Below are 57,671 nucleotides of genomic sequence, written 5' to 3' on the forward strand. Positions count from 1 at the left end.
CGAACGCGGAGACGTACGCCCGCGAAGGCATCTCGACGTGCCCGACGTTGATGTAGTCCAGCTCGTCGGAGACGACGGCCCACAGCGACTTCTTCGGGTCGATGTTGGCGCGGCCCTGGTCGACGTAGCTGATCTGGACGGTCTCGCCGACCTTGATCTCGCCGGCGTCCGGCGTCTCCAGACCCTGGATCATCTTGAAGAGCGTGGTCTTGCCCGCGCCGTTGGGGCCGATGACGCCGACGATGCCGTTGCGCGGCAGCGAGAAGGAGAGATCGTCGATCAGGACCTTGTCGCCGAACGCCTTGTTCAGGTGCTCGACCTCGACCACGACACTGCCCAGCCGCGGGCCCGGCGGGATCTGGATCTCCTCGAAGTCCAGCTTCCGCATCTTGTCCGCCTCGGCGGCCATCTCCTCGTAACGGGCCAGCCTCGCCTTCGACTTGGCCTGGCGCCCCTTCGCGTTGGAGCGGACCCATTCGAGCTCTTCCTTGAGCCGCTTGGCGCGCTTGGCGTCCTTCTGGCCCTCGACCTTCAGACGGGTCTGCTTGGTCTCCAGGTACGTCGAGTAGTTGCCCTCGTAACCGATGGCACGGCCGCGGTCGAGCTCCAGGATCCAGCCCGCGACGTTGTCGAGGAAGTACCGGTCGTGAGTCACGGCGACGACGGTGCCGGCGTACTTGGCGAGGTGCTGCTCCAGCCACTGCACGGACTCGGCGTCCAGGTGGTTGGTGGGCTCGTCCAGCAGCAGCAGGTCGGGCGCTTCGAGCAGCAGCTTGCAGAGCGCCACGCGGCGGCGTTCACCGCCGGACAGGTTGGTGACGGCCCAGTCGCCGGGCGGGCAGCCCAGCGCGTCCATGGCCTGCTCCAGCTGGGTGTCCAGGTCCCACGCGTTGGCGTGGTCGAGGTCTTCCTGGAGCTTGCCCATCTCGTCCATCAGGGCTTCGGAGTAGTCGGTCGCCATCAGTTCGGCGACCTCGTTGAACCTCTTCAGCTTGCCCATGGTCTCGGCGGCACCGTCCTGGACGTTCTCCAGCACCGTCTTGCTCTCGTCCAGCGGCGGCTCCTGGAGCAGCATCCCGACCGAGTATCCGGGCGAGAGGAACGCATCGCCGTTGGACGGCTGCTCCAGCCCGGCCATGATCTTCAGCACGGTGGACTTACCGGCGCCGTTGGGGCCGACCACACCGATCTTCGCACCGGGCAGGAAGCTCAGCGTCACGTCATCGAGGATGACCTTGTCGCCGTGCGCCTTGCGCGTCTTGCGCATCGTGTAGATGTACTCAGCCAAGAGAAACCGTCCGGCGATCGAGAAGGGCCAATGTGCGGCTCCGCCGCGTGAGGGCAGATAAAGCCATCTTGCCGCACGTCCCTCCCTGGGGAGAAACCGGTTGTCCAGGCCTCGGACAGACCGTCCCGACCTGCGGGCCGTGCGGCGCCCGTGTCGGTCCGCACGCGGCCCCGGCGCGCGACCGGATTCGTCTGCGCGTCGGGGCCGCTGTCAGTGGCGGCCGGTGCCGACCCGGCCGGCGGGGCGTGCGGTGCCCCGGGCGGGTCAGTCCTCGGTGGAGGGGTCGTTCTTCTTGCGGAAGAAGAAGACCGCCGCGCCGCCCAGCACGACCAGCCCGATCGCGACGCCCGCGATCACCGGGGTGGCGTTGGAGGCGCCTGTCTCGGCGAGGTCGAGCCCGTCCGTGCCAACGGTGCCGCCCGCCGTCGCCGGCGCCAGCTGGGTGGTGGTCCCCTCGGTCGGCGAACCGGGGTTCCCGCTGGTACGGCAGTCGAGAACGCCCTGGAAGTTCCTGGCGAGGCCACCGGGCCCGGTGATCGTGAAGTCGTACGCCTGATCCTCGGCGACCGGCACGGTGACGGTCCTGGACTTGCCCGCCTCGACCGCGTACTCCTGACCGGCGAGCGTGAAGGTGAACGGCTCGTCGCCCTTGTTGACGGCCGTGACGTCCACGCCGGCCTTCGCGCAGTTCTTCTCTGCGGTTATCGCCGGCATCGCGCCCTTCGCGGCCCAGGTGGCGGTGGCCGTCGCCGAGACCGTGGACTCACTGGAGCCGGCCAGGATCTGCGTCTGGCTCTTGGTGACCCCGGCGAAGGCCCTGCCCACGGGCACCGATGTGGCCGTCTGCACGCTCAGCGCGGCCGTGCCGTCGGCGGTGTCCTCGGGTATGTCGAAGTACAGCTGCGCGCCGTCGGCCGCTTCGGTGACGGGCTTGCCGCTCTTGTCGGTGATCTTGATACCCATGGCGGCGTCGGCGGGCGGGGACACCGCGACGCTGTCGGCGTCGGTACGGACGGTGACCGGACCAAGACGCTCGCCGCTCCGTCCGGAGACCGCGCCGGGATCCAGGGTGAGCGAGGCCTTGGGCTCACCGAGGTGGTCGGCGCTCCGCTCCAGCCAGTCGGCCAGCTTCTCGGCCTGCGGGTCCACGGCGTCGACGTCCGCGTTGTCGGAGTGCCGCCAGATGGCGACCTGCGTACCGGCGGCGGCCGTCCGCGCGGTGAGCGGCCCCGTGCCCGCGCTCTCGGCGAGGGCGGCGAGGTCGTCGACCTGGGGGTAGGAGTTCTGCAGGATCCAGCGGATCTTCCCGGCGTTCTTGTTCGCGCCGAGCGAGGTCTGGGCCCAGGGGGTCTCCAGATACCTGGCCTGGTCCTGGGTGGGGTTGTGGATGTCGATGCAGTACGTCTTGAGCTTGCCGCCGCCGTCCACGGTCATCTCGAAGAGCCCGGCGGGCAGTTCGTGCGTCCGGCCGTCCGAGTGGAGCACGGCCTTGTCGTACGTCATGAGGCCGTCGAGCGTGGCGGCGGCGCCACCACGGTGCTGAAGCGTGTCGTCGGCCACGGCCGCACCCGCGCCGGCCAGGGAGCCTGCCACGACGAGACCCGAGGCGACCACCGAGACGGCGAGCCGGACGGCGCCCCGCCTACGAGCGGTTGGAGCGAAGAACTGAGACAGCGCAGACAACACAGATTTTTCCCTCCGTGCGAGGTCCTCCGCGTGGGACGCGTGGGGGGACTTCCTCGCCAGCAGACTCAAGTGCCCATGAGTACTCGGGAATCCTATGGACGGCGGCGAGCGCCGGTGCCCGTTCGTACGTTCCGATAACCGTTCCGAATCGGAATCGTTATCGCGCATACCGTCGAGCCCGTTCCTCTCTCGACAAATCTCCACAACTCCCCGGTCAGGGGGGACCGGCCGGCGCCGCGACCGCCCCGCCCCGCGCCGGCGACTCGTCCTGTTCCGAGAGCCACGGTTGCGTATGCACCGGTTTGCCGCCCGCGCGCGTGTCCCCATCCGCGGCGGCGTCGGCGGCCGAAGCCGCAGCGGAGGCCGCAGCCGAATTCGCCGCTGAAGTCGCCGCCGAGGCATCCGCCGGACGCTCCGTCAGAGCCGGATTCGCCCGCGCCACCCGTTTGAACGCCGAGGTCCCCCACGTCAGATCGTGACCGATCGACACCGCGTCGATGTCCACGAACGTCCTGCGCTGCCCGTCCCTCGCCTCGTCCCGCACGCGCAGCTTGCCGTGTACGACCAGCGGATCACCGACGTTGACCGACGCGGTGAGATTCGCCCCGAGATTCCGCCACGCGCAAACGGTGTAGAAGCTCGTACTCCCGTCCGTCCACGCCGAATTCCGGCGGTCCCACCGACGCGGAGTCACCGCGAACCTGAACCGCGCCACCCCACCCGTCGACGTTTCCCGATACTCCACCCCCGTCGCGGCGTTTCCCACCAGCGTCACCACGGTGTCGTTCATGACAGCCCCCTCATCTCCGGCTCCCCGGTTCTCCGGCCCCGTCGACCGACCACTTCATGCTGGACGGGATGGGAAATTCCTGCCGACGCCTGTGGATTACTCGCCAGTTGTGAATAACTCCGTCACCCGTACGTGGCCGCCCCCGGCCGCCCCACGCCGGGACGCCAAGACCCCGGGGGAACTACCGCGTCAGGCCGGACACCGTCGAGTACTGCTCCCGCACCTCCCGGTACCGCATCAGCTCCGCCGCGATCGGATCGAGCACCTTGGCCCGCCCACACCCCGCCGCCGCCTCGCGCAGCCGTCGCTCGGCGTCCTGCCCGTACCGCCTCGCCGGCCCCCGCGCCGCGGCCGCGCACGCCCACTCCACCAGCGGCCCGCCAACGATCCCGGCCAGCATCACCAGCACGGGCGGGACGATGCCGGGCTGGAGCACGCCGATGATCTGGCCGGCCAGCCAGAGCCCGCCGTAGATCTGAAGCAGTGTCATGGACGCCTGCGCGAGCACCGCCGCCGGCCACCAGGCGGGGCGCGCGGGGCGCCCGCTCGGCGGCCCCGCCGACACGGCCAGTTCGTCCAGCGCCTCCGGCAGCCCCACGGCGCCGCGTACCGCCGCCTCGCGCACCGCCTGCGCCCACGGCCTCGGCAGCCCCGCCGCGGCGTCTTCCGCGACCGTACGGACGGCCTGCTCGACCCGCTGCCTGGCGGTGAGTTCGTCCTCCACGATCACCTCTGCGCGCGGCACGCCGCCGCCGGGCGTCCGGGTGCGCTCGTACCAGCGCCACAGCCGCAGCCAGGGCGTCCCGCAGGCGCGTCCCGCGTTCCTGCGCCACTCGCGCTCGGCCGCCTCGCCCGTGGCCACCGCGCCCACCGCCCAGGCGAGCCGGTCGGCGAACTCCTCGCGGGAGCGTTCACCGAGGCCCGTGCGTCCGTCGGCGACGTACACCGAGCGCAGCCGCGACGCGGCGGCGTCCACGTCGGCGGACAGCCGCCGGGCGGCGGCGTTCCGCTCCTGGACGAAACGGCCGAGCAGCTCGCGCAGTTCGCCCACGCCCTGTCCCGTGAGCGCGGAGATCGGCAGCACGGTGGCCCCCGGCTCGCCGTGCTCGCCGAGCGCCATGCCGTCCTCGTCGAGCAGCCTGCGCAGATCGTCCAGGACCTGGTCGGCGGCCTCCCCGGGCAGCCGGTCGATCTGGTTCAGTACGACGAAGGTGATCTCCGCGTGGCCGGCGAGCGGTCGCAGATACCGCTCGTGGAGCGCGGCGTCCGCGTACTTCTCCGGGTCGACGACCCAGATGACCGCGTCGACCAGGGCCAGTACGCGGTCGACCTGGTCGCGGTGCGCGACGACCGCGGAGTCGTGGTCGGGCAGGTCGACCAGGACGAGACCTTGCAGTTCCTCGTCCCCGTCGCCGCCCGCGAGCGGCCTGCGGCGCAGCCTCCCAGGGATGGCGAGCCGGTCGAGCAGCCCGGCGGCGCCTTCGGACCAGACACAGGCGATGGGCGCCGACGTGGTCGGCCTGCGCAGCCCCGTCTCCGAGATCGGTACCTCCGCCAGCGCGTTGAACAGTGTCGACTTGCCGCTGCCGGTGGCTCCCGCGATGGCCACGACGGTGTGACGCGACGAGAGCCGCTGCCGCGTGGATGCCTCGTCCAGTACGCGTCCGGCCTCGGTGAGCGTGGTCCCCTCGATTCGGGTCCGTGAGAGGCCCACGAGCTCGCGCAGGGCGTCGAGCCGTACCCGTAGCGGCCCTTCGTAGGTGTCTCCGATGGGCTGGTGGACCTCGGCGGAGGCCGCCGTACCGTCGTCCTCGTCGATCCCCTCCACGCCGACGGTGGGGGCCACTCCGGCGGCGCCCTTGCGTCCGAACGCGTGCCGGGCGATCAGCCCGTCGTTCCAGCGCCGGCCCGTCCCGCCCCCCGAGCCGCCGTTCGCTCCGCGGCCCCTGCCGCCCGCATCAGCCCCGCCGGCCTCTTCCGCCCGGACACCTGTACGCCCCGACCCGATCTCGCCGGGCCCGTCCGCCAATGTCGTCGCATCCGTCACGTCCGCCATGTCGGTCACATCTCCTTCTGCAGTACGGAAAGCGCGGCGATGAGTTCCGCCTGCGGCTCCGGCGCCACTTCGAGCGCGTCGAGGGGAGCCAGCCGCCGGTCCCGTTCTCCGTGCAGTACGTCGTCGATGTATGTCGCCACCAGGTCACCGCCCTTGTCGCGCAGCCGTAGCGCGCCCTGAGCCCCGATGCGCTCCGCGAGCCGCTCCCCCGCGACCCGAGTGCGGTGCCCGCCCAGGAGGACGGCGGCCAGCAGCGCGGCGACCGTCTCGGGGTCGGGCGCGGCGCTGCGTTCGAGGAGCCGTACCTCCTCCTCGGCCAGCTCCTCCACGACCCGGCGCCACCGCCGTACGGCCATCCCGATCCGCTCGGAGACCTCCCTGTCCGGCCCGGATGTCAGGACCGCGGCGGAGGCGGGCTCGCGCCGCCACGCGTCCGTGACGCGCTCGTCGGCGGCGGCCACGGCGCACTGGAGGAGTGCGGCCAGGCTCTCGACCAGCGAGTCGAGCAGCTCACGCGCCGAGCTGTCCCTCGGGTATCCGCGCCAGCGCGTCCGCGCGTCCCCCGCGAGCACGGCCCCGGCCTTGAGCCGCTTGCGCACCCGCTCGCGCTCCGTCGCGTACGCCTCCTCGACGGCGCCCGTGAGGCGTACGGCGGCGGCGTACTGCGCCGCGACAGCGCCCGCGAGTTCCGGCATCCGTACGTTGAGCGAGCCGATGACACCGGCCGCGGTACGGACGACGGCCTGCTGACGCGCCGCCGGATCCTGTACCCGGTGCGTCAGCCAGGTGAGCAGCGGCGCGACGGCGGTGGTGGGCAGCAGCCCGCTGCCGCCGCCGGCCGACTCGGGCAGTTCGGGGATGGTGAAGCGGGGTACGTCGCCCAGACCCGCCTTGGTGAGCAGCGCCGCGTACTGACGTGACACCTCGTCAATCACCTGGTGTGGCACGCGGTCCAGGACGGTCACGAGCGAGGCGTCGTACTCCTTGGCCGTACGGAGCAGATGCCAGGGCACCGCGTCGGCGTACCGGGACGCGGTGGTCACCATCACCCACACGTCGGCGGCGCAGATCAACTCGGCGGCGAGAACGCGGTTCCGTACGACGAGCGAGTCGATGTCCGGCGCGTCCAGCAGGGCGAGGCCGCGGGGCAGCGCCACGGCGGTGTCGACGCGCAGCGCGTTCTCGTCGTCCCCGCTCCAGGCCCCGGCCGCGCCGTCCTCCTCCTGCTGGGTCATCCAGACACGTTTCAGATGCGGAAGGACCCGCACGCCGTCGAACCAGTGGCAGTCGTCGGGGTGGCACACCAGTACGGGGGTACGGGTCGTCGGCCGCAGCACGCCCGATTCGCTGACCCGCCGCCCCACAAGGGAGTTGACGAGGGTCGACTTCCCGGCCCCGGTCGAACCCCCCACCACGGCGAGCAGCGGCGCCTCCGGGTCCCGAAGCCGCGGCACCAGGTAGTCGTCGAGCTGCGCGAGCAGCTCCTCGCGGGTCTGCCGGGCGCGCGGAGTCCCGTCGAGAGGGAGTGGAAGACGCACGGCGGCGACACGGTCGCGCAGCGCGGAAAGTGCGTCGATCAGCTGAGGCCGTACGTCCAAGGTCACCACATGCGAAGAATGCCCAACTTTGGCGCCTTTTTGAAGCGTATAGCCATCTCCTGCGCGCCGGTCAAGCGCGGGGGACAGACGGGACGAGTGGGGCACAGGCATAACGAGTGCACAACACCCGTAGCTTCAGGCGCGAAAAGCACTGCGCGAATCGCACCTGCCTGCGATTATCGGTTCGCTTCACTGAACCTCCACATCGTGCCACGCAGGTGAAGCAACCGGGCCAGGGTGAGCGGAGCCCTATCCTTGTCCCGGCACAGGTCACGGACCGCGCGGACTGCCCCACCGGCACTCCGGGCCCCCGAGGCCACGTTCCGGCCCCCGTAGCTCAGTGGATAGAGCAGGCGCCTTCTAAGCGCTTGGCCGCAGGTTCGAGTCCTGCCGGGGGCGCCACCGACACCCTGCCAGACGACCCATGTTCTCGCAGGTCAGAGCCGTTACAGCCACCTCCATCCAGAGAATCGGACTCCTTCCCTCCGCGAGTGCGAAAGCGTGGCCGAGATCGGCCCGAGTCTGGCCGGAATCAGGGCTTCCGGGGGCGCGCGACAGACCTCCTCCTGGCCTCCGTGGCCGCGGGCGAGGCTCGAACCGGCGCGAATGAGACGCCCTCTCCAGGAGGCGGCCGGGGGCGATTGCCATCCACGCGCAACGCTCACGCGCCGGCGGGATCCCGATCGGCGCCGAGTCTCCCTGTCGGCAGCCGGGCGCCGGCCCGGGGAGATTGAAGATCACATTCCATTTGTGAAGGGACGCGCCAGGTCGGGCGGACGGACAGCGATCAGTCGTCTCAGGGGCCACACAGGCCACCGGAATCGCCAGGTGCCGGAAGCTCCTTCCCCAGGCGGGCGAGGGGCGAAAGCGCCATGAACACCGGAGAGAGAACGAGACCGACGACCGTCGGCAGCAGGCTGGTTCGCGGGTCCCACGTCGTGGCCAGAAGACCGCCGAGGAGCGAACCGAGCGGTGTCAGACCCATGCCGACGAAACTGATGGTCGCGACGGTTCGTCCCTGTATCGCGGGCGGCGTGATCGACTGACGAACGGCCATGACCGTGACGTCGACCAACTGGCTGAAGACACCGAAGAGGAAGTTGATCGCCATGAGGCAGGCGATCGTGCGGGCGGTCGAACCGTGCAGCGCCGGTACGAGAAGCATCACGCCGTCCGCGAGCGCCGCCGAGGACACGAGCACCACGCCGTACCCGAATCTCTTCGGCAGCCTGGCGGAGAGTACGGAGCCGACGAGCGCTCCCGGGCCCATGGCCGCGAGCACCAGCCCCACCTCCGCACCCGACAGGTGCAGCGTGCGCGGCAGAAAGAGCAGATAGACCGTCATCAGAGCCGCGAAGAAGAACTGGAAGATGGCCGAGGCGAGGCCCACGGCCCGCAATGACGGATCGCCGGCGACGAAACGGAGACCTTCGAGGATCTGCCGCCACATTCGCGGGGCGGCTCGTCCTACGTACCGAGGTATCGCCTCGTGGTCACGTATCCGGCGGATCGACAGGAACGACACGGTGAAGAAGAACGCGCCCGCGACGACGGCGATCGGCGCCGACAGGAGCGACACCAGTGCGCCACCGAGCGCGGGGCCGCCGATCTGCGCCGCGGATCTGCTGCCCTCCAGCGCACTGTTCCCCTGCGCCAACTGATCGCGTCTCACCAGTTGTACGAGAGCGGCCTGGTAGGCCACGTCGAAGAACACCGTGAGTACGCCGACGAGGAAAGCGAGGACGAGCAGCACCGGCATGCCGAGTACGCCGAAGAGAAAGGCGACCGGAATGGCGGCCAGCGCCACCGCCCGGCCGAAGTCCGCCCGCACCATCACATCGCGGGCCCGCCAACGGTCCACCCACACACCGACGAAGAGCGAGAGCAGCAGGATCGGTATCTGCTGAACCGCGCGCAGGGCGCCGAGTTGGGTGGCGTCGGCGTTCAGGGCCACCACGGCGAGGAGCGGCAGGGTGACCTGGCCTGCCTGCGCCCCGAACTGCGAGGCGGTCTGGCCCGCCCAGAGGCCGCGGAAGTCGCGATCGCGCCACAGGCTCGGCGTACGCGACGGATCGGAGGGTACGGACGGCACACGGGCCCCTTGAGTTGCCGGGAACGAAACCCGCCGAAATAGGGCGGGGGAAGGTTCGCTGTGCCGCAGCTCGAAGGGCAGCACGCGATGACAGGTCGGTCGCGACCTACGACGTCAGCGCGCGCTCGGGTGACCGGGCATCTCAACTCCTGAGGAGGTTTCGGTCGAGGGACTCGGCTGACCCCAGGTGAGGGGGTCGAGATGGAGGTAGAACTTCTCCCGGTCACGGTCGAGTTCGATGCCGTACCGCTCGGCGAACGCCTCGTCAGCGGCAGTCGCCTCTCGCTCGTCGGCCCAGGTCTCACGGGAGTTGGCGAGAAGCAGAGCGATGTCGGCGTACGGGTCGGCCCGGCCGAGGCGGCCGAGATCGATGAAGCCCGCCACGTTCAGGGTCTCCGGGTCGAGGACGATGTTGGGCAGGCACAGGTCCCCGTGGCAGACGACAGCCTCGGCGGCCTCCTGAAAGAGGCGCTGTTCGAGCTGCGGGACGAGACGCGCGAGCAGTTCGGTGGGCGGCGTTCGCCGTTGGTCCTGCGGGAGGAAGTCCGGATTGACCGCGCCTCGCGCGACAACATCGCGTGCGGTCGCGAACATCCGCGTGAGGTCGCGGCCGAACGGGCACGTCCGCACAGGCACGTCGTGCAAGCGGCGCACGGCGTCCGCGATCCGGCACCACGCCGCCCGGAGTTCCGGAGCCGCGGCCTGATCGGCGGGGACTCCCACGACCGCGCTCGTCACGAGGCAGGCGGCGACGGGGGTGACGCGCCAGTCGAGTACGCGCGGACCCGGGACGCCCTGCCCGCTGAGCCAGTCGACGCGGTCGCGCTCCTCCTCCAGCGAGGCCGTGGAGGCGGCAGGCACACACTTGGCGTACCGCGAGCCGTCGCCGGAGCGGAAGACACTCGCGTCGGACTCGCCGTCCCTGACGGGCTCCCAGCGGCCGTCGTGCGCGGCGGCCGGCAGCGTCCGGAACATCGCATCGATCACGAGGGCCACACTAACCAGCGCGGCCCTCACGGCACCTCGCATTAAACGCGGAGGCGGAGTGGTACGTGGCCGGGGCTCTCCCCCCGTGGAAGAACCCCGGCCACAGTCTGAAGGCTCACGCCGTCCGCAGCGCGTCCGCCGCCATCCCGCGTACGCGCTCGTCGCCGACCGCGATCATGTACGAGCCGAGCCGGCGTACTTCCGGCGCCCCGGAGCGGTGCAGCACCGTGACCGCGTGTACCAGCGCCCGCCGGGTGGGCTCGATCTCCAGGACGGTCGTGGCGAGCCGCGCGGCGAGGACCCCGTCGACCAGCGCGACCGCGCCCGCGAGATCGACAAGCTGAGTGGCCAGGTCGAACCTGGGCCGCGCATCGACGTCCCCGGTCAGGGAGCCGACGCCTCTGTCCACCGTCTCCGCGATGTCGGTGAGCAGCGGACGCACCGTCGATTCGTCCATGAGATCGCCGAGCTGGTCCTCGAAATACTCGGTGTCGGCAATTCTCACGAGTGCCTGGAACGCCGTATCCCGCTCCGCGACCGTTCTTTTCTCCTCCGCCATTTCCCTGCTGTCGCCCAGGGCCACGGCGAGTTGGGCAAAGGTGCTGTCCACCGAGAATTTCCGGTCGACGAGGACGTCGTACCAGGGAGCCCGCCTGCCGGATACGGCGGCCTCGACCACCGCGTGATATCCGGCCGGCTCTCCCCAGGTCGTCAGGGCCACGCAGGCCAGGAAGCGATCCTTGCCGGGTGCCGCCCGATCGCTCATGACGGCGATGAGTCCCGGAACCCTCTCCCGGTGTTCGGGGTGGTCGAGTCCTCCGTAGATTATCTCGTCCGTGTCGGACGTCGGACGATGGTAGAAGTCAGTACCGAGCAACTGGTCCAACCGCGCCATCGCCGACCTCCCTCCGTAAAAGACTCCGCTTCCTCGTCATCCCCGTCATCCCCGATCTCCCGAACGTTCCTTGTGCGTCAGCGAATTGGCCAAAGTCACAACACGTACACGTGGAGCACCACGCACTTTAGGCCGGTCCCCGGGCCCAGAGACAGGGCTCAAAGGCCCATGGGGGGCCCAGGGCTGTCGGCCGGGCCCGCCGGGACGCGCGGGAACCGCGACGAGATCGTGGTCGCCACCAAGGCCGGCGCCCGCCCGGCGGGTCCCGGAGGCTGGCCCGCGAACGCCGAGGAGCTCGACCTGGCGGGGTGAGTCCGGGGTGAACGGTGGGCGGGCCCATTGGACCTGTATACGAGGTGGCGATTGGTCCTGGTGGCCGGGCCGTCGAGGCGGTCGGATGGGGCGAGCACAGACTCTTTCCGAAGACCCGACCCGGGACTCGGGACTCCCGACTCCTGACTCCCCGATCCCCGGAGGACCCACGCCGTGAACAGTGCCGCCGACGACTTCGACGGGTGGATCAGGAACGACTTCGTCGCTCTCAATACGCGGATGGAGGAAGCGTATTTCGCGGCCGGGGCGCAGATCCTCCACGACTGTCCGGAACTTGAGGCGGTCAAGCGTCGGATCGGCCGCGAAGGCGCCGAGCTGGTCGGGCGGATCACGGAAGGCCATTCCCCGCGCGCCGCGCACTCGACCGACGACGAGCGGTACGAACTCCTGGGCTCGGTCGGGCTCTACCTCGGCGCGTGCCGCCGTCATGAGATCGAGGGGCCGCAGTCCGCCGCCTGGCCGCTCGCCCGTGCGCTGGCATCGTCCCTCGGTGTGGCGCCACGGCTCGTCTTCGCCCACCAGGTGCTGTACAACCGGGCGGTCGGGGACACCTTCCGTACGTTCACCTCGCTCGACGACGAACGCGCCTTCATCCTGTACAACGGCCTGTCGGTGCTGGCGTACCGGCGCACGGCCGCCGCGCTGCGACGCGTTCGGACGCTCGGGGTCTCCAGCCCGCTGACGGCGTATCTGCTGCGGGAGGCGCGGTCGGGGCTCGACGACGTACTGGACCTGGGCAGGACGCTGAGCAGGACACTCGACGTCGACCGGTTCTTCCTCAACATCAGGCCGTACTTCAAACCGCATCGCGTCGGCGGTGTGGAGTACCGGGGCGTCAACGCCGGCGACTTCGCGGCGATCAGCTCGATCGACGTGCTTCTCGGTCTCTGTTCGCCGTACGACCCCTTCTACCAGGCGGTGTTGACGGAGAAGTACCCCTACATTCCGCCCGAGGACCAGGAAGCGCTGCGGGCCACTGTGAAAGCCGAACCGCTGCTCGACGCCTTCCTCCGGGAGACGTCGGCCGGTCCGCTCACGCCGCAACTGCGCGACAACGCCGAGTCGTTCCTCTCCGTCTGCCGTCTGCACGGCGCCGCGTCCGCCTTCCACCACCACCGGCTCGTCGTCCCCTTCCTCCAGGCTCCCGCCGACCGTGCGCGGCAGGAGCAGGAATCCGAGTCCGAGGCGGCGGACCTGACGACGAGCGGTCCGCCGCTCCATGTGGTGATGGACACCCTGGCGCGCCTGGTCGACCTCAGGACCGCCCGGCGACGGCCGGACGCGGATGGCGGCGCGCGGCCGGCGCTGGACCGGCTGCGGCACGCCCTGGACACGGCGCCGGGTACTGCCCCGGCCGGTCAGGCGGCCTTGGGAACGCCCAGGGGCCGGACGGCGAAGCCCGCACCCTTGGCGAGCGATACCAGCTCGTCGACCCGTCCCGCGCGCACGCACGCCACGGGGTAGCAGTCCGAATCGATGTCGAGCGCCACGAGGGCCGCGCCGACCTCCCCGATGGTGCCGGCCGCACGTCTCAAGGAAGTCATAGGTCGGGAGGTCCCTCTCGCCGTCCTCGAAGAGGACCCAGGTGCGTCCGCCCCGCTGCGACGCGATGGCGAAGCCCACGAAGAAATACAGCAGGAACAGCGCGGCCCGGTTGGGCGACAAGCCCGGCGAGACCTGCGAGTGGAGGGAGGCTGCCCGGCACGCCGTTGACATCGCCGTCCACAGGCATGCCGACAAGTGGCCCGCGCCACACGAATACCCAGGTGTAACGGGCGGACCCCCGGGCATTCGCACTCCAGGTCCCGCCGCGTTTCCCCCGTCGCGGCGGGGCCGCTCACTTCTCCTGGCGAGTGCTGCGACCGGTGTCCCGGCCCGCGTCCGGCACTATGGTGGCGAGGTAGTCCTCGATGGTCGTGTCCAGCCCCACGTCGTGCCCGGCGCTCTCCGACAGATACCACCGGTGTTCCAGCAACTCGTGGTAGATCTGCGCCGCGTCCGTCGTGCGCCGCAGCTCCAGCGGTACGGCCCGTACGGTCGGCCGGAACACATCGCGTACCCAGCGGTGCGCCAGGACCTCGGGGCGGGCGCCCAGCGGGTCGCCGGGCGCGTAGTCGTCCTGGCCTGCCATCCAGCTCTCCAGGTCGTTGAGCAGGCGCCGCGACTGGTTCTCCTCCGCGTCCAGGCCCGTCAGCCGCAGCAGTTGGCGCTGGTGGTGCCCCGCGTCCACCACCTTCGGCAGGAAGGTCACGGTGTCGCCCTTGGGCGACCGCTCCATCTGCATCTCCGCCACATCGAAACCCAGTTCGTTGAGCCGACGGATCCGGCGGTCGATGTAGTGGCGCTTGTCGACCGGGTAGACGGACTCCCGCGTCAGCTCGTGCCACAGGTCCTCGTAGCGCCGTACGATCGCCGCCCCGAACGGCACCGGGTCGACAGACGGATGGAGCGAGCCCGCGGCCTCCAGGTCCATCAGCTCCCCGGCGATGTTCACGCGCGCCAGTTCTATGTCGTAGTCGCGCTGGCCAGGGCTGAGCGTCGGCTGGATCTGGCCCGTCTCGGCGTCCACCAGATAGGCGGCGTACGCGCCCGCGTCGCGCCTGAAGAGCGCGTTGGACAGCGAACAGTCGCCCCACGCGAAGCCGGTCAGATGCAACCTCACAAGGAGGACGGCGAGCGCGTCCATCAGGCGCCTCACCGTGCTCGGGCGCATCGTGGACTCGAACATCGAGCGGTACGGCAGCGAGCCCTTGAGGTGCCGCGTGATCAGCGCGGACTCCAGCGGCCTGCCGTCCGCGTCGACCCGCCCCGTCACCACCGCGACCGGGTCGACCGCGGGTATGCCCAGCCGGTGCAGATCCCTGAGCAGACCGAACTCGCGCACCGCCGGACGCTCGGCGATCTCCTTGACGGCCAGCACCTCGGACCCGGCCGCCGCGAAACGCACCACATGGCGCGAGATGCCGCGTGGGAGCGCCACCAGGCAGTCGTCGGGCCATTCTTCGAGCGGGACGCCCCAGGGCAGGTCGAGGAGCACGGCCGGCTGCTCCGGGTTGGTCGCGCTGATCTGGAGCGCCATGCCGCTTGCCTCCGACGTCCGTTCCTGAGTTCCTGAGTTCCTGAATCCCTACGTTCCCGCGTTCCCCGGCCCGACCTGGACGAGCGCGTGCGTCCCGCTCGTACGCCAGCCCGGTTTCGCGCCGTCCCCGGCGCCCCCGCTCCCGCCCGCTGCTTCGAGTCGCTCCACCGTGCGCGGGTCGAGGCCGACGATCACATCGGACTTCAGGGTACGCAGGGCCGCCACCGGCCCCGGGAAGTGGGCCGTACGCGCCGCGAACGACGTGGTCGGAGGCCAGAGCCGATCGCCGACGAGACGGCGGTAGTTGAGGTCGCCCTTCACGATCGTCAGGGCGGCACCGGCGAACTCGCGCCGAAGATCGGCGGGCATCTCGCTGTACGGGAACGGCGCGCAGTAGAAACCGTGCGCACGTACGGCCAGCCGCCCGTCGCCCATGGCCGCCCAGAGCCGCTTGCCGGCCTCGCCCGCCGTGCCGGACGCCTGGGCGATACGGCGCGCGCAGTCGACGACATCGGCCATGGTCGCGTCGGAGACGTAGTACGGATACGGCTTGACGTGCAGGACGACCTCGTCCGCGCGACCGGCGGTGAGGAGGTGGTCGATGAGGACGAGGTCGGGGATCAGCTCGCGGCCGGAGTTGTCGGCGATGACGTGGACGGTCCGCGGGGAGCCGGACGTGCCACCGCGGGACGGCGCTTCGGCGGGCGTCGCATCCGTAGGAAGCAGCGACCACAGCACCTCGCTGTCATCCGCGACAAGGGGCGGCGGGTCCTCACCGCGCGCCGCGTCCGCCGTGCCCGGTGAACCGACAGAAAAGCCGAGGTCCGCGCGGTTGCCCCAGAGCGAGGCCTGGAGGTACGCGGCGGCCCGCTCCTCCACCGGCCGCTCGGCGAGGGCGTCGAGCGCCGCGAGTTCGTCGTCGACGAGCGAGCCGCTCAACTCCGCCCGCTTGAAGGGGGCGAACGGGTCGGTGCCGTGCCAGGGCCCCGGCGCGAAGTAGCCGACCGCTTCCAGAAGTCGGCGGTAGAAGTAGCTCTCGGACCAGAGGAACGGCACGTCGAACCACGACCGGCCGAAGTACTCGCCGCCCCACGCGTCCCACTGCTCACGGTCGTGCGCGCCGGGATCCAACGGTTCGATGACGCCCTCCGTACAGGAGCGGAGCAGCGCGTCGAGCGCCCGGTGCCGCTCCGGCGACCACGGGAAGGCGTCTCGTACCTGCTGGATGAGGGCGGGGTGGCGCTCGGCCAGCACGCTCCGCGCGAACGAACCGGGTGCGCTGCTCACGATCACGGGCGCGTCATCCACTTCGGGCATGGCTTCCCTGTCCTCCGGAGCTGATCGGTGTCGCCTCGCTGTCGCCGCCGGTCACGGGGGCGGCCACCTTCGCACCGTACCCTCCATGATTTCGCCCGCTCGTCATGTCACTGTCGCCCCCCTCAGGCCCTCGTCGGGCAGCCTGGTTCTTTGTGGATGTCACCGAGCAGGCCCGCGCCCTTCTGGAGCCCGTCCCGGCCCATCGGACGGCCGGTATCGAGGTGCTGCGGGCGGCGGACGGCGCGGCAGAGGTCGCGCTGACCACGCCCCACGAGCTGACGAACGTGATCGGCTCGCTGCACTCCGGCGGGCTGGCCGCGCTGATCGACGCGGCCGGACTCGCCGCGATCATCGCCGCCGGGGAGACCGAGGACGCGTTCCAGGGGGTCGTACCACTCGGCGCCCGCGCCTCCCTGGACTTCCTGGCGCCGGCGCGCGGCAGGCTCGTGGCGACGTGCCGCCTGGACGACGAGGCGTCGCGCGCGCTGCGTCCTGTCCTCGCCCGCGAGACGGACAGGGCCCGTCTGACCACACACACCGAGGTCGTCGACTCGGCGGGTGCGCTGGTGTGCCGGGGCAGTTTCGAGTGGAGCGTACGCAGAACTACTCACGCGCCGCCCGAGTAGCCGCGCGGATACCGAGGCGCACGCTCCGGGCCGACTCTGTTGCGCATGACGAAGACGAGCACGACCCAGGAATCTCCGAACCGTCCGAACCCGGCACCCCGGAGCCGGACCGGTCCGCTCAACCGCGCGCGGTGGGCGGCGATGCGCGTGCTCCTCGGCACCGTCGGCCGGGCGAGCGCCGGGATCCGCATCGGGTTCCGGCACGGCTTCGACAGCGGTTCGATGCTGGACTACGTGTACGTCAACAAGGCCGGCGGCTTCCCCGTCGTGGGACACCTCATCGACCGCGTGTATCTGAACGCGGTCGGATGGCGCGCCATCCGGGCCCGCCGCGAGCTGCTGAAAGACGTCCTCCGTAAGGAGATCGCGCGGCGCGGCGGCGCGGACGGTGGTGTGCGCGTACTGGACGTGGCGTCGGGGCCTGGTCGCTACCTCCAGGACCTGCTCGCCGAGTGCGCGCCCGGCGCCCTGCGCGTCGAGTGCCGCGACATGGACCGCGCGGGTCTCGCGCAGGGCGAGCGCCAGGCGGCCGAGCGTGGGCTGACGGGGATCTCGTACGCGTACGGAGACGCCCTCGATCCGGCGCCCGGCTCCCACGCGCCCGACATCATCGTCGTGTCGGGGCTCTACGAACTGCTGCTGGACGACACCGTCATCGCGGCGTCCGTGGCGCGGCTGCGCGGGATGCTCGCACCGGGCGGAGCGCTGGTCCTCACGACCCAGACCCGCCACCCGCAGCTGGAGTTCATCGCGAACGTGCTGCCGAACCGTGAGGGCGTTCTGTGGGAGATGAGGTGCCGCCCCGTGGAGCTGGCCGAACAGTGGGCCGCTCAGGCCGGGTTCACGGAGGTCGCCAGCCGCAGGGAGGCGGTGGGGCTGTTCACCGTCACGACAGCGAGGCGCTGACGATCAGTGCGAACCCCCCGACGGCGAAGAGTGTGCGGACGGCGTGGAAGCGGTTCCAGCGGCTCTCGAAGGCCTCGCGGACGGCGGTGTCGGGGTGGGTCTCGGGTGACGCCTCCGAGGACGCGAGGGCGTTGTTGAGCGGAATGTTGCCCGCGACGGTGACGAGGTGGTTGAGGACCACGCAGATCAGTCCGGCCACCAGCAGCCACATATGGGTGTCCGAGCGGTCGTCGACGGGGACGGCGAGCGCCGCGACGGGGAAGGCCACCTCGGCGAGGAACACGAGCAGGAACAGCCCGCGCGGCACCTCCTCGTTGAGCCGGCGCATGGCCGTCACGAACTGTCCGTCCGTCAGCCGGGCCATCGCGGGCATGATGCCGGTGAGGAAGATGAGCATCATGCCGGCGTACAGACCGGTGAAGACGACGGCGAGCGCGAGCAGGGCAGAGGCCATGCCGCACATCATGGCGCGTGGCGAGAGGCGGCGCAGCACCCTTTCCGCGGGTTTCCCGCAGAAGGCGCGCCGCGCCGCCTCACGACCTCTCCTGAGCCACTCCGGCAACCGGTCCCCGGACCGCTCCTGGAGCAGTCCGGGGACCGGTCCCCGGCTCCGGAACAGCTCGTGTTCAGCCCCGGGCGCGGCTCGCCTGGCTGATCGCCTCCGCCAGCTCCCTCACCGATCCGTCCTCCGTGGAGGCGGCCAACGTCCGTGCCCTCTCCTCCAGTTCACCGAGATCGGGCGCGGCGGGCAGACCTCCGTAGGACATCGCGTCGTCGTCCGCCGACTCTCCCCGCAGGGACTCGGCGAAGTACGCGGCGACGGCCGTGACCTGAAGCCTCGGCTTGGCGTCGCCCCAGAGCCGGGCGTCGACCGCGCTCGCGCCGATCGAGCCCGACCGCTCGCGCGGCGCCCGCGTCTCGGGATCCAGCCAGCGCACGGTCGCCTTCGCCACCTCACCGCTCGCGCCGGGCCGCAGCTTGACGGCGTACAGCGCCGTCACCGTGTGCCCAGGACCGACCTCGCCGCCGTCGACCCGGTCGTCCCGGAAGTCCTCGTCGGCGACGGCCCTGTTCTCGTAGCCGATCAGCCGGAAGCGCTCGACCGCGTCGCTGTCGAACGCCACCTGCGCCTTGGCGTCCCTGGCACGCAGCTCGACGTTCATGGGGAGCTGGTCGACGAAGACCTTCCTGGCCTGTTCCCTGTCGGAGACGTACGTCGTGTGTCCGTCGCCCTTGTCGGCCAGCTCTTCCATCAGGGCGTCGCCGTAGTCGCTGCCGACCCCGACGCCGAACAGGGTGATGCCGTGCTCGGTGCGCTCGTCCTCGATGCGTTCGAGGATCGAGTCCGCCTGCGTCTCACCCGTGTTGGCCAGCGCGTCCGACAGCAGGACGACCCGGTTGGTCGCGCCGCTCCTGCGGCCGTCGACGGCCTCGTCGTATCCGGTCTCGATGCCCGCCCCCAGGTTGGTCGACTCGGCAGGTTCCAGCTCCTCGATCACGTCATGGATCCGGGAGCGGCTGTCGGCGACACGCGTCATTCGCAGCCGGGTCTCGGCCTCGTCGCTGAAGGTGACCAGTGCGATCGAGTCGTCGTCACGCAGCTCGTCCGTAAGGATGCCGAGTGATTCCTTGACGAGGTCGAGACGGCCGGGCTCGGCCATGGAGCCGGAGATGTCGATGACGAACGTGAGCGCGGCCGACGGGCGTTCGCCTTTGTGGTCGGCGGGGCGGGTGGCCAGCCCGACGCGCATGAGGGACCAGTCGTCGCCCGCCCCCGGAGCAGCCGCGCCGTCGACCGTGACGGAGAACCCGTCGCCCTCCGGACGTTCATATTCCTGGCGGAAGCTGTTGACGAACTCCTCGGGCCGTACGGTGCCGGGATCCGGCAGCCGTCCCTCGCCGAGGGTGCGGAGCGCGTATCCGTAGGAGGCGGTGTCCACGTCCAGGGCGAAGGTCGACAAGTAGTCCGGCTCGGGCGCGACCCGCCCCTCCGGTTGGTCGTCCTGCTTCTGTTCGCCTTCCCGCTGCCCCTCGCCCCGCTCTACGCCGTCGGCCGGACCGGCGGCCCCGGCGCCCGCCGAGGATCCCGAGCCCGCTCCCGTACCGGGTGCGTCGCGGGCGGGCCCGTTGATCGCCTTCGCGTTTCCACCACCGTCGCCCGAGCAGCCGGTGAGCAGCAGGCCGCCGGCCAGCAGCGCGACCACCGTTCCTCGATATGTCCTCGTATGGAGCTTCATCCTCGTTCGGAGCTTTGTCACGGTCCCCCCTGGAATCGTCAGCACTTGTGAATGTGACGGTCGAGAGGGCCCGCCGGACCACCACCGGAGGTTGCGGATCAATCTCAATGCGGCAACGGGCCAGGGGAATTGCCCGCCACCGCCCGGTCCGATCCGCCGTCTTCGCGTGAAGACGTGTACCAACCGGCGCCGTTGATGCGCGATTCGACCACGTTGGCATGGAGTCGCCACTCTCTGAACTGGCCTTGTCACGGTGTGCAGTCCCGTGAGTACATTAAGTGGCGTACGGCTCCAACGGGATGGCGGGGGTGGTCAGCCGTGGCACATGTTCCAGGTTCGGTACTCGACAGGTCGGCGCTGCCGGGAAGCGCACTGCGGGGGGACGCGGTGGAGACTCTCCGACCGGCGGGCCGGCCGGTCCGCGGCACCCATCAGGTGGCCGCCGCGCTGGCGGCGCTCGTCCGTTCCGCACGTCATGAGTTGCTGGCGTTCGACGATCCGGGCAGTTCGCTGGGGAAGGGCCTGCCACTGCCGTTCCTGGAGTTCGCCACCGCGTGCGTACGCGCGGCCGCGGAACGGGCGGCCCCGCAGGCGCCGTACGAGACGCACGCCGAGACGCGCGCCGACGTCAGATCGGGAGCGGGGTCCGAGGGATCCGACAGGCAGGATCCGTCCGACGGCTCCGACGGCTCCGACGGCTCCGAGCGCTCCGTGGTGTCCGGCGCCGGGACCCCTCCCCTGCCCGCGCTTCCGATCACCGTCCGCCGGATCGTTCCGCGCCGAAGCCTGGCGGCGCTGCCGCACGCGCTGCGGGCCCTCGCCTGCGGGGCACGCCAGACGGAGTCGATCCCGTTCAAGATGGTCCTCGTGGACCGTACGACGGCCGCCCTCCCCCTCGACTTCGATCTCCACTTCAACGGGGTCCTGTTGATCAGGGACCCTGTCGTCGTCGGAGCCCTGGTCCGAATCCATCAGCACTGGTGGGACAGCGGCGAGGATGTTCGCTTGACGGCGGACCCGCCGGGGGGTTCGCACCGCGATCCGGCGACGGGCGCGGCGCCGGCCGACGCGGAGACCATTCGCGGGGCGGGTCCCGAGGCCGGTGTCCTCCCCCATCAGTTACGGCCCGTTCTCGATGCCATGTTGTGCGGGCTCACCGACGAGGCGGCGGCCGCGCGGCTCGGCATGTCGCCCCGCACCTACAGCCGTCGGGTCGGCCAGTTGCTCACCGCCCTCGGCACGACGAGCCGCTTCCGCGCGGGGGCGGAAGCGGCTCGTCGGGGCTGGGTATGAACGCGGTCGGGACACCGCCGGGACCCGCCGGGCGGTCAGCTCACGATGTCCTTGCGGGAGAAGTTCCTGAACGCGAGCGCGAAGAGCACCAGGGCGTACGTCACCGAGATCGCCGAGCCCTTCAGCATGCCGGTCCACTCCAGCTGGGGCTGGAGCGCGTCCGCCCACGCGAACTGCCAGTGCGCCGGCAGGAAGTCCCGCCAGTCCCCCAGCGCCGTCACCTGGTCCAGCACATTGCCGATGATCGTCAGACCGACCGCGCCACCGACGGCGCCGAGCGGGGCGTCGGTCTTCGTGGAGAGCCAGAAGGCCAGCCCGGCCGTGACCAGTTGGGAGACGAAGATGTAGCCGATAACGATCATCAGCCGTGGCACGGCGTCCGACGTCGCCAGAGACCCCCCGGTGGGCAGTTCCAGCGGCCCCCAGCCGTACGCGGCGCTGCCCGCCGCCAGCCCGACGACCGGCAGCAGCACCATCGCCGCCAGACTCATGGACAGCGCCACCGCCAGCTTGCTCCACAGCAGGCGGGAGCGCGGCACGGGAGCGGCGAGCAGATAGCGGAGCGAGGACCAGCTCGCCTCGGAGGCCACGGTGTCCCCACAGAACAGCGCGACGGGCACGACCAGCAGGAACCCCGCCGAGACGAAGAGGCAGGTGGCGGCGAAGTTGGCCCCCGACGAGGTCGCGGTGTCCATCAGGTTCAGCCGGCTGCCACCCCCACCACCGCCGTCCTCGTCGCCTCCCGGTGTCCCGCCGATGGCGAAGGCCACGATCAGAACGAAAGGGAGTGCGGCGAGCACTCCTCCCATCGCCATCGTGCGCCTGCGCTTGAGCTGTCGTACGAGTTCGACACCGAACGGGAGAGTGCGGCCCGCCCGGTAGCCCGGAGCCGATTCGGTCAGCGTGCTCATGCGGAGGCTCCTGAGATGAGAGTGAGGAAGGCGTCCTCCAGGCGACGGTGCGGTCCGACGCCGGTCAGCACCACGTCCATCCGCATGAGTTCGGTGACCAGGGCGTTGGTACTGGCCCCGTCGAGCTGGACGAGCAACCCCTCGTCCGTACGGATGGCCGACGCGATCCCGGACATGGCGGCGATCTTGTCGACCACCGGGTCGGGCACCTGTCCGTCCGTGGTGACCAGCACGCTGTCGCCGGAGCCGGTGATCTCGGCGACGGGACCCGCCTGGATGAGCCTGCCGCGGTCCATGACCACCAGGTGCGTACAGGTCTGTTCGACCTCGGAGAGGAGATGGCTGGAGACGATGACGGTCCGGCCGTTGGCCGCGTAGCGGATCATCACGTCGCGCATCTCGCGGATCTGCGGCGGGTCGAGGCCGTTGGTCGGCTCGTCCAGGATGAGAAGGTCCGGAAGGCCGAGCATGGCCTGCGCGATCGCGAGGCGCTGCCGCATGCCCTGCGAGTAGGTGCGTACAGCGCGGGAGAGGGCGTCGCCGAGTCCGGCGATCTCCAGGGCCTCTTCGATGTGCGAGTCCTCGGCGGGGCGGCCAGTCGCCCGCCAGTACAGCTCCAGGTTGTCGCGCCCGGACAGATGCGGCAGGAAGCCCGCGCCCTCGACGAAGGAACCGACGTGGGACAGGACCGGGGCGCCGGGCCTGATGGAGTGCCCGAAGACCCGGATGTCTCCGCCGTCGGGGGTGATGAGGCCCATGAGCATGCGCAGGGTCGTGGTCTTGCCCGCGCCGTTCGGGCCGAGGAGCCCGAGCACCTGGCCCTTCTCGACACGGAAGGAGAGGTCCCGTACGGCATAGCGGTCCGCGGACTTGGCGTAGCGCTTCGACAGGTCCGTGATCTGGAGCGGTACGTCGGCGAGTGCCGGATCGGGCGCCGGTGCGCTGACGCGGCGGCGCGCGGTGAGCAGCAGCACGGCGGCGATCAGCGCGCCCGCCAGCGGCAGGCCCCAGACCCACCAGGCGAGGGTGGGCGCGGCGGTGGCGAGGGCGGGCGCCGTGGGTACGGACAGATCGCCGTCCATCGTGACGGTGTAGGTGGCGGGGGCGGCGGGTGAGGCGTAGGCGAGGTCGGTCGCGGCGAAGACGACCCGCAGCCGGTGCCCGGCCTCGATCTTGTGGTCGATGGCCGGCAGCGTCACGTCGACGGTCTTGCCGCTGCCCCCCTTGACCCCTTCGACCCGGAGCGGGGCGACGAGTTGTGAGGGCAGGACCTGCTGGCGGCCGTCGGCCCCGACGTCGTAGACCTTGCCGAAGAGCACGGCGTCGTCGGTGTCGGCCTTGACGCTGACCCGGACGGTCGGTGAGCCCGTGACCTGGAGCGAGCGGTCGAGCGGCGCGGAGTCGAAGCGGGCGAACTGCCCGGGGAAGTCAAGGGCGATGCCCACACCGAACGTGGTCAGCTGGGACAGCCCGCCGCCGATGCCCGGCACGGTGGAAATGGCGGGCGGGCTCGCGCCCGCGGGATTCTCGAACGACTGCGCGGCTCCGGACAGCGGGACATTCGTTATCCCGCTCCGCAGACCCGGATAGCTGTCGCTGGTCGCGCCCCTCAACAGCGCCTGGCCGTCGGTCGAGTCGACGCCACCGGTCCGGCTGACGCGGAACGCGGGCCCGGTGTCGGTGGCGGTGTCCTTCTTGAGATAGCGGTCGAACCAGGAGGAGATACGGCTCTCGATACGGCCGGTCTCGGCGGTTCCGCTGTCGTGACCGCCGGCCATCCAGTCGACGGAGACAGGGGCGCCGTTGGCCTTGATCGTCTTCGCCATGAGATCGGACTGGCCGAGCGGGAAGAGGGAGTCGGTCTGCCCCTGGATGATCAGTGAGGGCACTTTGATGCGGTCGCCGATCGCGGACGGGCTGCGCTCCGCGAGGAGCACGTCGGCCGCCGCGTCGGGCTTCCCGGCGACGGCGACCCGCTCGTACATCTCACAGAGCTGCTTCTCGAAGGTGTCGCAGCCGCCGCCGGTGGAGAAGAAGATCCCGGCCCAGAGCTTCTTGAAGACGCCGTCGGGGAAGAGCGAGTCGGCGAGATTCCAGTAGGTGATCACAGGCGCGATCGCGTCGACGCGCGGGTCGTACCCGGCCCCGAGCAGCGAGATGCCTCCTCCGTAGGAGGCACCGCTCATGCCGACGCGGGGGTCGCCGCCGGAGTCGAGCTGGACCTCGGGGCGCTCGGCGAGCCAGTCGATCATCCGGGAGACGTCTTTGACCTCGTGGGCCGGGTCGTTGAGTCCGATCTTGCCGGTGGACTTCCCGAACCCCCGAGCGGACCAGGTCAGCACGGCGAATCCGTCCCGCGCGAGCTTCTCGGCCTGCTCCCGTACATCGTTCTTGCTGCCGCCGAACCCATGGCCGAGCAGGACGGCGGGCCGGCGGTTACCGCCGTCACCTGCGGTGAAGTACGAGGTGTCGATCCGGGCGCCGGGCATCTCCATCGTCTGGTCGGCTCGGTGCACGGTGGGTGCGCTGTCCGAGGCGACGGCGGTCCAGGTGCCGGCGCCGACGAGCACGGCGGCCGCGGCCACACCCGCGAGCCATCGTTTGCGCAGCCGTGGCCGCCGGGGGGTTGGGATCTCCATGCTTGAACCCTAAACGGCACCGCGAGCGGCCCGCGCTTACACCGGTCGGAACTCAGGGACCTCCTCGGGGAGTACGAGGTAGCGTCGCCGTACACCTGGCGCGGTACGCGGACCCCGAGGCTCCGTAGGTGATGCGCCCGGCGACGCGCGAGGGAGACGAGCCATATGTCCGGCATGGAGATCCGCCGAGCGACGACGGTCGCCGAACTCGTCGCCGCCCAGCATCTGTACGACAGCCCGGCCCGGGAAGAGTGGGCGGAGCGCTTTCTCGCCGCTCCGGGTCATCTGCTGCTGATGGCTTACGCCGAAGGTGTGCCGGTCGGATTCGTCTCCGGTATCGAGATGCTGCATCCGGACAAGGGCGTCGAGATGTGCCTGTACGAGCTGTCGGTGGACGAGCCGTACCGCCGGCGGGGCATCGGGCGGGCCCTGACCGACGCCCTGGCGGACATCGCGCGCGAGCGCGGCTGCTACGACATGTGGGTGGGCGTGGACACCGACAACGAACCGGCGCTGGCGACCTACCGCGCGGCCGGCGCTCGTGACGAGGGCCGCTTCTCGATGCTGACCTGGGAGTTCCCGGTCTCCTAGGCCGTGTCCGGCGAATGCCCCGCTCAGGGGCGCTCGGCGGTGACGAGCCAGAGGCGGCTGGTCAGCCGTACGCCTTGCCGGGTCTCGAAGGCGTGGAAGGCTTCCGTGGCCGCGTCGTGAGCGCGCGTACGCGTACGCTCGTCCGCGTCGGCCATGGCCAGCCAGTGTTGCAGGGGCCCCCATCCCATCAGGAAGGCGGAAGCGTCGGAGGCGTCCTTGCCCCAGTGCTGGGTCAGCGCCATCGCACGCAGACCGATTCCCTTGAAGCCCGCCTCGCTGAGGACGCGCTCGGTGTGCGCGGGGTCGGCGAAGGATGCGGGCTGTTGCCTGCTGTCCTCGTTGAGGGCGGGCAGCGTGACCTGGGTGCCGATGGCCGCGAAGATCACCGCTTGGTCCATGAGGCTGAACGACTGCGGACAGACGAAGGCAAGCCTCCCACCAGGGCGTAACGCTCTTCCGATGTTGCGGAACGCGGCGGCGGGATCGGCGAAGAACATCACCCCGAAGCGGCTCACGGCGATGTCGAAGGACGCCTCCTCGAAGCCGTACACCTGCGCGTCGCCCTGCACGAACGTGACGTCCTCGACCTCCTCCGCGACCGCGGACTCCCTGGCCCGCGCCAGCATGGGCGCCGACAGATCGATCCCGACGGCCCGAGCCCCCCGGCGCGCGGCGAGCCGCGTGACCCGCCCGTTCCCACACCCGACGTCGAGGAGCCGGTCGCCGTCCTTTATGCCGGCCGCTTCGAGAAGCGGAGCATTGGCGGCGTCGTTCAGATTGTCGTACCGATCTTGGTGCTCTGCCCAGTGCCTGCCCTCATAGCCGTTCCACGCCTCGGCCTGGGCTGAATTCACCATGTCCGTCATGCCTTCCATACTGCCGCTCCTCCCGGGTTGGGCACATAGCATGGCGAGAACTCGACGCGCTCGGCGCGCCGGTTTCACGCGCCCGGACGCGGCTCAAGGGCACAGGTGCCGGAGCAATTCTCCGTCGGCCTCGGCCGGATACGGCGTCTCGACGGGCAGCAGCCCTTGCGCGGCGGCCGGTTCACCCTCCCGCACAAGCCCATGAATCCGCCGGGCCAACGGCGTCTCATCCCTGACGGAAACGATCCACTCATCGGCGTACCGCCGCACCGCCTCCCCCGAAAGCCCGAGCTGCAACGACCGGTACGGCAACGCCTGGAGCCGCACATCCCGCTCCGGATCCCACTGGACACGCGCGGGACTCCGCTTCAACTCGCGCCGCCACGAGGCCTGGTCGGCGTGCGTGTCCGCGTCGTAGTGCGACAGGCAGGCATGCCGCAGCGCCCACTCGAAGCCCTCACGGGTGATCTCGACGGCCAGGACCGTCTCCTGCCCCTCTTTCAGACCCCAGCCGCAGCGATACATCATCCAAAGGAAGGACGGTTTGATCCACGTCATCCTGTCGCGCTTCCAAGTGCCGGGAAAGCGTCCGTCGCGTGCGGCCGGGAGGCCGATCGATGGTGGGTAGGCCTGGTGGACGGTGATCGTCGAGGCGGTGTGGTGCGCGCGAATGCGGTACTTGGGTTCCGGGGGACGCGGGGTCGCCGGAGTTGTCGCTGTCGCCATGGGAACAGCGTGGTGTGACAGGCGCCTTGGCGGCCACCTATTAAGAAGGCGGCGGAACGCGGCGACGGCCCGAGCGGAATAGGGGCACCGTGCGGGCCGCCGCGGTTCGGGTGGGCGGGCTTGGTCAGTGGTTGCGGGGGAAGCCCAGGTCCACGCCCGACGGGGCGTCCGACGGGTCCGGCCAGCGGGTTGTGACGACCTTGCCGCGTGTGTAGAAGTGCACGCCGTCGTTGCCGTAGATGTGGTGGTCGCCGAAGAGCGAGTCCTTCCAGCCACCGAAGGAGTGGTAGCCCACCGGCACCGGGATCGGCACGTTCACGCCGACCATGCCCGCCTCGATCTCCAGTTGGAAGCGGCGGGCCGCGCCGCCGTCGCGGGTGAAGATCGCCGTGCCGTTGCCGAAGGGCGAGGCGTTCATGAGGGCGACGCCGTCCTCGTACGTCTCCGTGCGCAGCACGCAGAGCACCGGGCCGAAGATCTCGTCGCGGTAGGCGTCGGAGTCGGTCGAGACGTGGTCGAGGAGCGACAGTCCGATCCAGTGGCCGTCCTCGTAGCCCTCGACGCGCAGGCCGGTGCCGTCCAGGACGACTTCGGCGCCCTGTGCGGCGGCGCCCGTCACGTACGACGCGACCTTGTCTCGGTGGGCGGCCGTGATCAGCGGGCCCATCTCGGAGGCCGGGTCGGTGCCGGGGCCGATCTTGATCTTCTCGGCGCGTTCGCGGATCTTCCGTACGAGTTCGTCGCCGATCGCACCAACCGCGACGACCGCCGAGATCGCCATGCAGCGCTCACCCGCGGAGCCGTACGCCGCCGAGACGGCCGCGTCCGCAGCCGCGTCCAGGTCGGCGTCCGGGAGGACCAGCATGTGGTTCTTGGCGCCGCCCAGCGCCTGGACGCGCTTGCCGTTGGCGGAGGCGGTGGCGTGGATGTAGCGGGCGATCGGCGTCGAGCCGACGAAGGAGACCGCCGCGACGTCCGGGTGCGCGAGGAGGGAGTCGACGGCCACCTTGTCGCCGTGGACGACGTTGAGCACGCCGTCCGGCAGTCCCGCCTCGGCGGCGAGTTCGGCCAGCAGATTCGCCGCCGACGGGTCCTTCTCGCTCGGCTTCAGTACGAAGGTGTTGCCGCAGGCGATGGCCAGCGGGAACATCCACATCGGCACCATCGCGGGGAAGTTGAACGGCGTGATGCCGGCGACGACGCCCAGCGACTGCCTGATCGAGGAGACGTCGACCCGGTTGGCGACCTGTGTCGACAACTCGCCCTTGAGCTGAGTGGTGATCCCGCAGGCCAGCTCGACGATCTCCAGCCCGCGCGCCACCTCACCGAGGGCGTCGGAGTGGACCTTGCCGTGCTCGGCGGTGATCAGCGCGGCGATCTCGTCACGGTGGGCGTCGAGCAGCGCGCGGTAGCTGAAGAGGATGCCGGTGCGTGTGGAGAGGGAGGAGGTGCCCCAGGTGCCGTACGCGGCCTTCGCCACCGTGACGGCCGCGTCCACCTCCTCCGCCGAGGCGAGCGCGACCTGTGTGGTGACCGCGCCGGTCGCCGGATCGGTGACCTGGCCCCAGTTGCCCGACGCGCCCTCGACGGTCTTGCCACCGATCCAGTGGTTGACGGTCTTCATTACCTGCTCCTTCGGGTCCATCGAGTCCGGCGGTGCGGCGCTGTGGCGCTGTGGCGGTGCGCCTGTCAGAGGTGGCGGCGGCGGGCCGCGGCCTTCCGGTCGTAATCCTCGCGTGCCGTGACCGCGGACGCGCGCGTCGCCGTCTCGGCCACGGGAACATCCCACCACGCCTGCGCGGGAGGCGCGCCCGACACAGTGTCTGCCGTTTCGGTCTCCGCGTAGACACATGTGGGGACGTCGGACGCGCGCGCGAGGGCGAGGGCTTCACGCAGGTCACGGATGGTTTTGGCGCGGATGACGCGCATCCCGAGCGAGGCCGCGTTGGCGGCGAGGTCGACGGGGAGCGGATCGCCCGTGTAGGTCGGCGAGCCGACCGTGTCGGCCTCCCGGAAGCGGTACGCCGTACCGAACCGTTCCGCGCCGACGGACTCGGAGAGACCGCCGATCGACGCGTATCCGTGGTTCTGGAGAATCACCAGCTTCAGTGGGAGGCGTTCCTGGACTGCGGTGACGATCTCGGTGGGGTTCATCAGATACGTTCCGTCGCCGACCAGCGCCCAGACGGGACGCCCCGGGTCGGCCAGCATCACGCCGATGGCCGCAGGGATCTCGTAACCCATGCACGAATAGCCGTACTCGACGTGGTACTGGTCGCGGGAGCGGGACCGCCACAGCTTGTGGAGGTCGCCGGGGAGCGATCCGGCCGCGTTGATGACGATGTCCTCGTCGGTGACGAGCGCGTCCAGCAGCCCGAGAACCTGTGGCTGGGTGGGCCGTACCAGGTCCTCGGAGGTGTCGAAGGCCGCGTCGACGCGGTGCTCCCACCGCTCCTTGTCCTCCGTGTACTCGGTGGCGTAGCCGGCGCCCACGCGGTGGTCCGCGAGGGCCGTGGTCAGTGCCTCCAGGGCGGTGCGGGCGTCGGCGACCAAGGGGGCTGCGGCGAGCTTGTGGGCGTCGAAGCCGGTGACGTTGATGTTGAGGAAGCGGACGGCCGGGTTCGAGAAGAGCGTCGCGGACGCCGTGGAGAAGTCGGACCAGCGGGTGCCGACGCCGATCACCAGGTCGGCGGTGCGGGCCAGTTCGTCGGCGGTGGCGGTGCCGGTGTGGCCGATCCCGCCGACGTCCGCCGGATGGTCGTGGCGCAGGGAGCCCTTGCCGGCCTGGGTGGAGGCGACGGGGATGCCGGTCGCCGTGGCAAAGGCGGCCAGCGCGTCCTCGGCCGCGCTGTGGTGGACTCCGCCGCCCGCGACGAGGAGCGGACGGCGTGCGGAGCGGACGGCCTCGGCGGCGTCGGCGAGTTCGTACGGATCGGGGCCCTGCCTGCGCACCCGCCAGACGCGCTCGGCGAAGAACTCCTCCGGCCAGTCGTAAGCCTCCGCCTGGACGTCCTGCGGCAGTGCGAGGGTCACCGCGCCCGTCTCGGCGGGGTCGGTGAGGACCCGCATGGCGGCGAGGGCGGCCGGGATGAGCGCTTCGGGCCGCGAGACGCGGTCGAAGTACTTCGACACGGGGCGGAGCGCGTCGTTGACGGAGACGTCGCCCGCGTGGGGCACTTCGAGCTGCTGGAGGACGGGGTCGGCGGGGTGCGTCGCGAAGATGTCGCCGGGGAGCAGCAGCACGGGCAGCCGGTTGATGGTGGCGAGGGCCGCGCCTGTGACGAGGTTGGTGGCACCGGGGCCGATGGAGGTGGTCACTGCGTGTGCGGAGAGGCGGTTGCTCTGGCGGGCGTAACCGACGGCGGCATGGACCATGGCCTGTTCGCTGCGGCCCTGGAAGTACGGCATGTCCGGGCCGGCCTGGACGAGCGCCTGGCCGATGCCCGCCACGTTCCCGTGGCCGAAGATGCCCCAGGTGGCGTCGATCAGCCGGCGGCGGCTGCCGTCGCGTTCGGTGTACTGGCGGGACAGGAAGGCGATCAGTGCCTGGGCCACGGTGAGGCGGCGCGTACTCATCGGTGGGTCTCCTCGTCCTTGTCCTCATAAGGAGGTTGGCTCGGCTGTCCCTGGGACGGTCCCTGCGGCGCGTGCGGTCGCCGCGTTCGCGGGGCTCCGTACATCGGCAGTCGGGGATCGACCGCCTGGCCGGGCCAGGTGCCGCGGATCCAGCCGTGGTCGGGGTGGTCTCGGATCAGCCACTGTCTGGTCTCGCCCGGTCCGGCCATCACGTTGAGGTAGTACATGGCGCGGCCGGGGGCGGCGATGGACGGGCCGTGCCAGCCGTCGGGGATGAGGACGGTGTCGCCGGTGCGGACTTCGGCGAGGACGTCCGTACCGCCGGACCTGGAGGGCGAGACACGGTGGTAGCCGAGGCCACCGTCCTCGATCTCGAAGTAGTAGATCTCCTCCAGCTCGGACTCGACGCCGGGGTGGTTCTCGTCGTGCTTGTGCGGCGGGTACGACGACCAGTTCCCGCCGGGCGTGAGGACTTCGACGGCGATCAGCCGGTCGCAGTCGAAGGTGTCGGCGGCGGCGAAGTTGTTGACCTGGCGGGAGCAGTTGCCGCTGCCCCGCAGTTCGACCGGAACCTCCGGTGCGGAGCCGTAGCGAGCGGGGAGTCGTCGCTCGCACTTCGCTCCTGCCAGGGCGAAGCGGCCTCCCGCACCGGAGGCGATCTGGGCGTGGGCGTCACGCGGAACGTACGCGAAGTCCGTGACGGAGCTGAACACGCTTTCTCTGCCCAGCAGTTCAAAGATCTCGCCTTGCGTGTGCACCGTACAACCGCCGTTGAGCGGAAGCACGATCCACTCACTGTCGCCGCTGTCCAGCGTGTGCGTACCGCCGGGCGGCAGGTCGAGGACGCGCAAGGCGCTGTGCAGCCAGCCGGCTCGCCGCGGCTCGATGTCGAGCGCGTACGGTCCGTTCGCCGCGCTGCCCGCGCGCACGTGCCGTTCCAGGAACTCACCGTCGGAGCCGGTGTCGGAGCCCGTGTCGGTGTCGCTGTCCGTCGTCATGGTCGTTCCGTATCCCTCCGCACGTCTGCCTACTCTCCGCGTGACCCCTACAGCCGCTCCCGTCCGGCGGCCCAGGGCCCCCTACAACAGGCCCACCGCGGTGTCGACGGCCGCCGCGACATCGCCATCCACCGGGTAGAGGAGTGAGCGCCCCACGACCAGGCCCTGCACCGTGGGCAGGCGCAGTGCCTTGCGCCACTTCTCGTACGCGCCTTCCTGGTCGTCGCCGATCTCGCCGCCGAGCAGGACGGCGGGCAGGGTGGACGTCTCCATCACCCGGGCCATGTCGTCGGGATTCTCGGTGACGGGCAGTTTCAGCCAGGTGTACGCGGAGGTGCCGCCGAGACCGGAGGCGATGGCGATGGAACGGGTCACCGCCTCCGCCGTCAGGTCGTTGCGGAGCCGTCCCTCCCTGCGGCGGCAGATGAACGGCTCGACGAAGACCGGAAGCCGCCGCTCCGCCATGGCGTCAACGGCGCGGGCGGCCGACAGGAGGGTGTCGGCCGAGCGCGCGTCGTCGTAGTCGATACGCAGCAGCAGCTTGCCCGCGTCGAAGCCGAGGCGATCGATGTCCTCGGCGCGGTGGCCGGTGAAGCGGTCGTCCAGTTCGAACGCCGCGCCGGCGAGGCCGCCGCGGTTCATGGAACCGACGACGACACGGTCCTCCAGAGCGCCGAGGAGCAGCAGGTCGTCGAGTATGTCGGAGGTGGCGAGGACGCCGTCCACGCCGGGCCGGGACAGCGCGAGGCAGAGGCGCTCCAGCAGGTCGACACGGTTGGCCATGGCCAACCGTCGGTTGCCGACGGCCATGGCGCCACGCGCCGGGTGGTCGGCCGCGACGATCATCAGCCGTGCGCCGGGGCGCAGCAGGGGACGGCGGCTGCGGCGGGCGGCGGCCTCGGCGACCGCCTCGGGGTGGTGCGTACGGATCCGTACGAGATCCGACGCGTCGACGCGGGTCACAGGGCGCCCTCCGGTGGCAGCGTTCCCGGCGTGGGGACGGGGCCGCCGCCGAGGACCTGGACGACTTCCCGGGCGTACGGCATGGCGGAGGAGCAGGCGAGCCGGGCGGCGACGATGGCGCCGGCGGCGTTGGCGTATCGCATGACGCGCTCCAGGTCCCAGCCGGCCAGCAGTCCGTGGCAGAGGGCGCCGCCGAAGGCGTCCCCGGCTCCGAGGCCGTTGACGACTTCGACGGGGACGGGCGGCACCTCGGCGGTGGTGCCGTCGCGGTGCATGGCGAGGACGCCCTTGGGGCCCTGTTTGACGACGGCCAGTTCGGGTCCGGCGGCGAGGAGCGCCCGAGCGGCGGCGTACGGTTCCCGCTCTCCGACGGCGACTTCACACTCGTCCAGGTTTCCGACGGCGACCGTGGCATGGCGCAGGGCCTGCGTGTACAGGGGCCGGGCCGCGGCCATGAGGGCTTGCGGATCGTCGGAGGCGCCGGTGGGGGCGGAAGTCTCGGAAGCCGGGCCGTCGGGGACGGAGCCGTCGGCCGGTGCCTTCCAGAACATCGGGCGCCAGTCGAGATCGAAGACGGTGATGGCGGTTCCTGGCCGCCGCCCGGACGGACGCTCCTCGGGGTTGCGTGCGCGCGCCTCGCTGCGCGTACGCAGGGCCGTCAGCGTGGCCGCCCGGCTGGGCTCCTCGCACAGGCCGGTACCCGTCATCCAGAAGATCCGTGCCGACCGGATGGCGTCCAGGTCCAACTCGTCCGGGTGGATCTCCAGATCGGGCGCCTTGGGCTGGCGGTAGAAGTAGAGCGGGAAGTCGTCCGGGGGGAAGATCTCGCAGAAAGTGACCGGTGTGGGCCACGGGTCGACCGGTGTCACCCAGCGGTCGTCCACCTCGAACTCCCGCAGGGCGTGGTGGAGATAGTCCCCGAAAGCGTCCCGCCCGGTGCGGGTGATGACCGCGCTCCGGCGGCCGAGCCGGGCGGCGGCCACCGCCACGTTCGTCGCCGAACCGCCGAGGAACTTCCCGAAGGTGTCGACCTGCGCCAACGGGACTCCGGTACGGAGCGGATAGAGGTCCACGCCGATCCGTCCCATGGTGATCACGTCGTACGGCTCAGGCATGCGCGTCCCCTCGTTTCGACGGCCGGTCCCAGGTCTAATGCTCCTTCCCGACCTCTGTCAACGTTTTGTCCTGACATTCGGACGAAGGCTTGACACTCTTCTCGGACGGCCGGGAGGCTGACCGCCATGACCTCCTCCGTACCCCCGCTGGACCGCATCAGGGTCGGGTCGGCACCCGACTCCTGGGGCGTGTGGTTTCCCGACGATCCCCAGCAGGTTCCCTGGAAGCGTTTCCTCGACGAAGTGGCCGAGGCCGGATACGAGTGGATCGAACTCGGTCCCTACGGCTATCTCCCGACCGATCCGGCCCGCCTCGCCGAGGAGACGGCCGCGCGTGGTCTGAAGGTCTCGGCCGGCACCGTGTTCACCGGGCTCCACCACGGCCCCGCCGTCTGGGACACGACCTGGGCGCATGTCGCCGACATCGCGGCGCTCACCAGGGAGATGGGGGCGGACCATCTGGTCGTCATCCCGTCCTTCTGGCGTGACGACAAGACGGGACAGGTGCTGGAGGGCCGGACGCTGACCTCCGCGCAGTGGCACGACCTGACGACCCAGACCGAACGGCTCGGCCGTGAGGTGCGCGACCGCTTCGGGCTGAACATCGTGGTCCACCCGCACGCCGACACCCACATCGACAGCGAGGAGAACGTCAGCCGTTTCCTCGACGCCACCGATCCCGACCTGGTGTCACTGTGTCTGGACACCGGGCACTACGCGTACTGCGGCGGCGACAGCGTCAAGCTGATCGAGACCTACGGGGAGCGGATCGGCTATCTGCATCTCAAGCAGGTGGATCCGGAGATCCTCGCGGGCGTGGTCGCGGACGAAGTTCCCTTCGGGCCGGCCGTGGGGCGGGGCGTGATGTGCGAGCCGCCGACCGGAGTGCCCGCGCTGGGACCGGTGCTGACGGCGGCCCAGAAACTGGGGGTCGATCTCTTCGCCATCGTCGAGCAGGACATGTATCCCTGCCCGCCCGACAAGCCCTTCCCGATCGCCGAGCGCACGCGCCGCTTCCTCCGCTCGTGCGGCGCGTAACCCGGCGCCACCGTCGAACAGTTGGGCCCGGATGGGCCATTGGTACGACCCTTTCCGATGCGTCACTCCTGTCACAGACATCCGCCCAACGTCACGCATATCTCCATTACGCGGGTTTTCCGTCACAGTGACGCGACAGCCCCTCCCCCACCGTCACTCTGCGTCGTTCAACGGGCACAGGCTCAGTGATCACCAGCGTTTCAGTCGCAGCCCACCAGACGGCCCCCCGGCCGCCGCTGCGGCGGACGCAGGGAGGTGCCACGCATGACGGACAGAAGTCTCTGGTCCTACAAGGAGATTGCCGCCCACATCCGCGTACAGCCGGACACCGTCCGTTCGTACCGCAAGCATGGTCTGCTTCCGCGGCCGGACCATGTGGAGAACGGCAAGCCCTACTGGTACGCGGACACCATCCGCGCCTGGGTGGCCAAGCGCCCGGGGAACAGAGGCCGCAGAGAGTGAGGCCCGGGGGGCGGACCCCCGCGCCAGTTCCGTGCAGCGACCGGCTCCAAGGGCCCCGTACCCCAACCCCCGTGGTGGAGCACGGGGCCCTCAGTCCCGTTCAGGCTCAGACCCTGGCCTTGTCCCGCTCACCAGCCCCGGACACGACACCGTTGGACCCGTCTGACCCACCGGACGCTCCGGACGCTCCGGACGCTCCGGACGCTCCGGGACCGTCGGCGCCGTCCGTGACCGCCGCCGGCCGTGCCTCACCCTCGCTCACCCCGAACCGGTCGTGGAAGCGCCGCAGCGGCCCCGGCGCCCACCATGTCGCTCTGCCCGTCAGCTTCATCACCGCCGGGACCAGCAGACTCCGCACCACCATCGCGTCCATGACGACCGCGAGCGCGATCCCGAGCCCGAGCATCTTGGTGTTAGTGACCCGCGAGGCGCCGATGGCGACCATGACCACGCCCAGGATCACCGCCGCCGCCGTGATCAGCCCTCCGGTGCGCTGAAGCCCGAATATGACCGAGCGCTCGTGGTCACCACCGCGGTCGTACTCCTCCTTGATCCGGGATATCAGGAAGACCCCGTAGTCCATGGAGAGTCCGAAGGCGACACAGAACATCAGCACCGGAAGCGTCGTCTCTATGTCACCCGTTGAGGTGAAACCGAGCAGCCCTGAGAGATTGCCGTCCTGGAAGACCCAGACGACCGCTCCGAACATCGCCGTAAGGCTGAGCGCGTTGAGCGCCACCGCCTGGATCGGGATGAGGACACTGCCGGTGAGCAGGAAGACCAGCAGCAGTGTCACCACGACGATGATGGCCGCCGCCAGGGGCAACCGGTCGCCGATGGAGTCCTTCGAATCGACCAGTACGGCGGCGGTGCCGGTGACCGAGGTGTCGAAGGCCGCAGGCTCGGCCCGGAGTTCACGGACGAGCCGCTGCGCCTCCTGGCCCACCGCCTCGCCACGCGGCAGCACGGTGAAGTACGCGTGGTCGCCGGAGACGACGGGGCCGTCGACCCGCAGCACATCCGCCAGACCGGCCACCCGGTCGCGGTAGTCCGCGTACTCGGCGGAGGTCGCCCCGCCTTCGCCGAGCACTTCGAGCCCGCCCCCGGGACTGCCGGAGAAGCCGCTCCTGATGTCCTCCTGGACCACCCGGGACTCCGCGCTCGACGGCAGCTGCCGGTCGTCGGCCGTGCCGAACTTGACGCCCAGGAAGGGCAGTCCGAGCAGCACCAGGGCCGTGGCCGTCCCGACGGCGAAGAGCGGAGCCCTGCGCATCACCAGTGCCGCCGTGCGCCCCCAGCCCCGGCCTGTCTCCGCCGCCGCTCCCGGCCGGGGTCCGTCCCCGGTCCCGTCGGCGGGCGCCGTGCCCTTGCGGACCCGGGTGAACAGCCGACGCAGGTCGAGGGAGTTGATCCGATTGCCGAGCACCATCAGCGCGGCCGGCAGCAGGATCAGCGCGGCAGCGGCGGCGAGCAGCACCACCGCTATCCCGGCGTAGGCGAACGAGCGCAGGAAGTACTGCGGGAAGACCATCATGGCCGCGAGCGACACCGCGACCGTCAGCGCGGAGAACAGCACCGTCCGGCCGGCGGTGCGCAGCGTGGCGCCGACCGCGTCCCGCACCTCGGCGCCCTCGGCCAGCTCCTCCCGGAATCTGCGCACGATGAACAGCGCGTAGTCCACGGCCAGTCCGAGCCCCAGAGCCGTGGTGAGGTTCTGCGCGAAGACCGACACATCCGTGATCTCGGTGATCCCGCGCAGCACGGCGTTGGTGCCGAGGATGGCGACGATGCCGACGCCCAGCGGCAGCAGGGCCGCGACCGCGCTGCCGAAGACCATCACGAGCAGGACCAGCGTGACCGGAAGGGCTATCAGCTCGGCCCGCAGCAGGTCCTCCTGGATGATCGTCTGGATGTCGTGCCGCACGGCGACCGGCCCGCCGACGGAGACCTCCAACAGTCCCTGTGTGCCACGGAATTCGGGCGCGATCCGCTCCAGGATCTCGCCGGCCTCCTTCTCCTCACCCACGATCCTGGCCGCGATCAGCGCCTCGTCCCCCTTCTCGGCGCGCAGCGCGGGCGCCCGCGTCCGCCAGTACGACCCGACGCCTATGACGCCCTCCTCGGCGGCCAGCCGCTCGGTGAGCCGCTCGGCCTCGGCGGCCACGGCGGGGTCGTCCACCCCTCTGTCGCCCGCGTCGACGAGGAGCAGCAGATTCGGCTGGGAGGCCGGGAACTCGCGCTCCAGCGCCTTCGTCGCGTACGTCGACGAGGCGGCGGGGTCCTCCCACCCCCCGCTGCCCATCCGGTCGCCGACCCCGCTCCCCGCGAGGACCGCCAACGCCGTGATCACCAGGGCGACCAGCAGCGAAAGCCGTGGGCGCGCCGTGACGAACCGGGTCCAGCCGCCGATTCGCGACCCCCTGTTGACTTCGGACATAGTGCGGTGTCCCCTTCACCGTGACCCAGGGCATGGGTCAGCGACTGCCATAGACTTGGCAAACACGAGCGATCGCTCGCATTCACCAAGAATGCGAGCGAGGACTCGCGTTTGTCAACCACCGCCAACCGATCGAGGGATCCTGGGAGTTCACGTGCCTGAAGCGAGGAGAGGCGGAGCCGTGGAGCGAGGCGTCGAGGACAGCGCGACCAAGGGAGGCGGCGACTCCGCCGATGCGGGCAAGCCGCGCCGCCGCCAAGCCCGCGGTGAGCGCCGTATCGCTCAGATCCTCGAAGCCGCGGGCCGCGTCTTCTGCACCAACGGCTACACGGCGGCGAGCACCAACTCCATCGCACGGGAGGCCGGCGTCTCACCCGGGACGCTCTACCAGTTCTTCCCGAACAAGGAAGCCATCGCCGTCGAGCTGGGCGACGTACTGCTGAATCGCTGGCGCACGACGTACGGCCAGGCGTTCACACCGACCCACATGGATCTGCCGCTCCCCGAGCTGCTGGACGCCGTCCTCGATCCACTGATCACGTTCAACTGCGAGAATCCGGCGTTCCCGGTCCTGATGCACGGATCCGAGATCCCCGGGCAGGTGACCGAGAAACACGACGTCCTGCACTCCACCCTGCTCACCCGGGTCGAGGAGATGCTGGGCAGCTACCTCCCCGAGGCCCCGCAGGCGGAGCGCACGAGGACGGCGGAGTTCGCCTTCGCCCTCTTCATGGGCGGCATGGATCTGATCCTGTCCCACGAGGGCGAGGAGCGGGAGGCCTACATCGGGGAGCTGAAGACCGCGATGTTCCGCTATCTGGAACCCGTCGTCGGTGACACGCTCCCCCGCTGCCCACCACAGCCGGAGACCTCGGCGCCGGACTCCTGACTCCGCGGGCGGACCGGGCGCCGCGATCCAGACTCGCCATCCATACCCCCTAGGGGTATAGTCGGACGCATCGGCGCGCCGCGGCGTTCACGCGGCCCCTGACGCGCCTTCTTTCGCACGCCCACCCCCGGAGGAGAACGCCATGACCGCAGAGACGAAGATCGAGACGGAGACAGCGACGGGCGCCGTCACCACGGTGTACGCGGTCACCGGAATGACGTGCGGACACTGTGAAGGCGCGGTATCCGACGAGATCTCCGCGCTGGACGGGGTCACGTCCGTGAAGGCCGAGGCCGCCGCCGGCCGCGTGACCGTGATTTCCCGGGCCCCGCTTGACGAGAGCGCCGTGCGCGCGGCGGTCGACGAGGCGGGTTACGAGCTGGCCGGCCAGGCCTGACCGAACTTGCCTCAGAGGCCGTACGCGACCTGATCCGATTCCGGCCGCGTGCGGCCTTCGGTCGCTCCAGGCACCGTCCCGACCACAACAGCCCTGCTCAGCAACGTGATCAGCGGGCATGGCACCCCACGTTTTCATCTGTTTTCGTAGCAACGAACAATTTGCGAGCCGCCTCCTTCACATGAGGCACAGGACCTTCACAAAGAGATCTAGATCACATAGATTTGGGGGTAACCATCCGGGCAGCTCGCGAGTCTAAGAGGCGATGCCGAGAACGTCTTGGGGGACGTTCATGAGATGTCTTGGGGGATGTCTCAGGCAAGCGTTGGCCGGGGGACGTGCAACTGGGGAGCTTTGAGCGGCCCCCCTGGTTCGTACGTACCCCGGCAGACCGCGTGAAACTGGCTTCTGCCGGCAACCGCAGACGCCCGGCCCGGATCCCGTGGGGGGAATCCGCTCCGGGGATATGGGAAGCGCCCCGCTATACCGACCCGTGGGGGGATCGGGAAGCGGGGCGCTTTCTGTTGCGCTCCGGCGTGACCGCGAGGACCGTCGGCCGAGGGTTCAGCGGCTCTCGACAGGAACGAAGTCGCGCAGGACCTCGCCGGTGTAGATCTGGCGCGGGCGGCCGATACGGGAACCGGGCTCCTTGATCATCTCGTGCCACTGGGCGATCCAGCCGGGGAGCCGGCCGATCGCGAACAGCACGGTGAACATCTCGGTCGGGAAGCCCATGGCCCGGTAGATCAGACCCGTGTAGAAGTCCACGTTCGGGTAGAGGTTGCGGGAGACGAAGTAGTCGTCGGAGAGCGCGTGCTCCTCCAGCTTCAGCGCGATGTCCAACAGCTCGTCGGACTTGCCGAGCGCCGAGAGGACATCGTGCGCCGCCGCCTTGATGATCTTCGCCCGGGGGTCGAAGCTCTTGTAGACGCGGTGGCCGAAGCCCATCAGACGGACGCCGTCCTCCTTGTTCTTCACCTTGCGGATGAAGGAGTCGACATCGCCGCCGTTGGCCTGGATGCCCTCAAGCATCTCCAGCACCGACTGGTTGGCGCCACCGTGCAGCGGGCCCCACAGGGCGCTGATGCCGGCGGAGATCGAGGCGAACATGTTCGCCTGCGACGAGCCGACCAGACGCACGGTGGAGGTCGAACAGTTCTGCTCGTGGTCCGCGTGCAGGATCAGCAGCTTGTCGAGCGCCGAGACCACCACCGGGTCCAGCTCGTACTCCTGGGCGGGGACCGAGAAGGTCATGCGCAGGAAGTTCTCGACATAGCCGAGGTCGTTGCGCGGGTAGACGAAGGGGTGACCGATCGACTTCTTGTACGCGTACGCCGCGATGGTCGGCAGCTTGGCCAGCAGCCGGATCGTCGAGAGATGGCGCTGCTTCTCGTCGAACGGGTTGTGGCTGTCCTGGTAGAAGGTCGACAGCGCGCTGACCACGGAGGACAGCATCGCCATCGGGTGCGCGTCACGGGGGAAGCCGTCGAAGAAGCGCTTCACGTCCTCGTGCAGCAGCGTGTGCTGGGTGATCTCGTTCTTGAAGGACGCCAGCTCGTCGACCTTCGGAAGTTCCCCGTTGATGAGCAGATAGCCCACCTCCAGGAACGTCGAGCTTTCGGCCAGCTGTTCGATGGGGTAGCCGCGGTACCGGAGGATGCCCTGTTCACCGTCGAGATAGGTGACGCCGGATTTATAGGCGGCGGTGTTGCCGTATCCGCTGTCCAGAGTCACCAGGCCGGTCTGGGCCCGCAGCTTCCCGATGTCGAAGCCCTTGTCGCCGACGGTGCTGTCGATCACCGGGTAGGTGTACTCGCCATCGCCGTACCGCAGTACTACAGAGTTGTCGCTCACGTCATCCCTCACCGACGTAGTGCCTCTTCTTCGAGGTGCCCTGACTGTCTCTACCATCCCCCATTTGGCTCAGGAGAGTGCACTCGGGGTCGACCATTAGGCCTATTCGCGGCACTGAGTGCCGCCAACTTTCACATCCTGCCCCCTTCGCCCCGGTTCCGAAAGTCCGGGGCGGGCATTCCTGCCGCCGGAAGCCCGCCGGAAGTGGAAGTGCCGCTAGAAGCTTCCGGCCTGGAGGCCGCCCGAGAGCCGGTGGTCGAGTGCGGTGAAGCGGCGGCCGGCGGAGACCGTACGTACGGCCTGCCCTATCGCCTTCCGGGAGCCGACCAGGACGACGAGCCTCTTGGCCCTGGTGACCGCCGTGTAGAGCAGATTCCGCTGGAGCATCATCCAGGCGCCGGTCGTGACCGGGATGACCACCGCCGGGTACTCGCTGCCCTGCGAGCGGTGGATCGTCACCGCGTACGCGTGCGCCAACTCGTCCAACTCGTCGAAGTCGTACGGCACTTCCTCCTCCTCGTCCGTACGCACCGTCAGACGCTGATCGTCCAGATTCAGCGAGGTCACGACGCCGACCGTGCCGTTGAAGACGCCGTTCTGCCCCTTGTCGTAGTTGTTGCGGATCTGGGTGACCTTGTCCCCTACGCGGAAGACACGGCCGCCGAGCCGCTTCTCGGGCAGCTCGGGCCGGGCGGGGGTGATGGCCTGCTGGAGCAGGCCGTTGAGAGTGCCCGCGCCGGCCGGGCCGCGGTGCATCGGGGCCAGCACCTGGATGTCGCGCCTGGGATCGAGCCCGAACGTGGCGGGAATGCGACGGGCCGCGACATCCACCGTGAGTTTCCCGGCCTCCTCCGTCTCGTCCTCCACGAAGAGGAAGAAGTCGCTGAGGCCCTGAGTGATGGGCTGGACCCCGGAGTTGATGCGGTGGGCGTTGGTGACCACGCCCGACTGCTGGGCCTGCCGGAAGATCCGGGTCAGCCGCACCTGCGGTACGGGTCCGCCCTCGGCCAGCAGGTCCCGCAGCACCTCTCCCGCCCCCACCGAGGGCAGCTGGTCCACGTCACCGACGAGCAGCAGATGTGCACCGGGTGCCACGGCCTTCACGAGCTTGTTGGCGAGCAGCAGGTCCAGCATGGACGCCTCGTCGACCACGACCAGATCGGCGTCGAGCGGCCGGTCCCTGTCGTACGCCGCGTCCCCGCCCGGTTTGAGTTCCAGCAGCCGGTGGACCGTGGACGCCTCGACGCCGGTGAGCTCGGCGAGGCGCTTGGCCGCCCGTCCCGTGGGCGCCGCGAGCACCACCTTGGCCTTCTTGGCCCTGGCCAGCTCCACGATCGAGCGGACCGTGAAGGACTTCCCGCAGCCCGGCCCGCCGGTCAGGACGGCGACCTTACGTGTGAGGGCGAGCCGCACCGCGGCCTCCTGCTCGGGTGCCAGCTCGGCGCCTGTGCGGCCCGCGAGCCAGGGCAGCGCCTTCTCCCAGACGACGTCCTGGAAAGCGGGCATCCGGTCCTCCCCCGCGCGCAGCAGCCGCAGCAGCTGGGCGGAGAGGGACAGCTCGGCGCGGTGGAAGGGCACCAGATAGACGGCGGTGACCGGCTCGCCGCCGTCGGGGCCGGGCACCTTCTCCCTGACGACTCCCTCTTCCTCGGCGGCGAGCTCGGCGAGGCAGTCGATGACCAGTCCGGCGTCGACCTGGAGGAGCTTCACCGCGTCGGAGATGAGCTGCTCCTCGGGCAGGAAGCAGTGGCCCTGGTCGGTGGACTGGGAGAGCGCGTACTGCAGTCCGGCCTTGGCCCGGTCCGGGCTGTCGTGCGGGATGCCGACGGCCTGGGCGATGCGGTCGGCGGTGAGGAAGCCGATGCCCCAGACGTCGGCGGCCAGCCGGTAGGGCTCGTTCTTCACGACGGAGATCGAGGCGTCGCCGTACTTCTTGTAGATGCGGACGGCGATCGAGGTGGACACGCCGACGCCCTGAAGGAAGATCATGACTTCCTTGATGGCCTTCTGTTCCTCCCACGCGGCGCCGATCATTTTCGTCCGCTTGGGGCCGAGGCCGGGGACCTCGACGAGTCGCTCGGGCTCCTTCTCGATGATCTCCAGGGTGTCCACGCCGAAATGCTCGACGATCCGCTCGGCGATCCGAGGACCGATGCCCTTGATCAGACCGGAGCCGAGATAGCGGCGGATGCCCTGGATGGTCGCGGGCAGGACCGTCGTGTAGTTCTCCACCGTGAACTGCTTGCCGTACTGGGGGTGCGAGGCCCAGCGGCCCTCCATGCGCAGCGACTCGCCCGGCTGGGCGCCGAGGAGCGAGCCGACCACGGTCAGCAGATCGGCGCCACGGCCGGTGTCGACGCGGGCGACCGTGTAGCCGTTCTCCTCGTTGCTGTACGTGATCCGCTCAAGGACGGCTTCGAGCACGGCGAGATTGGACATGATCCGACGCTACCGCCCGGATACGACACCGGGCCCGGCCTGTGGACAACTCACCGTCGGGCAGGGCCCCGAGAAGGTCCGGACAAGCTTTAGGGGCCCGGTCCCCAGGACCGGGCCCCACGCGCTCCCCCCTCCGGACAAGGCTTCCCGATCCCCCCGGACCCCTCCCCGGAAGCCTTGATGCCATATACGACCGCCGTCACCGCGAAAGGGTTGCACGGTCGCGGGCAGTAATTTTTTCTGACGTTAGAAATGACGACAGAAGATGACAGAAGTGACCATTTGCCTATGAGAGCGTCTTCGTCGCGACAGGGTGGTCTCCCTTACAGCGCATGCCTCACAAACCGCTCCGCGACGTCGGCCAGCAGCTCCGCGCCGTCCCGCACCCACAAGGTGTCGTTGAAGAGTTCGACCTCGATCGGTCCGTCGTACCCGGCCGCGTCGACGCGTTCGCGCCACGCCCGCAGATCGATCGCCCCGTCCCCGATCAGACCGCGGCCGTTGAGCACGCCGGCCGGCAACGGGGTCGTCCAGTCGGCCAGTTGGAAGGAGTGGATCCGGTTCGCCGCCCTGTTGATCGCCGCCGGGGCCCGGTCGTCCCACCACACGTGGTACGTGTCCACGACGACCCCGACCTGCTCGACGGGGAAGCGTTCCGCGAGATCCAGCGCCTGGTCGAGCGTGGAGACGACACAGCGGTCGGAGGCGTACATCGGGTGCAGCGGCTCGATCGCCAGCCGTACCCCACGCTCCCCCGCATACGGTGCCAGGACCTCCAGCGCGTCCGCGATCCGTTCCCGCGCGCCGTACAGATCCCGGCTGCCGGGCGGCAGCCCGCCCGAGACCAGGACCAGGGTGTCGGTGCCGAGGGTCACGGCCTCGTCGATCGCCGCGCGGTTGTCGTCCAGGGCATCCGCCCGTGCGGCGGATGCGATCGCCGTGAGGAAGCCGCCGCGGCACAGGGTCGTGACGGCGAGGCCGGCGTCGCGTACGAGCTTGGCGGCGGCATCCAGGCCGTAGGCCCGCACGGGCTCGCGCCACAGCCCGACACCCGGCACGCCGAGCCGCACGCACGCCTCGATAAGTTCGGGGAGGGTGAGCTGTTTGACCGTCATCTGGTTGATGCTGAAGCGGCTGAGGTCATCCGGGGCTCCACCCGGACTCGCGTCGCCCGCTGCCGTCACGTCCGCCGGCTCGTTCATGTCCGTCACTGGTCCACTCCGTACACGCCGAGCAGGGACTTCATCCGGGCTTCGGCCACCGTCGGGTCCGGGAACAGGCCCAGCCCGTCGGCCAGTTCGTACGCCCGCGCGAGATGCGGCAGCGAACGGGCCGACTGGAGGCCCCCGACCATGGTGAAGTGGTCCTGATGCCCGGCCAGCCAGGCGAGGAACACGACACCCGTCTTGTAGAAGCGCGTGGGCGCCTGGAAGAGATGGCGGGACAACTCGACGGTGGGGTCGAGCAGTTCCCGGAAACCCTTCGTGTCCCCCGTGTCCAGGACGCGTACGGCTTCGGCGGCGACCGGCCCGAGCGGGTCGAAGATACCCAGCAGCGCGTGGCTGAAGCCGCGTTCGTCGCCCGCGATCAGCTCGGGGTAGTTGAAGTCGTCGCCGGTGTAGCACCGCACGCCCTGCGGGAGCCGCCGGCGCAGCTCGACCTCACGCCGCGCGTCCAGCAGCGAGACCTTGATCCCGTCGACCTTGTCCGGGTGTTCGGAGATCACCTGGAGGAAGGTCTCGGTGGCCGCGTCCAGGTCCGAGCTGCCCCAGTAACCCTTCAGCGCCGGATCGAACATCGGGCCGAGCCAGTGCAGCACGACGGGTTCGTCCGCCTGCCTCAGCAGATGGGCGTAGACGGCCAGATAGTCCTCGGGGCCCCCGGCAGCGGCGGCGAGCGCGCGTGAGGCCATGAGGATGGCCTGCGAGCCCGTCTCCTCGACGAGCGCGAGCTGTTCCTCGTACGCCGCCCGCACCTCCTGAAGAGAATGCGCTCCCGGCGCGAGTTGGTCGGTGCCCACCCCGCACGCGATCCGGCCGCCCGTCGACCGCGCCTCCGCCGCTGAACGGCGGATAAGCTCGGCCGCTCCCGCCCAGTCCAGGCCCATGCCGCGCTGCGCGGTGTCCATGGCCTCCGCGACCCCGAGGCCGTGCGACCACAGATGGCGGCGGAAGGCGAGCGTGGTGTCCCAGTCGACGACGACCGGCGCTCCGGGACTGCTGTCGGCGTACGGGTCGGCGACGACGTGCGCGGCGGAGAAGACCGTACGGGAGACGAGAGGGGCCGCGTCGGCGCCCTTGGTGGTGAAGGCGGCCGGTTCACGGCGCGGCTGGTACGTGCGCAGCCGGCCCTCGGCGTCCGGGAGCCGGAGCCCCTGCCCCGGCTTCCTTACAGAGGCTGGGGCGGGCGCCGTGGAGGGTGAGGTCCGGGTGGTCACAGCGAGAGCTCCGGTACGTCGAAGCGGCGTCCCTGCTCCGAGGACCTGAGCCCGAGTTCGGCGAATTGTACGCCGCGAGCGCCGGCGAGCAGGTCCCAGCGGTACGGCTCGCCGAGCGTGACGTGGCGCAGGAAGAGCTCCCACTGCGCCTTGAAGCCGTTGTCGAACTCCGTGTTGTCCGGGATCTCCTGCCACTGGTCACGGAAGGACTCGGTGGCGGCCAGGTCCGGGTTCCAGACGGGCTTGGGGGTGGCGCTGCGGTGCTGGACGCGGCAGCGGCGCAGGCCGGCGACCGCCGAGCCGTGGGTGCCGTCGACCTGGAACTCGACGAGCTCGTCCCGGTTGACGCGCACCGTCCAGGAGGAGTTGATCTGCGCGACGATGCCGCCCTCCAGCTCGAAGATCCCGTAGGCGGAGTCGTCGGCGGTGGCCGCGTAGGGCTTGCCCTGCTCGTCCCAGCGGCGCGGGATGTGCGTGGTGACGTGCGCCGAGACGGAGTTGACCCTGCCGAACAGCTCGTGCAGGACGTACTCCCAGTGCGGGAACATGTCGACGGTGATGCCGCCGCCGTCCTCGGACCGGTAGTTCCAGGACGGGCGCTGCGGCTCCTGCCAGTCGCCTTCGAAGACCCAGTAACCGAACTCGCCTCGTACGGAGAGGATCTGGCCGAAGAAGCCGCCGTCGATGAGGCGCTTCAGCTTCAGCAGGCCAGGAAGGAAGATCTTGTCCTGGACGACGCCGTGCCTGACGTCGGCGCTCTCGGCGAGGCGGGCGAGGTCGAGGGCGCCTTCGAGGTCGGTGGCGGTCGGCTTCTCCGTGTAGATGTGCTTCCCGGCGGCAACGGCTTTCTTGATGGCTTCGACCCGCGCGGAGGTGACCTGCGAGTCGAAGTAGATGTCGACGCTGTCGTCGGCGAGGACGGTGTCGAGGTCGGTGGACCACTCGGTGAGGCCGTGCCGTTCGGCGACCTCTCTGAGGGCGTGTTCACGGCGGCCGACAAGGACGGGCTCGGGCCAGAGCACGTCACCGTCGCCGAGGTCCAGTCCGCCCTCTTCGCGGATCGCGAGGATGGAACGCACCAGGTGCTGTCGGTACCCCATCCGCCCCGTGACGCCGTTCATGGCGATCCGCACTGTCCTGCGTGTCACGAAGTTCCCTCCATACGGCCGTAGCAAGCGCTTTCTACAGGGTAAGAAGCTAGCCTGCCGAAAGCGACCGGACAAGAGTCCGGCGCCGATCCACCGCGCCACCCACCTTCCGGAGGAACCGCCGATGACAGTCACCCTGGCCGATGTGGCTGCCCGCGCCCGGGTGTCCCCCGCCACCGTCTCCCGCGTACTAAACGGCAACTACCCGGTGGCCGCGTCCACCAGGGAGCGCGTGCTGCGGGCGGTGGACGAGCTGGACTACGTGCTCAACGGACCGGCCAGCTCGCTCGCCGCAGCCACGTCCGACCTGGTCGGAATCCTGGTCAACGACATCGCCGACCCGTTCTTCGGGATCATGGCCGGGGCCGCCCAGACCGAGATCGGCGGCCAGGAGGGAAGCGGCCGGGCCGGCGGCGAGAAGCTCGCGGTCGTCTGCAACACGGGCGGCTCCCCGGAACGGGAGCTGACCTATCTCACCCTTCTCCAGCGCCAGCGGGCCGCCGCCGTGATCCTCACGGGTGGCGCCCTCGAAGATCCGACCCATATCGCGGCGATGTCGGCCAAGCTGACCAAGCTCGCCGACGCGGGGACGCACGTGGTGCTGTGCGGGCGGCCTCCGCTGCCGGGCAGCAGCGCGGTCGTCGCCTCGCTCGCCTTCGACAACAGGGGTGGCGGGCGGCGGCTCACCGAGCATCTGCTGGCGCTGGGGCACCGCAGGATCGGATACGTCGCGGGCCCGGCAGAACGCACCACCACCCGGCACCGGCTGGAGGGCCACCGGGCGGCGCTTGCCGCCGCGGGGCTGACGGACGACCAGGGTCCGCTGACGGTGCACGGCCCCTACGACCGGCGCTCGGGCTACGAGGCGACGCTGGAGCTGCTGCGGCGGGCGCCGGACCTGACGGCGGTGGTCGCGGCGAACGACACGGTGGCCCTCGGCGCGTGTGCGGCGGTGCGGGACCAGGGGCTGCGGATTCCGCAGGACATCTCGGTGGCGGGCTTCGACGATCTGCCGTTCTCGGTCGACGCGGTACCGGCGCTGACGACGGTGCGGCTGCCCCTGTACGAGGCGGGGGCGCGGGCCGGGCGGCTCGCGATGGGGACGGAGGCTCCGCCGCCGGGTGGGATCGCGACGATCGCCGCGGAATTGATGGCACGGGCTTCGACGGCGCCGCCGCGGGGCTGAGGAACAGGCCCCAGGGAACAGGGGCGGGGCCGGCTCCGAGCTGAGGGCGGGTGCGGGTGCGACGCCGGGCTCGGACAGGACCGGGGCCGGGCCAGGACCGGGACCGGGGGTTCACCCGATCGAGTGTCTTGCCGATCTTGGCGACCCCGACGTACCGTTGACTCAGTCAAGAAAAATATCGAGCGACGGGTCGGGGGACCTCCATGACCATCCAGGAGATTCGCGCGTTCAACCGCTTCTACACGAACCTCATCGGCGCGCTGAATTACAGCAAGCACCTCTACACGCCATACACGCTGACCGAGTCACGGCTGCTGTACGAGCTCGCGCACGCGCCACGTACGGACGCGGCCGAGCTCCGTGCCGAACTGTCGCTGGACGCGGGCTATTTGAGCAGAATGCTCACCAAATTCGAGCGGGACGGACTGGTCGAGCGGACCCCGTCCGAGCAGGACGCCCGGCGGCAGCGGGTCACGCTGACCCCGCAGGGGCGCGGGACCGCCGCGCTGCTCGACGAACGCTCGCGCGAGGCGGTCGGCACACTGCTGGACCGGGTCGAGCCGGACCAGCGCCCGCGTCTCGTGGAGGCGCTGCGGACGGCCAGGGAGCTGCTGAGCGCCGAGGAGAGTCCCGCCGAGGGCCGCAGGGCGCCCTCCCGGCGTGGCGGGCCCGTGCTGCGCGAGCCGGCCCCGGGCGATCTGGGCTGGATCGTGCAGCGGCACGGCGCGGTGTACGCGGCGGAGTACGGGTGGGACACCGCTTTCGAGGGCCTGGTCGCCAGGATCGTCGCCGACTACGCGGCGGATCACGACGAGCGGCTGGAGCGGGTGTGGATAGCCGAGCTCGACGGCCGGCCGGTGGGCTCGGTGATGTGCGTACGGGACGAGTCACCCGGCACCGCGCGGCTGCGGCTCCTGCTCGTCGAGCCGGAGGCTCGGGGGCACGGCCTGGGCGAGCGACTGATCGAGGCGGTCGTGGATTTCGCGCGCGACGCGGGGTACCGGGAGGTGGTGCTGTGGACCAACGACGTCCTGAGCGCTGCCCGGAAGCTGTATGTGCGGGCGGGATTCACCCTCGTCGCCGAGGAACCGCACCGTTCCTACGGAGCGGACCTGGTCGGCCAGGACTGGCGGCTCCCGCTCGTCGACCGGTCCGCCGCAGGCTCTTTCTCGTGAAAGGAAAGACGGAATGAAATTCGCCTTCTCGACCCTCGGCGTCCCTGGCCTTCCCATCCCCGAGGTCGTCGCCCTGGCCAATCGGACCGGCTACCAGGGTGTGGAGTTGCGCGCCCATCCGGAGGAGCCCGTACATCCGGGTATCGGCGCGCACGAACGGGCCGCCGTGGTCGATGAGTTCAAGCGCCACGGAGTCGAGGTCCTGACGGTGGCGGGCTATGCGCGGGTGGCGTCCGAAGGCGGTGACGAGGAGCAGTTGAGCCAGGAGCTGGACGAGTTGATCTGGCTGGCGCGGGACCTGGACGCCTCGTACATACGCGTCTTCCCGGGCGGCGGCGACCAGGACCCCGAGGCCGCAGACGCCACGGCGGCCCGCCGACTGGCCGCCGCGGCGCCGCTCGCCGCGGAGTCGGGGGTGCGGATCCTGCTGGAGACGCACGACTCGCACCGCACGGGCGCCGACGCGATGCGCATCCTCGGGCTTGTGGGCCACCAGCAGGTGGGTGCGCTCTGGGACGTGATGCACACCTGGCTCGGTGGTGAACGCCCCGTCACCAGCCATGCGTCGCTGTCGCCGCACCTCGGCTACGTACAGGTGAAGGACATCGCGTCGGCGGAGGACACCACGCCGTTGGCGCTGGGCGCGGGGGTGCTGCCGTTGGGTGAGTGTGTCGGTCTGTTCGCCGGGGACGGGGACGACGGGTGGCTCTGCTGGGAGTACGAGAAGCGCTGGTACGCGGACGCGGCGGACTTCCCCGGCCTGCTCGTCCCCGGTCGCGAGCATCTGGAGGCGCTGCTGGCGCGGGGACACTGACGGAGGCCGGGAGGTCCGAGATCCAAAGTCCGCGGTCCGCGGTCTGACCGCTGCGGTCGGAGGTCAGGGGTTCAGAGGTCAGGGCTGCTCGGGCTCGGGCTCGGGCTCGGGATGCGGGGGCTTGCGGGCCAGGATGTGGGCGTGGGGGGTCGGCTCCTTGTCGTAGGGCTCACGCAGGAGCCGGGCGGCCACCAGGAAGCCTGCCCGTGCCAGCAGCTCGGTGATCCGGTCGGGGGAGAGCCTGCGGAAGTCGAGGCTGACGCGGTGGCCGAACGCCTCGTCGTAGTGCCGGGGCTCGTCGCCGACCTGGAAGGCGAGCAGCAGCCGGCCGCCGGGGGCCAGGACCCGGTGGAACTGCGCGAAGACGTGGGGCAGTTCCTCCGGGATGATGTGGATGATCGAGTACCAGGCGACGAGGCCGGCGAGGGAGCCTTCCGGCAGGTCCAGGTCGGTCATCGACCCTTCCACGAACCGCAGCTCGGGGTAGCTCCGGCCCGCCATCGCGACCATCACCGGCGACAGGTCGATGCCGGAGACATCGAGGCCGAGCGTGCGCAGATGGGCGCTCATATGGCCGGGTCCGCTGCCGATCTCGACGACGGGACCGGCGCCGTCGGCCCGTATGTACTCGGCGAAGGTGCCGAGCATCGCGCGCCCCAGAGGGTCGGCCTCCGGTTGGGACTTGCTGAGTTCGGCGTAGTCGGCGGCGATGGCGTTGTAGCCGGCTCGGGTGTCACGGATGTAGGCGGGTTCGGATGCGGTCATGGGCGAGGAGATTAACCGGCTGCCCGCCGGACACAGTTGAGGGGGGTGGGGTCGCGTACGGGCCCAGGGCCTGTCTTTCGGATCAGGCCCTAGCACACCTTTTCAGCGAAATCAGCGGAATCTTCGCTTCCTGGGAACCTCCGGCGCCTCCCGTACGTCCTATTTCATGTGCTCCCGTCGGCATTCCGCAGCGCGGTGTCGGCCCTCGTACTCACTGGCTACGATCGCTGACTCCCCTCTCCAGGCCGCCTGTGGCCGGGCAGCACACCGCCACCGGTGCGCCCCCCTTGTCTGCGCCGGTGGCGGTTCCGTGTCTGCGGACTACTGACGGAGCGTCGGCATCCGCTCCAGATCCTTCTTGTCGAGCTTCGCGTCGTACGCGGCCAGCGGCTTCGCCTTCGCGGCGTCCTGCTGTACGGCGGCCGGTGCGACGTCCGCCCAGTCGAGGATGCGGGCCGTGGCCTTCGCCTGTTCGTCGGCCACGAGACCGGCGACATTGGCGCCGTGGTTGGCGCCCGGCGCGGTGAACACGTGGCTGTCACGCGTGCCGCGGCCGAGGCGGAAGCGCTCGGCGCCCCACGGGTCGTTCTCGCCGTAGACGAACATCATCCGGTTCGCGTGGTGGCGGACCCAGTTGTCGACGGACGGCATCTCCCACGGACGGAACTTCATGGGGATGTCGCGCGGGACGAAGTTCCGCGGCGGCTGGTAGCCGTAGCGGCTCAGGTTGCCCAGGTGGGGCAGCTTGACGGTGGGCGCGCCGAGTTCGGTGCCCGCCTGGTAGTAGTACGGCGTGTACCCGGCGAGGCCCTGGTCGGTGTAGAAGGAGAAGCCGGAGATCGCGTCGATGATGTTGTAGATCTCCTCGTCCGACGCGGTGGCCGGCGGGATGTCCGCGCAGTCGGCTTCCAGGCTGTACTGCCAGAAGGCCCAGACGAAGTCGAGCACCACAGCCTCGTACGCCTTGTCGAGCGTGCCGACGGTGGTAAACGTCGCGCCTTCCGCCTCGGCCCACGCCGCGTACATCTTCTCCAGCGGCTCGCGCCTGACCAGCGCCTCGCGCTGCACGGCGTTGAGCTTGTCGCGGCACTCCTCGGTGCCGACCTTCTCGAAGAAGCGGTCGTAAGCGGAATCTTCCTTGTTCACCACGTCGTTGGGCGCGACGTAGGCGACGACACCATCCATGTCCTGCGGGTGGAAGCGCTCGTAGTACGTGGCGGTCATGCCGCCCTTCGAGCCTCCGGTGGAGAGCCACTTCTTCGGGTAGATCTTCTTCAGCGCGCCGAAGATCCGGTGCTGGTCGGCCGCGGCCTGCTCGTAGTCGAGCGTCGACCAGTCGGCCGGGTCGGGACGGGACGGCGTGAAGAAACGGTATTCGAGCGATACCTGGTTGCCGTCGATGATGCGCGTGGGCTCACTGCGGCTCGGGTTGGTGGACACGCCGTACCCACTCGTGAAGAACACGGTGGGGCGGCTGGTGTCCTTGTGCAGCAGCGTGAGGCGCTGCTTGAAGGTGCCCTTCGACGGCCGTTTGTGGTCGACCGGCTGGGTGTAGTTGAGGACGAAGTATCGGTAACCGGGGTACGGCTTCTCCTCGATCAGGCTCATCCCCGGGATGGCGAGGATTTGGTCCTTGATGTCGGGGGCCGCGGATCCCGCGTTCCCGTCGGCGGCCGTTGCCGCGCCGGCCGTGCCCAGCGTGCCGACGAGCAGCACGAGCGACAGCAGCCATCTCAGCGCCTTGCGCATTCACACTCCCTGTGTTCATGACAGACGCCCGCGAACCTAGCCGGGGAGGCACCCGCGCCGCCAGCCCCCACGAGCCGCTCGCACCCGGATGGCGCCTCCCGCGTGCCGCGTTCCCGCCTCGGCCACGCGGCGACGGAGGAGACGCGAAGAGGACGCGAAGGAGGCGCGGAGGAGGCGCGGAGGAGGCGCGGAGGGAACGGAGGGAGCACGAAGGAGGCGCGAAGACAGCACGGAGGGAGCACGGAGAGGGAGTGGAGAAACGTTAGGGGATCGGAAACGGAACCGATCGCGGGCCCTTCGAAGCACAATTCCGCGCCCTGGCGGGAGTGGGCTCGCCCACCTCCACGGACACTTAACACGGCTGTCACAACAAGGGCATCGCCTTTCCTCCGCGTAACCGGCCGGGCACCTCGCCCTGTCCGGAATACCGCCTCCCCCGCGCCCGCCCCGGGCGCCTTACCTCCCGCCATTCGGCCGTTTATCAACCGGGCTCCCGGCGCCCCGAATTGGTTGCCCAGGGATCGTTTCTCCCCTCGTGGGCCCCACCCCGCGGGCGGTGTGCGGGACCCTCCCGACGGGTCTCGGCGGATCACCGACCGCACCCGCGACGGATCGGGGCGGACACCCTGCCGAGGTATCCAGTCGCGACGTTCCGGACATCACCGCCCCGACCCGACTAACGATCATCGCCAAAGGATGCTGTGATCTGCATCACATATTCCGGGCGTGTCGCACCTCCCTCAGACGCCCTCCGAGCGGGCGGAAAACTGAAGCTGGGAGACCGTGCGGGCACCCCCCGGACCGACCGGTGACGGGTCGACAGCACAGGGCGATCACATCGCGCCCTGTTCACCTCCCCCACCGGACCGTTTGAACATACGAAGTGGAGGCGAGGTGGAGGGGTGTCATGGCCGCGGGTGGCCGGCGCCTCGCCCACCTCGCACACGGGGGAGGAAACTCCCGCGTCACGGGCGGACGGACCGGATTACCACTCCGGTCCGATGACTGAAACGGGGGAAGGAATTGACTGACGCGTAGACCGGAAATCCATACTTCTCGGACCACGCTCGATCGAACCGGAGACAGCAGCTCTTCCGGCGGCAGCACTGGGAACGAGCTTCTTGTTTCGAGCCGTCGAGCACCTCGGAATCCGGCGCCTCACCGCCGGACAACCGTGAGGTTGATACAGGTGAATCCACGAAGTGTCCTCAGAGCCCCCCACCTCGGACTGGAAAATGATCACTTGAGAATCCTTCAACTCGTCTCGCAGGGCTGCACCATGGCGCAGGTCGCGCGCAGGATGGGAATGAGCGACCGCACACTGCGCCGAAAACTGCGGACGATATGCGAACGGGTCGACGTCGAAACGCCGATCGAAGCGGTTGTGTGGGCCGTACGGCGAAGAATCGTCTGAGCCCCGTCGAATCCACGACCCGACGCCCGTAGAACAAGCACTACGCGGTTGCGCAACGCATCACCCACCGCACACGGGCGACGAGAATACGGAATTCTCGGTTCGGACAGGTGGGCCCCCGGGCGGCGGCGTCGAGTGACGGTTAGCGGAGGAATCGTCACCGACCGCCGTTCGTCGGCCAGAACCTCGCGCCGCCTCCCACGCGGGTACGGTTTTCCCCGCTGACCCGTGTGGAGGCGGTCCAACGGTCGCGCCGCCGACCCGCGTGGAGGCGGCCCGACGGCTGCGGACCGGCCGTCCCAACGGCCGCCCGGCAGTCGTGCGCGTTACCCATCGAGCCCTGCCCCAGCCGATGGTGGCCGATGGCGGTCAATTCGTTGTCCGCCGACGGCGTCCCGCGATAGAAAACGGCTGTGGCGGGCGAAAGATTCAATACCCGCAGGGCCGGTCTTCCGCGTCGGCTGTCGACAGTCCCGTGGACGCATCGGTCGAACAGCTCCTCGTCCAGCTCGACTTGGGTTCACTCAACGCCTCGGAGGTCTTCTCCTATCCCGGCCGCAACGACAACTGGTCGGGCGTGACCGACAGCGGCAAAGCCGTATTCGTGAAGCGCCTCAAAGGGAATCCCAAGGAATCCCTGAAGCGCTACCAGCGGCTCATGTCATTCGAGCGCCTGATGAATCGCGGCCAATCCCCCTTCCCCCGCCCGGAATTCCTGGGAGGCGACGAGGAGGGGCGCCTACTCGTCTTCGGGATGCTCGACGACATCCGGTCGGGCAGCGAGCTCGCCGCGGAGGACGAGTTCACCGAGGCGACGTCCGCGGAGGCGGGCCGCACGGTGGCCGCCCTGCACCAACTGCCCTCCTGCCCTAGGACTTCCCCGAGCCGGACCCACACCCGTACCCGCCCGTCGAGGACCTGCGGTCGCTGCCATTGGAGCACTACGTCAACGCCACCGGTGCGTTCATCCAGGGCTGGGGGCTGCTGCAACGCGACGGGGCGCTGCTCGACGGGCTCGAACGGCTCCGGGCGACCGAGACCGACGCGGCGCGCGTGCCGATCCACGGTGATCTGAGGCTGGATCAGTTCCTGGCCACGGAGGCGGCGTTGTACGTCAACGACTGGGAAGAGTTCCGGCTCGGCGACCCGGCGCGTGACGTCGGGGCGTACGTCGGCGAATGGCTGCACCGGGCGGTGCTCCGGATTCCCTCGCAGGAGACGGACGACGCGTTCTCGGCGACGCTCACCCACGAGGAGGTCGTGGCGCGCGGCAGCGTGGAGCTGGACCGCGTGCTGCCGCTGATCGCCGCGTTCCACCGCGGCTACCGCGAGGGCGGCGGCCCCGGCGACGAAGGACTCGTCGTACGGGCCACGTCCTACGCCGGATGGCATCTGATCGACCGGCTGATCGCCTCGACCAAGGAGAACGGCCGCCTGTCGGCCATCGTCCGGGCGGCGGCGGGAATCGGCCGGACCGCGCTGCTTGATCCGCGGAGCTTCGTCTCCACGGTGGGACTCGGGGAGGCCGCATGAGCACGGTCACGGGCACGGCTACGGGTACGGCCACAGGCACGGCTACGGCTACGGCTACGGCCACAGGCGCGGACCTCGCGGACAGTCCCGGCACCGAGCCGGCGCGACCTGCTGAGCCGACGGCCCCCACGCCGCTCCTCTCCACGGGACTTCAGAACGCGCTGGACTCCGTCCGGATCACGGCGGACGGCAGGACCGCCTGGGTGGGCGACGACGAGGTCACCGCCGAGTCCCCGTCCGCGATGCGCTTCACGCTCGCCCGCGCTCTCTACGAGGTGCTGCACACCGGCCGCGGGATACGCGACCGCAAGGCGCCCAAGACCCTGCGCGCACCGGAGTACGAGACCCGGATCGCAGAGGCGACCCCCCACGCGGCGACGGTCGCGCCCGCCGTCCTCACCGACCGGCGCACGGCCGCCGGGCGGCGCGTGGTGGAGATCGACGGTCTGCGCCTGAACGTGCCCGACTCGGTGACGCTGCGGGAGACCGGCCGTACGGTCGGCGACCCGGCGCGCCCCGTGGTCCTGATGGCCCTTCCCTCCGCCCGCCCGCTGATCTCGCCGGGCTTCTTCCTGGTGGACAGCGGCAAGGGCCGTACGGGCGGGGGCGATCTGCTGCGCATGTATCTGCGGGTGGCCGACGCCGAACAGGCGCCCGCCCTGTGGAACTCCGTACTGAGCACGCTGGAGAGCCGGTCGGCGATCTACCGGGCGAAGATCATCTCGAACCCGGCCAGCCTGCCGCGCAACGACGGCATGGTGGTCTATCTGAGTTCCGAATCCTGGGGCGTGGTCGACGCGTTGACGGAGAGCGCCCTGGCCACCGGGCTGCCCGAGGGCCCGCCTCCCGCGTTCGCGCATGTCGTGGCCCCGGGCGTGACGGCCGCGTGGGAGCCGAAGGACGACCGCACCGGCATGCGCGGACTCAGCTTCGGTGAGCACCGTTCGCATGTGGTGGCCCGTGCCTTCGTGGCCGCCGCCGAGAAGGGGCGCGAGCGCCCCACCGCCGCCGAGCTCTCGGCGGCCTGCGCCGCGGCGAACGTCGACCCCGCCGACCCCGCCCGGAACCTCGACTCGGCGCCCTGGCCCTGGACGGTCACGTGCCCCGCCTCCACACCGACCAGCGCGGACGCCACCGCCCACACCGACACCCAGGCCAACGCCCGCACCGACACCACCACAGAGACCGAAAGCAACACCGACCCCAGCGCCAGCGCCAGTGCCCACACCGACGCCCACACCGACGCCGATACCGGGGCCGGGGCCGCGCCCTGAACCGTCGGCCGTGCGACCGAAAGTGACCGGATGCAACCGCAAGCTTGAGGAGAGCCACCACCATGGCCAAGGCAGAACCACGTCCGGCCAGCACCGACGAACTGCGCGTCTTCGCCCAGCTCCTGGAGGGCCGGAAGACCGCCGTCGCCGGTGCGGTGGTGATGAGCATGCTCTCCGCCGTCGCCACGCTCATGCTTCCGCTCCAAGTCCGTGACCTGGTGATCGCCCTCGGCCAGGACGAACGGCCGATCCGCCCCATGCTCGCGATGGCCGGTCTCGCGCTCGGGGCGGGCCTCGCGTCGGCCATCGGCTCCTTCCTGCTCGCCCGCGCCGGTGAGGCCCTGGTCTCCGAGGCCCGGTTCCGGATCGCCGCGCACATCCTGACCCTCCCCCTCCGGCGCGTACGGCGTGAAGGCGCCGGCAAGACGACACTGCTCGGCCTCACCGAACGCTTCCTGCTGCCGGACTCGGGACGGATCTCGATCTGCGGGTTCCCGGTCGAGGAGTGGCCGCTGCACCAACTGCGCGGCCAGATCAGCTACGTCGACCAGAGCTTCACCCTCGTCGAGGGCACGGTGCGCCAGAACCTCCAGCTCGGCCAGGACACCGACGTACCGGACACGGAGCTGTGGCGGGCGCTGGAGACGCTCGGGCTGCGCGCGGCCGTGGAAGCGCTGCCGAACGGTCTCGACACCGAACTCGGCCGCGCCGAGGACCTGTCGGGCGGTCAGCGGCAACGGCTGGCGGCGGCCCGCGTGCTGCTCCGGGAGACTCGCGTCGTCCTCTTCGACGAGCCGACATCCCAGCTCGACAGCGAGAACGAGGAGCGGCTGCGGGCGCTGATGCGTGAACTCGCCGCCGAACGCGCGGTGATCGCGGTCGCGCACCGCATCTCGACCGTCCAGGACGCCGACCTGATCGTGGTCGTGGACGAGGGGCACATCGTCGACCGGGGTACGCACGAGGAACTGCTGACGCGCTCCGCGCTCTACCAGGAGCTGGTGCACGGCCAGACGCTGCGCGACGGCAAGGACAAGGGCGGCAAGGGCGGCAAGGACAGCCAGGACAGCGGGAAACGACAGGCGACCACGA

The 57,671-nt window shown here is 70.1% G+C and carries 45 protein-coding genes, 1 tRNA gene and 1 pseudogene (2 of these 47 only partly in view); 18 read left to right on the top strand and 29 right to left on the bottom strand.

Annotated elements, in window-relative coordinates; translation table 11 throughout:
* The 5 genes from ettA to ACIBBB_RS10390 all read right to left on the bottom strand — a co-directional run.
* A protein-coding gene (gene ettA, locus ACIBBB_RS10370; protein WP_398980577.1) for an energy-dependent translational throttle protein EttA crosses the window boundary here: on the bottom strand, positions 1-1,288 show its 5' portion. 377 nt of this gene lie to the left of the window's left edge; only the first 1,288 of its 1,665 coding nucleotides appear in the window; its start codon is at positions 1,286-1,288; its stop codon lies off the left edge, out of view.
* Between the two features lie 264 nt (positions 1,289-1,552).
* Positions 1,553-2,974: a Cys-Gln thioester bond-forming surface protein gene (locus ACIBBB_RS10375; RefSeq protein WP_398980578.1), complete on the bottom strand. Its 1,422-nt coding sequence runs from the start codon at positions 2,972-2,974 to the stop codon at positions 1,553-1,555.
* Positions 2,975-3,188: 214 nt separating this feature from the next.
* The gene (locus tag ACIBBB_RS10380; RefSeq protein WP_398980579.1) at positions 3,189-3,764 is read right to left on the bottom strand and encodes a single-stranded DNA-binding protein; all 576 of its coding nucleotides are present in this window, start codon (positions 3,762-3,764) and stop codon (positions 3,189-3,191) included.
* Between the two features lie 181 nt (positions 3,765-3,945).
* Positions 3,946-5,820, bottom strand: coding sequence for a GTPase (locus ACIBBB_RS10385; protein WP_398980580.1), 1,875 nt, complete (start codon positions 5,818-5,820; stop codon positions 3,946-3,948).
* A 5-nt stretch (positions 5,821-5,825) separates the two neighbouring features.
* Positions 5,826-7,418 (bottom strand): dynamin family protein, encoded by a 1,593-nt coding sequence (locus tag ACIBBB_RS10390; RefSeq protein WP_398980778.1) that lies wholly within the window; start codon positions 7,416-7,418, stop codon positions 5,826-5,828.
* Between the two features lie 326 nt (positions 7,419-7,744).
* Here ACIBBB_RS10390 and ACIBBB_RS10395 point away from each other — a divergent pair.
* Positions 7,745-7,820: transfer RNA gene (locus ACIBBB_RS10395), tRNA-Arg, on the top strand.
* A gap of 394 nt (positions 7,821-8,214) precedes the next feature.
* Here the strand turns inward: ACIBBB_RS10395 and ACIBBB_RS10400 are convergent.
* The 3 genes and pseudogenes from ACIBBB_RS10400 to ACIBBB_RS10410 form a co-directional block, all read right to left on the bottom strand.
* Complete coding sequence (locus ACIBBB_RS10400) at positions 8,215-9,510, bottom strand: MFS transporter (RefSeq protein WP_398980582.1); 1,296 nt, start codon at positions 9,508-9,510, stop codon at positions 8,215-8,217.
* A gap of 180 nt (positions 9,511-9,690) precedes the next feature.
* Positions 9,691-10,485 (bottom strand): annotated as a pseudogene (locus ACIBBB_RS10405) (APH(3'') family aminoglycoside O-phosphotransferase); the annotation flags it as partial.
* A gap of 127 nt (positions 10,486-10,612) precedes the next feature.
* Positions 10,613-11,392 carry a hypothetical protein gene (locus tag ACIBBB_RS10410; RefSeq protein ID WP_398980583.1) on the bottom strand — a complete coding sequence of 260 codons (780 nt, stop codon included), beginning with the start codon at positions 11,390-11,392 and terminating at the stop codon, positions 10,613-10,615.
* A 168-nt stretch (positions 11,393-11,560) separates the two neighbouring features.
* On the opposite strand from ACIBBB_RS10410, the gene ACIBBB_RS10415 reads away from it, so the two are divergent.
* Both ACIBBB_RS10415 and ACIBBB_RS10420 read left to right on the top strand, forming a co-directional pair.
* Complete coding sequence (locus ACIBBB_RS10415) at positions 11,561-11,704, top strand: hypothetical protein (RefSeq protein WP_398980584.1); 144 nt, start codon at positions 11,561-11,563, stop codon at positions 11,702-11,704.
* A gap of 174 nt (positions 11,705-11,878) precedes the next feature.
* Positions 11,879-13,189 carry a monodechloroaminopyrrolnitrin synthase PrnB family protein gene (locus ACIBBB_RS10420; RefSeq protein WP_398980585.1) on the top strand — a complete coding sequence of 437 codons (1,311 nt, stop codon included), beginning with the start codon at positions 11,879-11,881 and terminating at the stop codon, positions 13,187-13,189.
* Positions 13,190-13,562: 373 nt separating this feature from the next.
* Here ACIBBB_RS10420 and ACIBBB_RS10425 read toward each other — a convergent pair whose 3' ends face one another.
* Together ACIBBB_RS10425 and ACIBBB_RS10430 are read right to left on the bottom strand one after the other, a co-directional pair.
* Positions 13,563-14,804 (bottom strand): DUF4032 domain-containing protein, encoded by a 1,242-nt coding sequence (locus tag ACIBBB_RS10425; protein ID WP_398980586.1) that lies wholly within the window; start codon positions 14,802-14,804, stop codon positions 13,563-13,565.
* 48 nt (positions 14,805-14,852) lie between these two features.
* A complete protein-coding gene (locus ACIBBB_RS10430) occupies positions 14,853-16,121 on the bottom strand; it encodes a damage-control phosphatase ARMT1 family protein (protein ID WP_398980587.1) in 1,269 nt (422 codons plus the stop codon).
* 152 nt (positions 16,122-16,273) lie between these two features.
* Here ACIBBB_RS10430 and ACIBBB_RS10435 point away from each other — a divergent pair, with 152 nt between their 5' ends.
* Together ACIBBB_RS10435 and ACIBBB_RS10440 are read left to right on the top strand one after the other, a co-directional pair.
* On the top strand, positions 16,274-16,747 hold the full coding sequence (locus tag ACIBBB_RS10435) for a PaaI family thioesterase (RefSeq protein WP_398980588.1): 474 nt from the start codon (positions 16,274-16,276) through the stop codon (positions 16,745-16,747).
* Between the two features lie 45 nt (positions 16,748-16,792).
* The gene (locus ACIBBB_RS10440; RefSeq protein WP_398980589.1) at positions 16,793-17,653 is read left to right on the top strand and encodes a class I SAM-dependent methyltransferase family protein; all 861 of its coding nucleotides are present in this window, start codon (positions 16,793-16,795) and stop codon (positions 17,651-17,653) included.
* On the opposite strand, the gene ACIBBB_RS10445 is transcribed toward ACIBBB_RS10440, so the two are convergent.
* Together ACIBBB_RS10445 and ACIBBB_RS10450 are read right to left on the bottom strand one after the other, a co-directional pair.
* Positions 17,634-18,107 (bottom strand): DUF1772 domain-containing protein, encoded by a 474-nt coding sequence (locus ACIBBB_RS10445; RefSeq protein WP_398980590.1) that lies wholly within the window; start codon positions 18,105-18,107, stop codon positions 17,634-17,636. The genes ACIBBB_RS10440 and ACIBBB_RS10445 overlap by 20 nt on opposite strands.
* 172 nt (positions 18,108-18,279) lie before the next feature.
* Positions 18,280-19,890, bottom strand: coding sequence for a von Willebrand factor type A domain-containing protein (locus ACIBBB_RS10450; protein ID WP_398980779.1), 1,611 nt, complete (start codon positions 19,888-19,890; stop codon positions 18,280-18,282).
* 318 nt (positions 19,891-20,208) lie between these two features.
* Between ACIBBB_RS10450 and ACIBBB_RS10455 the strand changes: the two genes are divergently transcribed.
* A complete protein-coding gene (locus tag ACIBBB_RS10455; protein WP_398980591.1) occupies positions 20,209-21,183 on the top strand; it encodes a DNA-binding response regulator in 975 nt (324 codons plus the stop codon).
* Positions 21,184-21,218: 35 nt separating this feature from the next.
* On the opposite strand, the gene ACIBBB_RS10460 is transcribed toward ACIBBB_RS10455, so the two are convergent.
* Both ACIBBB_RS10460 and ACIBBB_RS10465 read right to left on the bottom strand, forming a co-directional pair.
* A complete protein-coding gene (locus ACIBBB_RS10460) occupies positions 21,219-22,094 on the bottom strand; it encodes an ABC transporter permease (RefSeq protein WP_398980592.1) in 876 nt (291 codons plus the stop codon).
* The gene (locus ACIBBB_RS10465; RefSeq protein ID WP_398980593.1) at positions 22,091-24,733 is read right to left on the bottom strand and encodes an alpha/beta fold hydrolase; all 2,643 of its coding nucleotides are present in this window, start codon (positions 24,731-24,733) and stop codon (positions 22,091-22,093) included. The genes ACIBBB_RS10460 and ACIBBB_RS10465 overlap by 4 nt, the downstream gene beginning before the upstream one ends.
* A 174-nt stretch (positions 24,734-24,907) precedes the next feature.
* On the opposite strand from ACIBBB_RS10465, the gene ACIBBB_RS10470 reads away from it, so the two are divergent.
* Positions 24,908-25,324 carry a GNAT family N-acetyltransferase gene (locus tag ACIBBB_RS10470; protein WP_398980780.1) on the top strand — a complete coding sequence of 139 codons (417 nt, stop codon included), beginning with the start codon at positions 24,908-24,910 and terminating at the stop codon, positions 25,322-25,324.
* A 23-nt stretch (positions 25,325-25,347) separates the two neighbouring features.
* Here ACIBBB_RS10470 and ACIBBB_RS10475 read toward each other — a convergent pair whose 3' ends face one another.
* From ACIBBB_RS10475 to iolC, 7 genes are all read right to left on the bottom strand, one after another.
* Positions 25,348-26,199, bottom strand: coding sequence for a class I SAM-dependent methyltransferase (locus ACIBBB_RS10475; RefSeq protein ID WP_398980594.1), 852 nt, complete (start codon positions 26,197-26,199; stop codon positions 25,348-25,350).
* Between the two features lie 84 nt (positions 26,200-26,283).
* Positions 26,284-26,916, bottom strand: coding sequence for a DUF4291 domain-containing protein (locus ACIBBB_RS10480; RefSeq protein ID WP_398980595.1), 633 nt, complete (start codon positions 26,914-26,916; stop codon positions 26,284-26,286).
* 124 nt (positions 26,917-27,040) lie between these two features.
* Positions 27,041-28,540: a CoA-acylating methylmalonate-semialdehyde dehydrogenase gene (locus tag ACIBBB_RS10485; protein ID WP_398980596.1), complete on the bottom strand. Its 1,500-nt coding sequence runs from the start codon at positions 28,538-28,540 to the stop codon at positions 27,041-27,043.
* Between the two features lie 65 nt (positions 28,541-28,605).
* Positions 28,606-30,492: a 3D-(3,5/4)-trihydroxycyclohexane-1,2-dione acylhydrolase (decyclizing) gene (gene iolD / locus ACIBBB_RS10490; RefSeq protein ID WP_398980598.1), complete on the bottom strand. Its 1,887-nt coding sequence runs from the start codon at positions 30,490-30,492 to the stop codon at positions 28,606-28,608.
* On the bottom strand, positions 30,489-31,490 hold the full coding sequence (gene iolB, locus ACIBBB_RS10495) for a 5-deoxy-glucuronate isomerase (RefSeq protein WP_398980599.1): 1,002 nt from the start codon (positions 31,488-31,490) through the stop codon (positions 30,489-30,491). Before iolB ends, iolD begins: the two co-directional genes overlap by 4 nt.
* Positions 31,491-31,571: 81 nt before the next feature.
* Positions 31,572-32,453 carry a deoxyribose-phosphate aldolase gene (locus ACIBBB_RS10500; protein ID WP_398980600.1) on the bottom strand — a complete coding sequence of 294 codons (882 nt, stop codon included), beginning with the start codon at positions 32,451-32,453 and terminating at the stop codon, positions 31,572-31,574.
* Positions 32,450-33,568 carry a 5-dehydro-2-deoxygluconokinase gene (gene iolC / locus ACIBBB_RS10505; RefSeq protein WP_398980602.1) on the bottom strand — a complete coding sequence of 373 codons (1,119 nt, stop codon included), beginning with the start codon at positions 33,566-33,568 and terminating at the stop codon, positions 32,450-32,452. Before iolC ends, ACIBBB_RS10500 begins: the two co-directional genes overlap by 4 nt.
* 126 nt (positions 33,569-33,694) lie before the next feature.
* Here iolC and ACIBBB_RS10510 point away from each other — a divergent pair, with 126 nt between their 5' ends.
* Both ACIBBB_RS10510 and ACIBBB_RS10515 read left to right on the top strand, forming a co-directional pair.
* Positions 33,695-34,606, top strand: a complete 912-nt coding sequence (locus tag ACIBBB_RS10510) for a sugar phosphate isomerase/epimerase family protein (RefSeq protein ID WP_398980603.1) — start codon at positions 33,695-33,697, stop codon at positions 34,604-34,606.
* Positions 34,607-34,870: 264 nt separating this feature from the next.
* The gene (locus ACIBBB_RS10515) at positions 34,871-35,068 is read left to right on the top strand and encodes a helix-turn-helix transcriptional regulator (RefSeq protein ID WP_384322051.1); all 198 of its coding nucleotides are present in this window, start codon (positions 34,871-34,873) and stop codon (positions 35,066-35,068) included.
* 106 nt (positions 35,069-35,174) lie between these two features.
* Here the strand turns inward: ACIBBB_RS10515 and ACIBBB_RS10520 are convergent, their stop codons facing one another.
* Positions 35,175-37,505, bottom strand: a complete 2,331-nt coding sequence (locus tag ACIBBB_RS10520; protein WP_398980604.1) for an MMPL family transporter — start codon at positions 37,503-37,505, stop codon at positions 35,175-35,177.
* 154 nt (positions 37,506-37,659) lie between these two features.
* Between ACIBBB_RS10520 and ACIBBB_RS10525 the strand changes: the two genes are divergently transcribed.
* Positions 37,660-38,394, top strand: coding sequence for a TetR/AcrR family transcriptional regulator (locus ACIBBB_RS10525; RefSeq protein WP_398980605.1), 735 nt, complete (start codon positions 37,660-37,662; stop codon positions 38,392-38,394).
* 142 nt (positions 38,395-38,536) lie between these two features.
* A complete protein-coding gene (locus ACIBBB_RS10530) occupies positions 38,537-38,791 on the top strand; it encodes a heavy-metal-associated domain-containing protein (RefSeq protein ID WP_398980606.1) in 255 nt (84 codons plus the stop codon).
* A gap of 564 nt (positions 38,792-39,355) precedes the next feature.
* Here ACIBBB_RS10530 and ACIBBB_RS10535 read toward each other — a convergent pair.
* From ACIBBB_RS10535 to ACIBBB_RS10555, 5 genes are all read right to left on the bottom strand, one after another.
* On the bottom strand, positions 39,356-40,645 hold the full coding sequence (locus tag ACIBBB_RS10535) for a citrate synthase (protein WP_329387488.1): 1,290 nt from the start codon (positions 40,643-40,645) through the stop codon (positions 39,356-39,358).
* Between the two features lie 216 nt (positions 40,646-40,861).
* Entirely contained in the window at positions 40,862-43,084 is a 2,223-nt protein-coding gene (locus ACIBBB_RS10540; RefSeq protein ID WP_398980607.1) for an ATP-dependent RecD-like DNA helicase, read from the bottom strand.
* Between the two features lie 323 nt (positions 43,085-43,407).
* Positions 43,408-44,286 carry a sugar phosphate isomerase/epimerase family protein gene (locus tag ACIBBB_RS10545; RefSeq protein WP_398980781.1) on the bottom strand — a complete coding sequence of 293 codons (879 nt, stop codon included), beginning with the start codon at positions 44,284-44,286 and terminating at the stop codon, positions 43,408-43,410.
* A gap of 5 nt (positions 44,287-44,291) precedes the next feature.
* The gene (locus tag ACIBBB_RS10550) at positions 44,292-45,521 is read right to left on the bottom strand and encodes a dihydrodipicolinate synthase family protein (protein ID WP_398980608.1); all 1,230 of its coding nucleotides are present in this window, start codon (positions 45,519-45,521) and stop codon (positions 44,292-44,294) included.
* Complete coding sequence (locus ACIBBB_RS10555) at positions 45,518-46,669, bottom strand: Gfo/Idh/MocA family protein (RefSeq protein WP_398980609.1); 1,152 nt, start codon at positions 46,667-46,669, stop codon at positions 45,518-45,520. Before ACIBBB_RS10555 ends, ACIBBB_RS10550 begins: the two co-directional genes overlap by 4 nt.
* Positions 46,670-46,793: 124 nt before the next feature.
* Here ACIBBB_RS10555 and ACIBBB_RS10560 point away from each other — a divergent pair, with 124 nt between their 5' ends.
* From ACIBBB_RS10560 to ACIBBB_RS10570, 3 genes are all read left to right on the top strand, one after another.
* Positions 46,794-47,855: a LacI family DNA-binding transcriptional regulator gene (locus tag ACIBBB_RS10560; protein WP_398980610.1), complete on the top strand. Its 1,062-nt coding sequence runs from the start codon at positions 46,794-46,796 to the stop codon at positions 47,853-47,855.
* A 203-nt stretch (positions 47,856-48,058) separates the two neighbouring features.
* Entirely contained in the window at positions 48,059-49,030 is a 972-nt protein-coding gene (locus ACIBBB_RS10565) for a GNAT family N-acetyltransferase (protein ID WP_398980611.1), read from the top strand.
* Between the two features lie 13 nt (positions 49,031-49,043).
* Positions 49,044-49,844, top strand: coding sequence for a sugar phosphate isomerase/epimerase family protein (locus tag ACIBBB_RS10570; RefSeq protein ID WP_398980612.1), 801 nt, complete (start codon positions 49,044-49,046; stop codon positions 49,842-49,844).
* Between the two features lie 78 nt (positions 49,845-49,922).
* Here ACIBBB_RS10570 and ACIBBB_RS10575 read toward each other — a convergent pair whose 3' ends face one another.
* A complete protein-coding gene (locus tag ACIBBB_RS10575) occupies positions 49,923-50,609 on the bottom strand; it encodes a class I SAM-dependent DNA methyltransferase (protein ID WP_398980613.1) in 687 nt (228 codons plus the stop codon).
* A gap of 321 nt (positions 50,610-50,930) precedes the next feature.
* Complete coding sequence (locus tag ACIBBB_RS10580; RefSeq protein ID WP_398980615.1) at positions 50,931-52,358, bottom strand: S28 family serine protease; 1,428 nt, start codon at positions 52,356-52,358, stop codon at positions 50,931-50,933.
* Between the two features lie 1,243 nt (positions 52,359-53,601).
* Between ACIBBB_RS10580 and ACIBBB_RS10585 the strand changes: the two genes are divergently transcribed.
* From ACIBBB_RS10585 to ACIBBB_RS10600, 4 genes are all read left to right on the top strand, one after another.
* Complete coding sequence (locus ACIBBB_RS10585) at positions 53,602-53,772, top strand: LuxR C-terminal-related transcriptional regulator (RefSeq protein WP_242571732.1); 171 nt, start codon at positions 53,602-53,604, stop codon at positions 53,770-53,772.
* A gap of 933 nt (positions 53,773-54,705) precedes the next feature.
* A complete protein-coding gene (locus ACIBBB_RS10590; protein WP_398980616.1) occupies positions 54,706-55,305 on the top strand; it encodes a hypothetical protein in 600 nt (199 codons plus the stop codon).
* Positions 55,302-56,579 (top strand): T3SS effector HopA1 family protein, encoded by a 1,278-nt coding sequence (locus tag ACIBBB_RS10595; protein ID WP_398980617.1) that lies wholly within the window; start codon positions 55,302-55,304, stop codon positions 56,577-56,579. Before ACIBBB_RS10590 ends, ACIBBB_RS10595 begins: the two co-directional genes overlap by 4 nt.
* A 62-nt stretch (positions 56,580-56,641) precedes the next feature.
* Positions 56,642-57,671: the 5' portion of an ATP-binding cassette domain-containing protein gene (locus tag ACIBBB_RS10600; protein ID WP_398980618.1), read on the top strand. It continues 353 nt past the right edge of the window; 1,030 of the gene's 1,383 nt are visible here — the first part of the coding sequence; its start codon is at positions 56,642-56,644; the stop codon falls past the right edge of the window.

The organism is Streptomyces sp. NPDC051217, from assembly GCF_044455465.1.
Classification (GTDB): domain Bacteria; phylum Actinomycetota; class Actinomycetes; order Streptomycetales; family Streptomycetaceae; genus Streptomyces.

What these genes read in the sequence shown, in the direction of transcription:
- ACIBBB_RS10380 (WP_398980579.1), bottom strand. Translation starts at nt 3,764, where the DNA reads ATGAACGACACCGTGGTGACGCTGGTGGGAAACGCCGCGACGGGGGTG.
- ACIBBB_RS10385 (WP_398980580.1), bottom strand. Translation starts at nt 5,820, where the DNA reads ATGGCGGACGTGACGGATGCGACGACATTGGCGGACGGGCCCGGCGAG.
- ACIBBB_RS10410 (WP_398980583.1), bottom strand. Translation starts at nt 11,392, where the DNA reads ATGGCGCGGTTGGACCAGTTGCTCGGTACTGACTTCTACCATCGTCCG.
- ACIBBB_RS10415 (WP_398980584.1), top strand. Translation starts at nt 11,561, where the DNA reads ATGGGGGGCCCAGGGCTGTCGGCCGGGCCCGCCGGGACGCGCGGGAAC.
- ACIBBB_RS10425 (WP_398980586.1), bottom strand. Translation starts at nt 14,804, where the DNA reads ATGGCGCTCCAGATCAGCGCGACCAACCCGGAGCAGCCGGCCGTGCTC.
- ACIBBB_RS10430 (WP_398980587.1), bottom strand. Translation starts at nt 16,121, where the DNA reads ATGCCCGAAGTGGATGACGCGCCCGTGATCGTGAGCAGCGCACCCGGT.
- ACIBBB_RS10440 (WP_398980589.1), top strand. Translation starts at nt 16,793, where the DNA reads ATGACGAAGACGAGCACGACCCAGGAATCTCCGAACCGTCCGAACCCG.
- ACIBBB_RS10445 (WP_398980590.1), bottom strand. Translation starts at nt 18,107, where the DNA reads ATGGCCTCTGCCCTGCTCGCGCTCGCCGTCGTCTTCACCGGTCTGTAC.
- ACIBBB_RS10450 (WP_398980779.1), bottom strand. Translation starts at nt 19,890, where the DNA reads ATGAAGCTCCATACGAGGACATATCGAGGAACGGTGGTCGCGCTGCTG.
- ACIBBB_RS10460 (WP_398980592.1), bottom strand. Translation starts at nt 22,094, where the DNA reads ATGAGCACGCTGACCGAATCGGCTCCGGGCTACCGGGCGGGCCGCACT.
- ACIBBB_RS10465 (WP_398980593.1), bottom strand. Translation starts at nt 24,733, where the DNA reads ATGGAGATCCCAACCCCCCGGCGGCCACGGCTGCGCAAACGATGGCTC.
- ACIBBB_RS10470 (WP_398980780.1), top strand. Translation starts at nt 24,908, where the DNA reads ATGGAGATCCGCCGAGCGACGACGGTCGCCGAACTCGTCGCCGCCCAG.
- ACIBBB_RS10475 (WP_398980594.1), bottom strand. Translation starts at nt 26,199, where the DNA reads ATGGAAGGCATGACGGACATGGTGAATTCAGCCCAGGCCGAGGCGTGG.
- ACIBBB_RS10480 (WP_398980595.1), bottom strand. Translation starts at nt 26,916, where the DNA reads ATGGCGACAGCGACAACTCCGGCGACCCCGCGTCCCCCGGAACCCAAG.
- ACIBBB_RS10485 (WP_398980596.1), bottom strand. Translation starts at nt 28,540, where the DNA reads ATGAAGACCGTCAACCACTGGATCGGTGGCAAGACCGTCGAGGGCGCG.
- iolD (WP_398980598.1), bottom strand. Translation starts at nt 30,492, where the DNA reads ATGAGTACGCGCCGCCTCACCGTGGCCCAGGCACTGATCGCCTTCCTG.
- iolB (WP_398980599.1), bottom strand. Translation starts at nt 31,490, where the DNA reads ATGACGACGGACAGCGACACCGACACGGGCTCCGACACCGGCTCCGAC.
- iolC (WP_398980602.1), bottom strand. Translation starts at nt 33,568, where the DNA reads ATGCCTGAGCCGTACGACGTGATCACCATGGGACGGATCGGCGTGGAC.
- ACIBBB_RS10510 (WP_398980603.1), top strand. Translation starts at nt 33,695, where the DNA reads ATGACCTCCTCCGTACCCCCGCTGGACCGCATCAGGGTCGGGTCGGCA.
- ACIBBB_RS10515 (WP_384322051.1), top strand. Translation starts at nt 34,871, where the DNA reads ATGACGGACAGAAGTCTCTGGTCCTACAAGGAGATTGCCGCCCACATC.
- ACIBBB_RS10520 (WP_398980604.1), bottom strand. Translation starts at nt 37,505, where the DNA reads ATGTCCGAAGTCAACAGGGGGTCGCGAATCGGCGGCTGGACCCGGTTC.
- ACIBBB_RS10530 (WP_398980606.1), top strand. Translation starts at nt 38,537, where the DNA reads ATGACCGCAGAGACGAAGATCGAGACGGAGACAGCGACGGGCGCCGTC.
- ACIBBB_RS10540 (WP_398980607.1), bottom strand. Translation starts at nt 43,084, where the DNA reads ATGTCCAATCTCGCCGTGCTCGAAGCCGTCCTTGAGCGGATCACGTAC.
- ACIBBB_RS10545 (WP_398980781.1), bottom strand. Translation starts at nt 44,286, where the DNA reads ATGAACGAGCCGGCGGACGTGACGGCAGCGGGCGACGCGAGTCCGGGT.
- ACIBBB_RS10560 (WP_398980610.1), top strand. Translation starts at nt 46,794, where the DNA reads ATGACAGTCACCCTGGCCGATGTGGCTGCCCGCGCCCGGGTGTCCCCC.
- ACIBBB_RS10565 (WP_398980611.1), top strand. Translation starts at nt 48,059, where the DNA reads ATGACCATCCAGGAGATTCGCGCGTTCAACCGCTTCTACACGAACCTC.
- ACIBBB_RS10570 (WP_398980612.1), top strand. Translation starts at nt 49,044, where the DNA reads ATGAAATTCGCCTTCTCGACCCTCGGCGTCCCTGGCCTTCCCATCCCC.
- ACIBBB_RS10575 (WP_398980613.1), bottom strand. Translation starts at nt 50,609, where the DNA reads ATGACCGCATCCGAACCCGCCTACATCCGTGACACCCGAGCCGGCTAC.
- ACIBBB_RS10580 (WP_398980615.1), bottom strand. Translation starts at nt 52,358, where the DNA reads ATGCGCAAGGCGCTGAGATGGCTGCTGTCGCTCGTGCTGCTCGTCGGC.
- ACIBBB_RS10595 (WP_398980617.1), top strand. Translation starts at nt 55,302, where the DNA reads ATGAGCACGGTCACGGGCACGGCTACGGGTACGGCCACAGGCACGGCT.